This is a genomic window from Streptomyces sp. NPDC058231 (assembly GCF_042882275.1).
Lineage (GTDB): Bacteria > Actinomycetota > Actinomycetes > Streptomycetales > Streptomycetaceae > Streptomyces.
In genome coordinates this window covers 56240-111283 of sequence record NZ_JBHVWN010000016.1, presented here as the reverse complement: position 1 = coordinate 111283, position 55044 = coordinate 56240, and the positions used below count along the sequence as shown (strand labels likewise).

Annotated in this window: 58 protein-coding genes and 2 pseudogenes (1 of these 60 running past the window's edge); 19 read left to right on the top strand and 41 right to left on the bottom strand. The window is 69.3% G+C overall.

Annotated features, from left to right (window positions below; all coding sequences use genetic code 11):
- On the top strand, nt 1–79 hold the end of the coding sequence (locus tag ACFVXE_RS14615; RefSeq protein ID WP_389671484.1) for a hypothetical protein. It extends 164 nt beyond the left edge of the window; only the last 79 of its 243 coding nucleotides appear in the window; its start codon lies off the left edge, out of view; its stop codon occupies nt 77–79.
- 45 nt (nt 80–124) lie between these two features.
- On the opposite strand, the gene ACFVXE_RS14610 is transcribed toward ACFVXE_RS14615, so the two are convergent.
- Nucleotides 125–913 (bottom strand): hypothetical protein, encoded by a 789-nt coding sequence (locus ACFVXE_RS14610; RefSeq protein WP_389671483.1) that lies wholly within the window; start codon nt 911–913, stop codon nt 125–127.
- A gap of 236 nt (nt 914–1149) precedes the next feature.
- On the opposite strand from ACFVXE_RS14610, the pseudogene ACFVXE_RS14605 reads away from it, so the two are divergent.
- Both ACFVXE_RS14605 and ACFVXE_RS14600 read left to right on the top strand, forming a co-directional pair.
- Nucleotides 1150–1374 (top strand): annotated as a pseudogene (locus ACFVXE_RS14605) (aminoglycoside phosphotransferase family protein); the annotation flags it as partial.
- Nucleotides 1375–1408: 34 nt separating this feature from the next.
- The gene (locus ACFVXE_RS14600) at nt 1409–1654 is read left to right on the top strand and encodes a hypothetical protein (protein ID WP_389671505.1); all 246 of its coding nucleotides are present in this window, start codon (nt 1409–1411) and stop codon (nt 1652–1654) included.
- Nucleotides 1655–1691: 37 nt separating this feature from the next.
- On the opposite strand, the gene ACFVXE_RS14595 is transcribed toward ACFVXE_RS14600, so the two are convergent.
- The 3 genes from ACFVXE_RS14595 to mshA form a co-directional block, all read right to left on the bottom strand.
- A complete protein-coding gene (locus ACFVXE_RS14595) occupies nt 1692–3380 on the bottom strand; it encodes a glycosyl hydrolase family 28-related protein (protein ID WP_389671482.1) in 1689 nt (562 codons plus the stop codon).
- Nucleotides 3381–3500: 120 nt separating this feature from the next.
- Nucleotides 3501–4016, bottom strand: coding sequence for a YbjN domain-containing protein (locus tag ACFVXE_RS14590; RefSeq protein ID WP_389671481.1), 516 nt, complete (start codon nt 4014–4016; stop codon nt 3501–3503).
- 36 nt (nt 4017–4052) lie between these two features.
- Nucleotides 4053–5405 carry a D-inositol-3-phosphate glycosyltransferase gene (gene mshA, locus ACFVXE_RS14585; RefSeq protein WP_389671480.1) on the bottom strand — a complete coding sequence of 451 codons (1353 nt, stop codon included), beginning with the start codon at nt 5403–5405 and terminating at the stop codon, nt 4053–4055.
- A gap of 191 nt (nt 5406–5596) precedes the next feature.
- Here mshA and ACFVXE_RS14580 point away from each other — a divergent pair, with 191 nt between their 5' ends.
- From ACFVXE_RS14580 to ACFVXE_RS14570, 3 genes are all read left to right on the top strand, one after another.
- A complete protein-coding gene (locus ACFVXE_RS14580; protein ID WP_389671479.1) occupies nt 5597–6373 on the top strand; it encodes a class I SAM-dependent methyltransferase in 777 nt (258 codons plus the stop codon).
- Between the two features lie 280 nt (nt 6374–6653).
- Nucleotides 6654–7715 (top strand): C40 family peptidase, encoded by a 1062-nt coding sequence (locus ACFVXE_RS14575; RefSeq protein WP_389671478.1) that lies wholly within the window; start codon nt 6654–6656, stop codon nt 7713–7715.
- 303 nt (nt 7716–8018) lie between these two features.
- Nucleotides 8019–9353: a PP2C family protein-serine/threonine phosphatase gene (locus tag ACFVXE_RS14570; RefSeq protein ID WP_389671477.1), complete on the top strand. Its 1335-nt coding sequence runs from the start codon at nt 8019–8021 to the stop codon at nt 9351–9353.
- Here the strand turns inward: ACFVXE_RS14570 and ACFVXE_RS14565 are convergent.
- The 3 genes from ACFVXE_RS14565 to ACFVXE_RS14555 form a co-directional block, all read right to left on the bottom strand.
- Complete coding sequence (locus tag ACFVXE_RS14565; protein WP_037696004.1) at nt 9335–9670, bottom strand: DUF2516 family protein; 336 nt, start codon at nt 9668–9670, stop codon at nt 9335–9337. The genes ACFVXE_RS14570 and ACFVXE_RS14565 overlap by 19 nt on opposite strands.
- 113 nt (nt 9671–9783) lie before the next feature.
- Nucleotides 9784–10416, bottom strand: a complete 633-nt coding sequence (locus ACFVXE_RS14560; RefSeq protein WP_389671476.1) for a hypothetical protein — start codon at nt 10414–10416, stop codon at nt 9784–9786.
- Nucleotides 10417–10443: 27 nt separating this feature from the next.
- Nucleotides 10444–10884 (bottom strand): helix-turn-helix domain-containing protein, encoded by a 441-nt coding sequence (locus tag ACFVXE_RS14555; RefSeq protein WP_389671475.1) that lies wholly within the window; start codon nt 10882–10884, stop codon nt 10444–10446.
- 219 nt (nt 10885–11103) lie between these two features.
- Here ACFVXE_RS14555 and ACFVXE_RS14550 point away from each other — a divergent pair, with 219 nt between their 5' ends.
- The gene (locus ACFVXE_RS14550; RefSeq protein WP_389671474.1) at nt 11104–11577 is read left to right on the top strand and encodes an NUDIX domain-containing protein; all 474 of its coding nucleotides are present in this window, start codon (nt 11104–11106) and stop codon (nt 11575–11577) included.
- A gap of 101 nt (nt 11578–11678) precedes the next feature.
- Here ACFVXE_RS14550 and ACFVXE_RS14545 read toward each other — a convergent pair whose 3' ends face one another.
- Nucleotides 11679–12167 (bottom strand): HIT family protein, encoded by a 489-nt coding sequence (locus tag ACFVXE_RS14545; RefSeq protein WP_389671473.1) that lies wholly within the window; start codon nt 12165–12167, stop codon nt 11679–11681.
- Between the two features lie 142 nt (nt 12168–12309).
- Here ACFVXE_RS14545 and ACFVXE_RS14540 point away from each other — a divergent pair, with 142 nt between their 5' ends.
- Nucleotides 12310–13074, top strand: coding sequence for an IS5 family transposase (locus ACFVXE_RS14540; RefSeq protein WP_389671472.1), 765 nt, complete (start codon nt 12310–12312; stop codon nt 13072–13074).
- Nucleotides 13075–13306: 232 nt separating this feature from the next.
- On the opposite strand, the gene ACFVXE_RS14535 is transcribed toward ACFVXE_RS14540, so the two are convergent.
- From ACFVXE_RS14535 to ACFVXE_RS14475, 13 genes and pseudogenes are all read right to left on the bottom strand, one after another.
- Nucleotides 13307–15058, bottom strand: a complete 1752-nt coding sequence (locus ACFVXE_RS14535) for a restriction endonuclease (protein ID WP_389671471.1) — start codon at nt 15056–15058, stop codon at nt 13307–13309.
- Between the two features lie 304 nt (nt 15059–15362).
- Entirely contained in the window at nt 15363–15962 is a 600-nt protein-coding gene (locus ACFVXE_RS14530; protein WP_389671470.1) for a transposase, read from the bottom strand.
- A complete protein-coding gene (locus ACFVXE_RS14525; RefSeq protein WP_389671469.1) occupies nt 15887–16426 on the bottom strand; it encodes a winged helix-turn-helix domain-containing protein in 540 nt (179 codons plus the stop codon). Before ACFVXE_RS14525 ends, ACFVXE_RS14530 begins: the two co-directional genes overlap by 76 nt.
- Nucleotides 16427–16491: 65 nt before the next feature.
- On the bottom strand, nt 16492–18432 hold the full coding sequence (locus tag ACFVXE_RS14520) for an AAA family ATPase (RefSeq protein ID WP_389671468.1): 1941 nt from the start codon (nt 18430–18432) through the stop codon (nt 16492–16494).
- A 1-nt stretch (nt 18433) separates the two neighbouring features.
- A complete protein-coding gene (locus tag ACFVXE_RS14515) occupies nt 18434–19006 on the bottom strand; it encodes a hypothetical protein (protein WP_359592872.1) in 573 nt (190 codons plus the stop codon).
- A complete protein-coding gene (locus ACFVXE_RS14510; RefSeq protein ID WP_389671502.1) occupies nt 19003–20382 on the bottom strand; it encodes a dsDNA nuclease domain-containing protein in 1380 nt (459 codons plus the stop codon). Before ACFVXE_RS14510 ends, ACFVXE_RS14515 begins: the two co-directional genes overlap by 4 nt.
- Nucleotides 20383–20512: 130 nt before the next feature.
- Nucleotides 20513–21682 carry a TniQ family protein gene (locus tag ACFVXE_RS14505; RefSeq protein ID WP_389671467.1) on the bottom strand — a complete coding sequence of 390 codons (1170 nt, stop codon included), beginning with the start codon at nt 21680–21682 and terminating at the stop codon, nt 20513–20515.
- Nucleotides 21683–21684: 2 nt separating this feature from the next.
- On the bottom strand, nt 21685–22362 hold the full coding sequence (locus ACFVXE_RS14500) for a hypothetical protein (RefSeq protein WP_389671504.1): 678 nt from the start codon (nt 22360–22362) through the stop codon (nt 21685–21687).
- 129 nt (nt 22363–22491) lie between these two features.
- Nucleotides 22492–22914, bottom strand: a pseudogene (locus ACFVXE_RS14495) (TniQ family protein); the annotation flags it as partial.
- Entirely contained in the window at nt 22911–24071 is a 1161-nt protein-coding gene (locus tag ACFVXE_RS14490) for a TniB family NTP-binding protein (protein WP_389671466.1), read from the bottom strand. The pseudogene ACFVXE_RS14495 and the gene ACFVXE_RS14490, both read right to left, overlap by 4 nt.
- Nucleotides 24072–24213: 142 nt before the next feature.
- On the bottom strand, nt 24214–26514 hold the full coding sequence (locus ACFVXE_RS14485) for a transposase (protein WP_389671465.1): 2301 nt from the start codon (nt 26512–26514) through the stop codon (nt 24214–24216).
- On the bottom strand, nt 26511–27329 hold the full coding sequence (locus ACFVXE_RS14480; RefSeq protein WP_389671464.1) for a TnsA-like heteromeric transposase endonuclease subunit: 819 nt from the start codon (nt 27327–27329) through the stop codon (nt 26511–26513). The genes ACFVXE_RS14485 and ACFVXE_RS14480 overlap by 4 nt, the downstream gene beginning before the upstream one ends.
- A 305-nt stretch (nt 27330–27634) precedes the next feature.
- Entirely contained in the window at nt 27635–28486 is an 852-nt protein-coding gene (locus tag ACFVXE_RS14475) for a LysR family transcriptional regulator (RefSeq protein WP_389671463.1), read from the bottom strand.
- Nucleotides 28487–28580: 94 nt separating this feature from the next.
- Between ACFVXE_RS14475 and ACFVXE_RS14470 the strand changes: the two genes are divergently transcribed.
- Both ACFVXE_RS14470 and ACFVXE_RS14465 read left to right on the top strand, forming a co-directional pair.
- Nucleotides 28581–29312, top strand: coding sequence for an SDR family NAD(P)-dependent oxidoreductase (locus ACFVXE_RS14470; RefSeq protein ID WP_389671462.1), 732 nt, complete (start codon nt 28581–28583; stop codon nt 29310–29312).
- 185 nt (nt 29313–29497) lie between these two features.
- Nucleotides 29498–30238, top strand: a complete 741-nt coding sequence (locus tag ACFVXE_RS14465) for a VOC family protein (RefSeq protein WP_389671461.1) — start codon at nt 29498–29500, stop codon at nt 30236–30238.
- Nucleotides 30239–30332: 94 nt separating this feature from the next.
- Here ACFVXE_RS14465 and ACFVXE_RS14460 read toward each other — a convergent pair whose 3' ends face one another.
- Nucleotides 30333–31076 (bottom strand): AraC family transcriptional regulator, encoded by a 744-nt coding sequence (locus ACFVXE_RS14460; protein WP_389671460.1) that lies wholly within the window; start codon nt 31074–31076, stop codon nt 30333–30335.
- Nucleotides 31077–31130: 54 nt separating this feature from the next.
- On the opposite strand from ACFVXE_RS14460, the gene ACFVXE_RS14455 reads away from it, so the two are divergent.
- Nucleotides 31131–32411, top strand: a complete 1281-nt coding sequence (locus tag ACFVXE_RS14455; RefSeq protein WP_389671459.1) for an MFS transporter — start codon at nt 31131–31133, stop codon at nt 32409–32411.
- Between the two features lie 172 nt (nt 32412–32583).
- Here the strand turns inward: ACFVXE_RS14455 and ACFVXE_RS14450 are convergent, their stop codons facing one another.
- Nucleotides 32584–34029 carry a DHA2 family efflux MFS transporter permease subunit gene (locus tag ACFVXE_RS14450; RefSeq protein WP_389671458.1) on the bottom strand — a complete coding sequence of 482 codons (1446 nt, stop codon included), beginning with the start codon at nt 34027–34029 and terminating at the stop codon, nt 32584–32586.
- Nucleotides 34030–34123: 94 nt separating this feature from the next.
- On the opposite strand from ACFVXE_RS14450, the gene ACFVXE_RS14445 reads away from it, so the two are divergent.
- The 5 genes from ACFVXE_RS14445 to galE all read left to right on the top strand — a co-directional run bounded on the left by ACFVXE_RS14445 (nt 34124) and on the right by galE (nt 38202).
- A complete protein-coding gene (locus ACFVXE_RS14445) occupies nt 34124–34873 on the top strand; it encodes a TetR/AcrR family transcriptional regulator (protein WP_389671457.1) in 750 nt (249 codons plus the stop codon).
- Between the two features lie 153 nt (nt 34874–35026).
- Nucleotides 35027–35620, top strand: coding sequence for a DinB family protein (locus ACFVXE_RS14440; protein ID WP_389671456.1), 594 nt, complete (start codon nt 35027–35029; stop codon nt 35618–35620).
- A 224-nt stretch (nt 35621–35844) separates the two neighbouring features.
- Nucleotides 35845–36192, top strand: a complete 348-nt coding sequence (locus ACFVXE_RS14435; RefSeq protein WP_389671455.1) for a DoxX family protein — start codon at nt 35845–35847, stop codon at nt 36190–36192.
- A gap of 236 nt (nt 36193–36428) precedes the next feature.
- Entirely contained in the window at nt 36429–37034 is a 606-nt protein-coding gene (locus ACFVXE_RS14430) for a hypothetical protein (protein WP_389671454.1), read from the top strand.
- 166 nt (nt 37035–37200) lie between these two features.
- Nucleotides 37201–38202 (top strand): UDP-glucose 4-epimerase GalE, encoded by a 1002-nt coding sequence (gene galE / locus ACFVXE_RS14425; protein ID WP_389671453.1) that lies wholly within the window; start codon nt 37201–37203, stop codon nt 38200–38202.
- A gap of 162 nt (nt 38203–38364) precedes the next feature.
- Here galE and ACFVXE_RS14420 read toward each other — a convergent pair whose 3' ends face one another.
- Entirely contained in the window at nt 38365–39018 is a 654-nt protein-coding gene (locus ACFVXE_RS14420) for a TetR/AcrR family transcriptional regulator (protein ID WP_389671452.1), read from the bottom strand.
- A 98-nt stretch (nt 39019–39116) separates the two neighbouring features.
- Between ACFVXE_RS14420 and ACFVXE_RS14415 the strand changes: the two genes are divergently transcribed.
- Nucleotides 39117–40103 carry a zinc-binding dehydrogenase gene (locus ACFVXE_RS14415; protein ID WP_389671501.1) on the top strand — a complete coding sequence of 329 codons (987 nt, stop codon included), beginning with the start codon at nt 39117–39119 and terminating at the stop codon, nt 40101–40103.
- A gap of 72 nt (nt 40104–40175) precedes the next feature.
- On the opposite strand, the gene ACFVXE_RS14410 is transcribed toward ACFVXE_RS14415, so the two are convergent.
- From ACFVXE_RS14410 to ACFVXE_RS14400, 3 genes are all read right to left on the bottom strand, one after another.
- Complete coding sequence (locus tag ACFVXE_RS14410) at nt 40176–41426, bottom strand: GNAT family N-acetyltransferase (RefSeq protein WP_389671451.1); 1251 nt, start codon at nt 41424–41426, stop codon at nt 40176–40178.
- A 71-nt stretch (nt 41427–41497) separates the two neighbouring features.
- Nucleotides 41498–42472: an asparaginase gene (locus tag ACFVXE_RS14405; protein ID WP_389671450.1), complete on the bottom strand. Its 975-nt coding sequence runs from the start codon at nt 42470–42472 to the stop codon at nt 41498–41500.
- Between the two features lie 48 nt (nt 42473–42520).
- Entirely contained in the window at nt 42521–43126 is a 606-nt protein-coding gene (locus tag ACFVXE_RS14400) for an ABC transporter substrate-binding protein (protein ID WP_389671449.1), read from the bottom strand.
- Between the two features lie 117 nt (nt 43127–43243).
- Here ACFVXE_RS14400 and dtd point away from each other — a divergent pair, with 117 nt between their 5' ends.
- A complete protein-coding gene (dtd, locus tag ACFVXE_RS14395; protein ID WP_389671448.1) occupies nt 43244–43693 on the top strand; it encodes a D-aminoacyl-tRNA deacylase in 450 nt (149 codons plus the stop codon).
- Nucleotides 43694–43756: 63 nt separating this feature from the next.
- Here the strand turns inward: dtd and ACFVXE_RS14390 are convergent, their stop codons facing one another.
- The 6 genes from ACFVXE_RS14390 to ACFVXE_RS14365 form a co-directional block, all read right to left on the bottom strand.
- Complete coding sequence (locus ACFVXE_RS14390; RefSeq protein WP_389671447.1) at nt 43757–44722, bottom strand: YgfZ/GcvT domain-containing protein; 966 nt, start codon at nt 44720–44722, stop codon at nt 43757–43759.
- A 183-nt stretch (nt 44723–44905) separates the two neighbouring features.
- Nucleotides 44906–45391, bottom strand: a complete 486-nt coding sequence (locus ACFVXE_RS14385; protein WP_389671446.1) for a Fur family transcriptional regulator — start codon at nt 45389–45391, stop codon at nt 44906–44908.
- A 64-nt stretch (nt 45392–45455) separates the two neighbouring features.
- Nucleotides 45456–46028, bottom strand: coding sequence for an FABP family protein (locus tag ACFVXE_RS14380; RefSeq protein WP_389671445.1), 573 nt, complete (start codon nt 46026–46028; stop codon nt 45456–45458).
- A gap of 280 nt (nt 46029–46308) precedes the next feature.
- On the bottom strand, nt 46309–47283 hold the full coding sequence (locus ACFVXE_RS14375) for a hypothetical protein (protein WP_389671444.1): 975 nt from the start codon (nt 47281–47283) through the stop codon (nt 46309–46311).
- Nucleotides 47280–48134, bottom strand: a complete 855-nt coding sequence (locus ACFVXE_RS14370; protein WP_389671443.1) for a hypothetical protein — start codon at nt 48132–48134, stop codon at nt 47280–47282. Before ACFVXE_RS14370 ends, ACFVXE_RS14375 begins: the two co-directional genes overlap by 4 nt.
- Nucleotides 48131–48877, bottom strand: coding sequence for a hypothetical protein (locus ACFVXE_RS14365; protein ID WP_389671442.1), 747 nt, complete (start codon nt 48875–48877; stop codon nt 48131–48133). The genes ACFVXE_RS14370 and ACFVXE_RS14365 overlap by 4 nt, the downstream gene beginning before the upstream one ends.
- Nucleotides 48878–49148: 271 nt before the next feature.
- Between ACFVXE_RS14365 and ACFVXE_RS14360 the strand changes: the two genes are divergently transcribed.
- Nucleotides 49149–49511, top strand: a complete 363-nt coding sequence (locus ACFVXE_RS14360; RefSeq protein WP_389671441.1) for a DsrE family protein — start codon at nt 49149–49151, stop codon at nt 49509–49511.
- A 16-nt stretch (nt 49512–49527) separates the two neighbouring features.
- On the opposite strand, the gene ACFVXE_RS14355 is transcribed toward ACFVXE_RS14360, so the two are convergent.
- From ACFVXE_RS14355 to ACFVXE_RS14320, 8 genes are all read right to left on the bottom strand, one after another.
- Complete coding sequence (locus ACFVXE_RS14355) at nt 49528–49788, bottom strand: DUF3099 domain-containing protein (protein ID WP_389671440.1); 261 nt, start codon at nt 49786–49788, stop codon at nt 49528–49530.
- Nucleotides 49789–49934: 146 nt separating this feature from the next.
- A complete protein-coding gene (locus tag ACFVXE_RS14350; RefSeq protein WP_030590573.1) occupies nt 49935–50222 on the bottom strand; it encodes a DUF1416 domain-containing protein in 288 nt (95 codons plus the stop codon).
- Between the two features lie 51 nt (nt 50223–50273).
- Nucleotides 50274–51119, bottom strand: coding sequence for a sulfurtransferase (locus tag ACFVXE_RS14345; protein WP_389671439.1), 846 nt, complete (start codon nt 51117–51119; stop codon nt 50274–50276).
- Between the two features lie 144 nt (nt 51120–51263).
- Nucleotides 51264–51371, bottom strand: coding sequence for a putative leader peptide (locus ACFVXE_RS14340; RefSeq protein ID WP_350998240.1), 108 nt, complete (start codon nt 51369–51371; stop codon nt 51264–51266).
- A gap of 251 nt (nt 51372–51622) precedes the next feature.
- Nucleotides 51623–52312 (bottom strand): DUF2993 domain-containing protein, encoded by a 690-nt coding sequence (locus ACFVXE_RS14335; protein WP_389671438.1) that lies wholly within the window; start codon nt 52310–52312, stop codon nt 51623–51625.
- 151 nt (nt 52313–52463) lie between these two features.
- The gene (locus tag ACFVXE_RS14330; RefSeq protein ID WP_389671437.1) at nt 52464–53840 is read right to left on the bottom strand and encodes a hypothetical protein; all 1377 of its coding nucleotides are present in this window, start codon (nt 53838–53840) and stop codon (nt 52464–52466) included.
- Between the two features lie 10 nt (nt 53841–53850).
- Complete coding sequence (locus ACFVXE_RS14325) at nt 53851–54105, bottom strand: MoaD/ThiS family protein (RefSeq protein WP_389671436.1); 255 nt, start codon at nt 54103–54105, stop codon at nt 53851–53853.
- A gap of 41 nt (nt 54106–54146) precedes the next feature.
- The gene (locus tag ACFVXE_RS14320; protein WP_389671435.1) at nt 54147–55040 is read right to left on the bottom strand and encodes an alpha/beta hydrolase family protein; all 894 of its coding nucleotides are present in this window, start codon (nt 55038–55040) and stop codon (nt 54147–54149) included.
- Nucleotides 55041–55044 lie beyond the last annotated feature (4 nt).

Here is a 55044-nt window from a genome sequence, read left to right as displayed (position 1 = left end):
CGCCGGCGCCATCGTCCTCTATTACGTCTCCGGGTCCGTCCTCACCGTCACCGTGGTGAGGCTCGTTCCACTGCCCTGAGTTCCGCCGCCCCGAATCGCGTCACGCCGCCCCGGGTCCCGCCGCTCAGGCGAGCTTCGCGAGCTGGGCGTCGACCACGGCGGTCGGCAGCTCGAAGTCCTTGCCCATGCCGGATGCGGCCAGGTTGAGCGAGGCGAACGAGGCGACCGTTCCGCCCTGGCGTGCGACGACCAGCTTCAACGGGGACTTCTCGCCGTCCTGTTCCACCGTCACCGTCCAGGCAGCGGACTCCTCGCCGCCCGAGATCTTCTCCTCCTCGATGCCGACGACCTTCTGCTTGACCCCCGCAGCGGTGAAGCCGAATCCACCGGAGCACGCGGTGGCCGCGGTGCGCAGGCTCTCGACGGTCTCCTGGGCTCCCTTGCCCGGGTACGAGGAGAGCGAGGCCATCGTCGTCGTGATGTCGAAGGCGGCCATGAACGCCTCGCCGGCGTCCTCGCTCTCCTGCTTCTCCTTCTGGCCCTTCTTGGGCTCGCTGACCACCTTGCGCTGGTTGGCCGCCGCGGGCTTGCCGATCCGGGCGCCCATCAGCGCGTCGACGAAGGGGTCGCACTCCGCCTTGTCGGCGGTCACGTCGGACGCGGCGACGGTATCGGCCTTGCCCGCTGCGGTGATCTTGTGCCCCTTGACGTCACCCTGGACCAGCGCGGCCTTGTCCAGCTCGGCGGCGGTCAGCGCCTCGGTGGCCGGCTGGGACGCGGCGCGCTGCGTGCCCTTGCCGGCGGCGTCCTTGCCGCCGGAGTCCGAGTCCGCACCGCACGCGGTGGCGAACAGGGTCAGGGACACTGCGCACGTGGTGGCAACGGCGGTACGGCGGATGGCGAGGGAACGCATGGCCCAACTCTCTTGCTCAGGACGACGGACAGCACAGAACCCGCCGACGCGGCAGTGCTCTGCCGGACGGCGCGGGTACGAATCGTGGGGGATGTCCATACCCTATGAGTCCGCTGTGGTTTGACGTTCAATCATTTAGGGCACGGCACTTGATCGTGACTGCGTCGTGATCAACCTGTGAAGACGCCGGCCGAAGCGGGCAGTCCGGTCCACAACCCACGCAAAGGGGCGCACCTGTGCACATCGAAGGAGCCGTCCGGGCCGTTCTCGATGCCGTCGGCGTCGGAGCGGACGGCATCAGCGCCTGCGTCCCGCTCACCGGCGGCACGTACAACGACGTCACCCGCGTCACCCTCGACGACGGGCGGGACTGGGTGGTGAAGATACCGCCGCCGTCCACCGCCGAGGGGATGAGCCACGAGCGCGGCCTTCTGGTCAACGAGGTCACGTACTACACGGCGGCCGGAATTCCCGCGGTCCCCGCGGTCGTGCACAGTGAACTCGATCCGCTCGCGGAACCTCGCCGGATACGAGGAAGGGTCGGGGCGCCCGATGGTGTTCGACGCGTCCGTGCGGCTGCGGCTCGCTCTCTACCGCTGCTACCTCTACCTGATCATGCTGGTGGAGACGGTCCCGCGCCGCGTTCCCCAGGAGCAGCTGGATTGGGTGTGGACGGAGGTCGGCCCGCACCTCGTGTCGGCCCTGGATGGCGTGGAGGCGGCGCTGCGGTCACGCGGGTGAGGTGACCGCGACGCCCGCGCTCCCACGCGGGTGCGTGTCAGCGCACCAGTGCCCGCTGCGCGGCGTGGAGGTTCGGCGGCCATACCGCCTCCGGTGTGCCGTACGCCTCCAGGCGGGTGTGCAGATCCCCGGTGAAGTCGGGGACGTCGATCTGGCCGAACTCCGTCACCTCGCTGACGCCGACCGTCGCGCTGTACGGGGCGAGGCCGTCGATCCGCATCAGGCCGGCCCGCCCGTTGGTGACCCGGATGTTCCAGTGCGTGAACCGGGCGCCGAAGAGCGGTCCCGCACTCGCGTCGCCGCCGTGCTGGCCGTTGTTCTCGACGGTGATGTCGGTACGGACGTTGGCGAACGGCATCCCGCGGTGCGAGTCGAACGTCCCCATCTCCATCAGCCCGCGCGACCAGACGTTGCCGCTGGACAGCCCCTCGACGTTGATGCCGTGCAGCTGGGTCCCGGCCGGCGCCGGGACGGTCCGCCGGGCGATGGTGAAGTCCTCGATCAGGTTGTCGTGCGAGCCCTCGCGGCAGTAGTACGGGTGGTGCGAGCCGCGCCCCTCGACCCGGGTGCCGCGCAGGGTGCAGGCCGATGCCCCGATCAGCCCGAAGCCGTTGTCGACGTGGCGGACGGTGACGTCGTCCGCCCAGCAGTCGTACGCGCACTGGAACGCGACCCCGTTGTACCCCTTGTCGAGCAGGTGCGGCGACTGCGGGGTCTCGACCGCTTCGAGGGTGAGCCCTTCGACGCCGGATCCGGTCAGCGGGGTGGCGAGTGTCGTCAGGCGCGGGTCCCACTCCGGGCGGACGTCGAGCGGGAGGGGGCGCTCCAGGGTGACCCGGTGGCCGTGCACAGCGGTGATCCGGACCGGCCACTCGTAGGGGACGTACGAGGTCAACTTGGTCTTGTCGTCCCAGTAGTACGCCTCCGCGCCGGGGCCGCCGCCCGCCATGTGCTCCAGCAGGGTGTGGTCGGTGTCGTCCGCGAGGCGGAGCAGGACGAGGTGACCGCGCTCCAGTCGCTCCGTGTCCCGCACGGTGATCGTCCGGTCGCCGCGACGGGCGGGGGCGACGGTGGTCAGCGTCTGCCACTCGTCCCGCCTGTTCCCGGTCCAGCCCTCGAAGGGCCACGCCTTGGCCCTGATCGCGTCGGTGAGTGAGGCCCAACGGTCCGCCGGGCAGAGCCAGATGAGGCCGCCGGCCCAGGACCAGCTGGACTTGTCGCCGCCGTAGCGGCTGCCGTACACGCCGATGAGTTCGGTGAGGTTCTTGGTCGCGTACAGCTTCGTGCGTCCGCTGCCCGCGCCGCGTACCACCACATTGCTGTGGCCGATCCGGATGATGTCGTCGATCCGGTACGTGCCTTCGGGGATGAGCACCGTGCCACCGCCACGCTCTCCGGCAGCGGCGATGGCACGGTTGATCGCGGGGGCGGCGTCGGCGGAGCCGTCCGGTACGGCGCCGTAGTGCCGCACATCGGCGACGACGTGGTGGCGGCGGGGGAGCTCGGAGCCACCCCGGTAGCCGGCCCGGCCGATGAACGGGATCTGGGCATGGGTGAAGGGGGTGGCGGTGAACTCCCGCCAGATCGGGGTGGTCCGCGGCCTGCCGCCCGGACGCTCTGCCGCCCCGGCCGTGGCCGCGCCGAAGGTGCCGGTCGCCGCCGCCGCGGCCACGGCCACCGCGCTGCCGAGCAGTCCCCGTCTGCTGATGTTCCCCACAGTAGCCATCGAGCCGACCCGCCTTCCATGTATATGAACGACGTTCATATCTGCGTCGGCGGTGAGCATGCCACGGACCCCCGGCGCGGCGAAAGGGTCGTGCGTCGGGGAATCCTCGGGCAGGATCGGTCAGTTGACGGGGCGCTGGGTCAGGTGCGTGAACGCGTCCAGGTTCCGCGTGGACTCGCCGCGCGACACCCGCCAGGCGTACTCCTTGCGGATCGCGCTCGCGAAGCCCAGCTCCAGCAGCGTGTTGAAGGACCCGTCGGCCGCTTCGAGGACGGTGCCGAGCAGCCGGTCCAGTTCCTCGGGGGTGACCACGGAGAGCGGCAGCCGACCGACGAGATAGATGTCGCCGAGCCGGTCGATCGCGTAACTCACGCCGAAAAGACGGAGGTTGCGCTCCAGCAGCCAGCGGTGGACCGCCGCGTCGTTCTCGTCCGGATGGCGGACTACGAACGCGTTGATGGAGAGCGAGTGCTTGCCGACGATGAGGGAGCAGGTGGTCGACAGCTTCCGCGTGCCGGGCAGCTTCACCACGTAACTGCCGGGATCAGGGCTCTCCCATTCGAGCCCGGCGTCCTTCAGCGTCGCCTCGATGACCTGCTCTGCCTGCTTGACCTGCGGCGCATCAACGTCAGCCATGGTGCGAGCGTACGTCAGCCGTGGTGCGCGCGTCGGTCAGCCGGTGTGCGCGCGCACCCGGCGGCGGCGTTCCTGCACAGCGGCCGCGTACACATCGGCGGTCGCGGACGCGGCGGTGTCCCAGCCGAAGCCCTGCGCGTGCGCGGCGGCCGCCCCGCCCATCCGGGCGACGAGCTCCGGCGAGTCGGCGAACCGGGCCAGCTCCCGCGCGTAGGCCTCCGGGTCGTGCCCGGAGATCAGGAAGCCGCTCACCCCGTCCCGTACCGCCACCGGCAGACCGCCCACGGCCGCCGCGACGACCGGGGTGCCCGCCGCCTGCGCCTCGATGGCGACCAGCCCGAAGGACTCGCTGTACGAGGGCATGACCAGCACGGACGCCGCCCGGAACCAGTCGGCGAGCTGATCCTGTCCGACCGGCGGCTGGAACCGTACGACGTCGGCGATACCCAGCCGCGCCGCGAGCTTCTGCAGCCCTTCCGGTTTGGCGAGACCGCTGCCGCTGGGACCGCCGACGACCGGTACGACGATCCGGGAACGCAGCGAGGGGTCCCGGTCCAGCAGCGCGGCCACCGCGCGCAGCAGCACATCGGGGGCCTTCAGTGGCTGGATACGGCCCGCGAAGAGCGGGATGAGGGCGTCCTGCGGCAGTCCGAGACGGGCCCGGGCGGCGGCCCGCCCGTCGGCGGGGCGGAAGCGGTCCAGGTTGACGCCGGGGTGGACGACGGCGACGGCCGCCGGATCGGCCTCGTAGAAACGGACGAGCTCGTCCGCCTCCTCCGCGGTGTTCGCGATCAGCCGGTCGGCGGCGCTGACGATCTGCGTCTCGCCGATGACACGGGCGGCCGGCTCGGGGGTGTCGCCCTCGGCCAGCGCGGCGTTCTTCACCTTCGCCATGGTGTGCATGGCATGGACCAGGGGAACGCCCCAGCGCTGCGCGGCGAGCCAGCCGACATGGCCGGAGAGCCAGTAGTGGGAGTGGACCAGGTCGTAGTAGCCGGGCCGCTGGCCGGCCCAGGCCTGCATCACACCGTGGGTGAAGGCGCAGAGCTGGGCGGGCAGGTCCTCCTTGGCCAGACCCTCGTACGGCCCCGCGTCGACGTGCCGGACCAGGACGCCGGGCGCCAGCTCCACCGCCGGGGGCAGGGCGCCGGTGGTGGCCCGGGTGAAGATCTCGACCTCGATGTTGATCGCGGCGAGCCGCCTGGCCAGCTCCACGATGTACACGTTCATCCCGCCGGCGTCGCCCGTCCCCGGCTGATGGAGCGGGGAGGTGTGCACGGAGAGCATGGCGATACGGCGGGGCCTGCGGTGGCTGCCGTGGAAGGAGCCGGGGAACCTGAGGCGCGGTCCCATGCGACTGCTGCCGAGCCGAGAGACGTACTGGCTCACGTCGTCCGGTCCTCCTCGCTCGGGGCATGACACCGAAGGGCACGGGGCCCTCCGCAAGGCTGGAACAGCGGAACACGCCCTTTCATTTCCATTTTGCCAAATCATTGCGTTCGTCCGCGGCGCGTCACCGCACCCCGCCCGGCACGGCAGCCCGGTCGGACACGGCCCGCGGGATCGTTAGGCTCGCTGTCATGCGCCCCATCGGCACCGCGACCCGCGGGACCACCAACCCGAACCGGCTCCGCCGCATGGACCGCTGGATCGCCGCCACGCACGGCCCGGCCCTGTGCCGCTCCGACGCCCCCGTCGCGGTCGACCTCGGGTACGGCGCCGCCCCCTGGACCGCCGTGGAGCTGCTGCACCGGCTGCGTACCGCGGAGCCGCGCACGGCGGTCGTCGGCATCGAGATCGACCCGGAGCGGGTCGCGGCGGCGAAGCCGTACGAGCGCGAGGGACTGACCTTCGTCCACGGCGGCTTCGAGATCCCGCTGGCCGGGCGGCCCGCCCTCATCCGGGCGGCGAACGTGCTGCGCCAGTACGACGAGGGCGAGGTCGCCGCGGTCTGGCAGCGGCTGTGCTCCCGGCTCGCCCCCGGCGGACTGCTGGTGGAGGGCACCTGCGACGAGATCGGGCGCCGCCATGTGTGGGTGGCGCTCGGCCCGGAGGGCCCGCGCACGGTTACGTTCGCGACCCGTCTCGGCTCCCTCGACCGCCCCTCCGACCTCGCGGAACGCCTCCCCAAGGCGCTGATCCACCGCAACGTGCCGGGCGAACCCGTCCACGCGTTCCTGCGCGACTTCGACCGGGCGTGGGCCGCGGCGGCTCCGTACGCCTCGCTGGGCGCGCGGCAGCGCTGGATCACGGCGGTGCGCTCCCTGTCGGGCGACTGGCCGCTGGCGGACGGCGTGCGCCGGTGGCGGCAGGGCGAGGTCACGGTGGAGTGGGCGGCGCTCCGGCCCGAGCAGTAGTTCGCGTGCGGGCGGGGCGCGGTCGCTCGCCCCGGCGGGCGCGGTGGGTCGCGGATCCACGGGCGGCGGGACAGGAGTGGTTCGGGACGACCCGGGAACACGGGCGAGGCGCCGTTCGTCCCAGATGAGGGGGAAGGGGAGATCCCCGCACGACCGGCATGACCCGTGTGACCGTCAGGACGGCAGCTGTACACCTCTGTTGCTTTTCGGTACGGCATGGCACGATCTCGACGGCGCGAAAAGTTACTGACGGTAAATCAGATTCGTTCAGGGGGAGCTCGTGAACCGACGCCACTTTGCCGCTGCCGCGATCACTCTGGTCTGCGCGCTGACCGTACTGACCGCACCGGCCCAGGCATTCGCGGCGCCCCCACCGCCCTCCCCCACGACCACGGCCACGACTCAGAAGAAGAGCCTCGAAGAGGTACGCGAGGAGATCGACGCCCTGTACCTGAAGGCCGGGGCCGCCACCGACGCGTACAACCTCGCCGATGAGCAGGCCACGAAGCAGTCCGGTGAACTCGCCGAACTGGCACGGGCGATCGTCGAGGGACAGGCGAAGATCGCCGACCTCAAGAACAGGGCGGGCGCCCAGGCCCGCGAGCAGTACCGCACCGGCGGGCTGCCGCCGGGCGCGCAGCTGATGCTCAGCGACAACCCGCAGATGTTCATGGCCGGCATGAACCGGGTCTGGCAGAGCCAGCAGGCGGCCAAGGGAGTCCTCGGCGAACTGACCAGGGCCCAGGCGGACCTGGAGACGTACACCAAGGACGCGAGCGCCAACTGGAAGAAGCTCGAAGCCAACCGCGTCAAGCAGGCCAAGGCGAAGAAGAAGATCAACGCGCAGATCGACGCCGCGAAGAAGCTGGAATCACAGCTGGAGAAGAAGGAGCAGGAGCGGCTGCTCGAGCTGGAGCAGGAGGCCGCCTCCAAGGCACAGAGCGCCTGGCTCAGCTCCGGCGCCCTCAAGGAGATCAACCGCGCGGCGAGCGCGAGCGGGAAGAAGGCGGTGGCCTTCGCCACGCAGCAGATCGGGAAGCCGTACGTCTGGGGCGCCGAGGGCCCGGGATCGTACGACTGCTCGGGCCTGACCTCCCAGGCGTGGGCGGCGGCGGGACGGCCGATCCCGCGCACCTCGCAGGAGCAGTGGCGGCAGCTGCCGCACATCGCCATCCAGGACATGCGCCCCGGCGACCTGATCATCTACCACAGCGACGCCAGCCATGTCGGGATGTACATCGGCGACGGCGCGATCGTGCACGCCCCGCGTCCGGGCCGCGATGTCACGCTGGCGGGCGCGGGTTCGATGCAGATCCTCGGGGTGGTCCGCCCCGACCGGTAGGCGGGCGCGGCAGGCGTGCGGCGGGTACGTGACCCGGGCCGTGCACCCGCCCGTTCATGCCGTGAGCCACGCCACCCGCTCCCCCACCTCAGGGGTGATGTTCGTCATGGCCCGGCGCCCCGCCCGGACGGGCACATCTCGCCCGGATCCGTGGTGGGACGCGGCTTATGGCTCCGCGTGTGCCGCGGGTCGGATGCGGTTCGCCATTCCGTTCGCGTGTCAGGTACCGCTATGGTCCCGGTCTGGCGGGTCGTCGATCGTCGCTCCGCCGCGCCCTCGGGGGGAGGGAAGGAAACCGAACCCATGCCCGTACCCGTACCGCAGCAACGTGCCGTTCCCGCTGCGGAGACCACCCACGTCGCCCACCTCACCCTCCTGGTGATCGAGGACGACCCGGCGGGCACCTTCACCGTCCCGGAGCTCCCGGCCGCGGCCGGCACGCGGGTGCGCGTCCGCACCGCCCGCAATCTGACCGAGGCGGGCCGGCTCCTCACGGACGACGTCGACTGCATCCTGCTGGACCTGGCCCTGCCGGCCGGCAGCGAGACCCGCACCGGCGGTCAGGACGCGGAGCCCGACGGGCTCGCCACCCTCAAGCACGTCCTGCGCATCGCGCCGCGCCACGCCGTCCTCGCACTCACCGCGGAGGACGACGCCGAGCTGGCCGCCGAGGCGGTACGCGTGGGCGCCCAGGACTATCTCTTCCGCGGCGAGCTCGACGGACGGCTGCTCACCCGTGCCATCCGCTACGCCGTCGAACGCAAGCGCGCCGACATCGCACAGCACCAGCTCACCGAGTCGAAACTGCGCGCCCAGGAGAACGCCCGCCTGGAACGCGGCCTGCTCCCGACGCCGCTGCTGCAGGGCTCGAACCTCCGCTTCGCCGCCCGGTACCGCCCCGGCCGCAGCCGTGCGCTGCTCGGCGGGGACTTCTACGACACGGTCCGTACGCCCGACGGCACCGTCCACGCGATGATCGGCGACGTCTGCGGGCACGGCCCGGACGAGGCGGCGCTCGGTGTCGAACTGCGCATAGCGTGGCGGGCCCTGACGCTGGCCGGACTCTGCGGGGACGAGCTGCTCTCCACGCTCCAGCAGGTGCTGGAGCACGAGCGGGAGAGCGAGGAGATCTTCGCGACGCTCTGCACCGTCGACATCACGCCCGACGGCCGGCGCGCCGGACTCTGCCTGGCAGGCCACCCCGCCCCGCTGATCGCCCGCCACGGACGGCCGGCGAGGCTGCTCCCGTACGAGGAGGGCGGTCCGGCCCTGGGCCTGCTGCCGAGGGCTCGCTGGCCGCGCCTGCAGGTCGAACTGGGCGCCGCCTGGAGCCTGATGATGTACACGGACGGGCTCATCGAGGGGCGCGTCGGGCCGACCGGAACGCAGCGGCTCGGCCAGGACGGCATGGTCGAGATGATCAACCGTCAGCTGGCGCAGGGGCTCAGCGGCGAGGCGCTGCTCGATGCCGCGGTCACCGAGGTGCGGGAGCTGAACGGCGGCGAGCTGACGGACGACGTGGCAGTGCTGCTGCTCGACCGCGACCGGAGCGCCGGCCGGACCCGGAGCGCTTCGCTCCCCCGCCCGCGCACCGCCGCGGCGGCGGCACCCGCGAGCGCTCAGCGCCCGCCGTTGTAGGGCCCGTACGGCCCGTCACTGCTGGAGCCGCCGCGCCGGCCGCCGCCACCGGAGACCGCCTTGAGCGCGGGCCGTACGTCCACCATGAAGACGATCGACGCGACCGCGCCGGCGAGCTGCAGGAACAGCATCGGCACGAAGAGGTTCACCGCGACGGTGATGCCGAGAATGATCAGCCAGAAGGACTTCTTCTGCTTGTCCGCGGCGCGGTACGCGTCCTCGCGGGCCGTCGCGGCCAGGAACAGTGCGACCACGGCCAGGACAAGCATGATCATGTAGAGCAGCCAGATGAGCGTGCTGAATCCTGTGAGCAACATGGTGTGCACCGCCTATTGAGTGGATGAGCGCCTCGCGGCCAAGGTACCGGGACAACGAGCCGGCCACCCCGAAAGGTGCCCGCCCCGCGCCCCGGTACACACCGGCCGTGACGCTACTTGGCAGTCGGCGGAGTGGTCTTCTTCGCCGCCGGCTTGCGCACGGGCGCCTTCTTGGCGGGCGTGGGCTGCGTCCGGGTCTCCGCCTTGGCGGCGGTCTTCGGCTCGCTCTTCACCGCGGGCGAGGCCTTCGCGGCCGGCTCCGCCTTCGGCTTCGGCTTGGGCTCGGACTCCCGGCGCGGCTCGACGACGACGGCGATCTCGACGATCTCCTCGGCGGTCTCGCCGCGCCACGTCCGCACGCTCTGCTCGCCGCGCTCGGCGACCTTCTCGTACGTCTCACGGGCCCGCACCGCGTACTCGGCGGCCACGCCCAGGCTGCGCAGCGCAAGGTCCTGGGCGGACTCGCCGAGCTTCTTCAGATCGGTGTCCAGCGACCCGAGCACCTCGGTGACCTTGGCCTGCACGGTGGCCTGAGCCTCCTTGGCCTGCGCGGTCACCTTCTCCTGCACGGCCTTCGGGTCGGCGTTGCGCACGGCGTCGATCCGCTCGGGAGCCTCGGCGCGCAGCTGCTCGATCAGCGCCGGAACCTTGCGGGCCTGCTCGACGGCGAGGTCGGCCGTACCGGCGGCGAAGTAGAGGGGGGTCGGGTCGGTGAGGGTCTTACGCAGGTCATCTGTGATGGCCATGACTGTGGTCCTCCCGGATCATCGGAATCAGTTTGAGGGTGGTGAAGGCTTTGAAGCTGTATCGGCATCCGTGCCCTCCGCGCTGAGGCCGGATCCGTCCCCGGAGTCCTCCGGGGCGGTCTCGAACCCGTTCTCCTTGCGGAAGGAGTCGTAGATCTGCAGCAGCACGTTCTTCTGCCGCTCGTTTATGGAGGGGTCGGCCAGGATGACCGCCCGGGTCTCCAGCTCCTCCCGCTCCCGCTCGTCCAGAATCCCGGCCCGTACGTAGAGGGTCTCCGCGGAGATCCGCAGGGCCTTGGCGACCTGCTGCAGCACCTCGGCGCTCGGCTTCCGCAGCCCGCGCTCGATCTGGCTGAGGTACGGGTTGGACACCCCGGCGGCGTCGGCGAGCTGCCGCAGCGAGAGCTGCGCATTGCGACGCTGCTCGCGCAGGTACTCGCCGAGATTGCCGACGTTGAGTGATGCCATGAGTCGATACTGTGCCCAGCCGCTAACTTTTGCAAGCACATGCTTGCAAAAGTGTCGTGTGCCACGCGGTAGGCAGCTGAGCCTGAGCACGATAGGTGTCGTATTTGCAGGGCAACTGTCGTCATGCATGTCCGGCCTCCTGGTACGGGTACTTCTGGGCCGGCCTCCGCGAGTCGCCGAGAAACGACGCTGTCGGTGGGCTCTGCCAGGGTGCGCATCGTGGGTGAACTGGTGGTGCGTGTCGACGATCAGGATTGCGAGCTGGGGGTGGTCAACCGTCGGGAGGCCATCCGGGTGGGTCGGCCGTATCGGGTCGCCGTGACGGTGTGTCGTGATGAGCGTCGACAGATCCTCGTCCACCGACGGTCGGAACGGGTATCGCGCTTCCCCGGGCTCTATGAGGTCGAGCTCGGTCGCGCCGTGAATGTCGGCGAGCCCTACGAACTGGCCGCCGCGCGGGAGTTGGCTGAAGAGCTGGGCATTCGTGCGCTGCCGCGCCTGCTGTTCACGTTCATCAACCGCAACGGCTTGAGCCCTCACCAGCTCGGCGTGCACGAAGCTGTGGTGCCGGACGCCATGGTCCCCGATCCCGATGAGGTCGCCTGGTATGGCTGGCTGACGGAACCTGAGCTGCGGCGGGCCCTGCTGGAATGGCGGTTCACCCCCGACAGCCACGAAGCCTTCAGCCAGTGAGCCTTTGCCAACCTCACCTGGAGGATGCGTGATGGAGAGGGCTGCATGCTTCCCCGCATTGATTGTCCGACTACGTCGTGACGTCGGCGCGGTACCGATGATCAGCTGCGGTCTTCGGCGCCGCCTTCGTTGATCACTCGGAAGAGCTCGCGAGCGCGCTCGCAGAACTGCTCGACCTCCGTGATGTGCGGCTCGTCACCGTCGGCCAGCATCCGGGCCTGGAGTTGCTCGTTACGCAGCCCGCCGTAGCGGGCCCGCACCTCAGCGGTCACCGGCTGGACTGCGATGTGCAGGTGCTTGCGTGCGTCGCGGCCGTGCGACCACATGCAGACGTAGGTTTGCTCGGGCCGGCACAACGTCTCCACGACACGAGCGGTATCGCGCAGCAAGGGCCCGAGTTCCGCCGCTGCCGTGTCGTTGAGCTCCGCGATGGCCACGACGTGCTCCCGCGGACCGACGATCAAGGTGCCGAGATTCATCGGGCCGACGACGTGGTTCACCACCCAAGCAGCAGTCTCGTGTAGGACGCCCCCAGGCAACTCCCGGCGCCCGGTCAGAAGGTCACATCCAAGACACCCCTTCACATCCATGCGCACCAGCCTATACAGAGCCCGTATCGGCAATATCGGCGGCCAACTTGGTGGATGAATCCTTCGGTTGGCCTGCGCACACGATGAAGCTCCTGGTAAACGGGTTCACGACCAAGATCGCCGGTGCCGGCAGGAGCTTCGTATGCTCGTCTATCCGTCTGCCCTCGACCTGTCCACCCGGCACCTGCGGTTCCTGACAGACCAGTTGGCCGCGCATCGGGCGGCGTGCGGGACTCGGTGGCGGCGGCTGTCCGCCGGCCGCCAGGCGCTGCTGGTGCTGGCGCACCTGCGCCTGGGGCACACCTACGCGCAGCTCGCGGCCGGGTTCGAGGTGGGCGTGAGCACGGTGTACCGGTACATCGCGGAAGCCGTAAGTCTGCTCGCGGTGCGAGCGCCCGACCTCGCTACGGCGGTGACGGCCGCCTCGGCCAAGGCGTTCGTGATCCTGGACGGGACGCTGCTGCCGATCGACCGGATCGCAGCCGACCGGCCCTTCTACTCCGGCAAACACAAGAAGCACGGCATGAACGTGCAGGTCATCGCCGATCCACACGGGAAGCTGCTGTGGGCTTCGCCCGCCCTGCCCGGCGCCGTGCACGACATCAAGGCCGCCCGAACCCACGGCATCATCGACGCCCTCAACCAGGCGGGTTTGGCCTGCTGGGCTGACAAGGGTTACCAGGGCGCGGGCGGCACCGTGCGGGTGCCCTTCCGCGGTCGGTGGGACCTGCTCTCGGCAGGTCAACGCGCGGTCAACGCCGCGCACGCCCGCATCCGGGCCCTCGGCGAGCAGGCCATGGCGACCTTGAAGACCTGGCGCTTGCTACGGAGGCTCCGCTGCAGCACTACCCGAATCACCAGCCACGTCCAAGCCGTCCTCACCCTCCACCTGACCTGCTCAAACTGAGGTTGGCAAACGCTCAGTATCTCGAGTTCCGGACCACGCAGTCCTGGCCTTGCCCGCCTCGCGCGCGCTGGGATGAGGGTTCATACCGATGGCGGCTTGGGTTCCACAAGGCGCCTCGGGTGCACGTTCAACTGGCCCACGCACCAGCCGCACCCGCGGCTACGAAACGATCTGGAGTGTCACAAACCGCGACTACAGGAATTCCATAACCTATCGCACTCGCGGCATATCACTATAGCAATCCAACGTGCCGCAACGGCCCCAAAAGCGCAGGGTCGTCAAAGGTATGCCCATATTCGAGGCACTTGAGGGTGACCGTACCTTGAGAGGCTTTATCGATGTGAAAGGTCGACCAGCTACGGCATCGTCGACAGAGACACCCAACCAGAAAAGGCCGCAGCAAATGCAGCCTGTTTTCTTGATCCTTGAGGTACAGGCTCCCCTTCTCGATGTCGCTGCGGTCCAAGACCATCGTGCTTGTGGGCACCACTGGATGATCACCCATCAAGTTTCGATAGTCGATCACCGAGCGCCCTAGAAGCGCGTCCCAGTGCAGGTCGGTAATTTGAATCAAAGACCAGTCGGCCAAGAATCTTGCACCCTCAATCAACCTGGAAAGGTCATCGAAGGCTGCGTCACGCGCCTGCGGCAGGTCGACGCGGTCCACTCGCCGCTCGTGGTCTTCATCATTACGGCGGAGGTACAGACGCTTGCGTGCGTCAGCGACTTGCTCGTCTGCGAACATAGCGCCAAGGGCGTTCAGGGGATGTTCTGTTGGAAGACTACGCCTCTTTCGCTTACTGGAAATTTCGTCCAGTGTTGCCACCCATTCACCGAACCCTGGCCCTCGGCCTCGTTCCAGTTGGCCACGAATGGCGTGAATGGAGCCCAGCTCTATTCCTTCTTCCCTGGCGAGCGCCCCTACCAACAGGGCACTGTAGGCCAGAAGGATCTCAGCGGTGCCGAGAATTGCCTGATACGCAGGGCCAGCGTCTCGCACACTCATCGCGGCCTCAGTCTCACGCCAGCGCAGGGCGACCGGGTAAGGGAAGCGCGTACGGACCGTGTGACCCAAATCGTCAAGAAGGCTAGCGGCTGCGACCCTAAGCCGCAGAGTCTGACCAGATCGCACGATCCGGTCGCGGCCTTGAGCTGCGCTCTGGTCGAGGAAGACGGATTGAAGGAGGTCATCCGCCTCATTGTGCCACTCTTCCAGGTGCCGCTTCGAGATTTCCAGGTTGTCCAGAGCGGAGGCCAGTGCCTCATCCGGTTGCGGCAGCGTCAAGTCTGCGAGGTCTCGCCACAGAATGTGCACACCCGCTTGCGCCAGCATCGGCCCTGCCATTGGAGACCGAAGGAACAGCAGAATAAAGCGAAGCTGATGTGTTTCCAAAGGCACCTTCCGGCGCAGCGCGATAACATGTTCGCTTGCCGCAGCCGGCAGGTCCTCATCCCCGACTTCACTGACCACAAAACGATGGCGGTCTGTAGGTCGAGAGATGGATCGCAGAATCAAATCCCCAGCCTGCAACAAGCAGTCCGATGGCACCTGCGCCCAGATATCTTCGGGGTCAGGGGGTGCGATCGAGCCATCCGTGAGCACATCGGTCCCTCGAAGTACGCGGGCAGCACCCGGCTGGCCAGTTGAGCTGGTTTTCTCACCCAGTGTGTGGCGATTAACGCTTGGCACTTTGGTGAAAAGATCACCCACTTTCGCCACGCTCCCGTACCCGACCAGATCCTCACGGAGGGCCAGCACTGCCGGATCGTGCAGTTCAAAGTGCAGTCGCTCTTGTGCAGGGATGAGATCCCGTACGACGTAGCCGTTCTTACTCCTTCCGCCCCGCATGCGGAGCAATTTCTCGAAATCTCTCTCGACTGACTTGGGGTCAACACGATGAGGCATGCGGAACATGCGCACGACGGGGTCCTTGGGCTGCCGCGCGTGTAGGAAAACCGCCGCGACTTCCAGACTGGTATGCACCTTCGGCAAGACACCAGCCGCGTAGAGAACAGTCGACAGATGCCACCGCTCCCTCACAGCCGCCCTGAATTCAGCCTCCGCATGAGAGGTAAGAGCAGATGACGGCAAGAGCACGGCCAGGTGAGCGTCCCGCTCCGGGGGAACCAATTCTTCAAGTAGTACTTCGTAGCTCCAACGAGTGCGGCGCTTCTTATCTGTCGGCAGTCTCTCCCATTCAGGAACCAGTAGAACTGGGCCAACCGCAAGCAATTCGTCAGCTTTCGACGCTACTGAACTTGAATGCGTGATGTCGGCCTGATCGTGGTCAGCTGTCCATGGTCAGGCCGGTGCCTATGAGGCAGCCGTCGATGAGGTGCGGTCGGTATTGGGTCTTCTTGAGGCTGCGTTTCACGGTGGTGGCGAGTTGGTCGAGGTTCGCGGCGGCGAGGTTGCCGATGGTCCGTTTCACCAGTGACCAGATGCCTTCCTGCGGGTTGAGGTCGGGTGCGTAGGAAGGGAAGTGGAAGACGGTCAGCCAGTCCTCGTTCGCGGCGATGAAGTCCTTCATCTGCGGCATCAGGTGGGTGCGCAGGTTGTCCCAGACCAGGACGATGGGGCCTTTGAGCTGGTTGTGGGCCCGCATGATGAGGTCGCGGTAGTCCTGCCAGGTGAAGCCCTTGGGTTCGCCTTTGCGGCCCCGGTGGACGCGGAAGCTGTAGATCAGCCGCGACCGCTCTCCGGGACGGAAGCAGGTCATTCCCGCCATCGAGACCCGTCCGGAGCCCCGGCCCCGGACGCGGACGACGGGTGTCTGGCCGATGCGGCCCCAGGACCTTGCGCGTGGCGGCTTCAGCGACTGACTGGCCTCGTCCTCGAAGACGATCCAGGCTCCGCGGGCCGCCGCCGTGCTTTTACCTGTGGCCACACCTCCTTCTTCCACAACTCCACTGCCCCGTCGTCACGTTCGATCGCCCGCCGGGCCGGCTGCTGCCAGGACCAACCATGGCGTTTGAGTAGCCGCCACGTTCCCTCCACCGTGTAGCTGATGTGGAACAACCGTCCGATCAGTGTCTTCACCCGGGCCAACGTCCACCGCTGGTCCGCCCAGCCATGAGCGAGCGGGCCACGCTCCAATTCCCGCTCCAGCCTGGCCATCTGCACACTCGACAGTTTCGGACGCCCAGGCGAGCCCTTCGACCGGACACCCTCCTGGCCCCGCTCCCGCCACTGCCGACGCCAGCGCTCCACAGACCGCTCACTCACCCGAAGCGCAGCCGCGATCTCTCTGTTCTTCGCACTGCCCTCGAAGAGGCCGACCGCCTCCAGCCGAACCCGCTCCCTCGCAGCCCTCTTGGCATCGGTCAAGCCGCCGCCCTGCGCGTATCTCACAAACCACAACTACCGACCCGACTCAGGCGCTGGCAGGCGAACGGCCCGACATCACCCAATCAAGTTCAGTAGCTATCCGATTGGCTTTCGATGCGAGTGACCCGATCAGGGCCGGGATGGCCCACGCCGGGAACCATTGGGTTCTCGTAGTCGAACTCCACCTTGCCGAAGGAGTCGCTGGTGATGGGCGGGGGGTCATTGTCGGCGATGATCAGTTGCAAGCGTTCGCCATACGCGTCAGCCAGCGTCCTGAAGCGACTGTAGATCTCGGCCGCGCGTTGCCGGTCGGAGGCGTTGTTGCCAAATGCCTTGCGCGGTGAATCGATCACGAGGAGCGATGGAACGAGGACGTCGGAGTGGTCGAGTCCGAAGGCAAGGAGCGTGAGGCTGTAGGCGAGGTTGACGGAGGTGGCGATGCCCCCGCCGGAAGCCTGCAGGGTCTCGAATGGCCGTCCGTTGACCACCGGCAGGTAGGTGTCGCGGTCGATGACGGCCGTGTCGACCCAGGGCAGGTTCCAGCTGGTGAGCAGTCGGCTGAACTCAGCGCTGAGATCACCGAGCAGAGTCTGGTTGGCCTTGAGCTGCTCGGACTTCTCCTTGATGTCTTTGTTCACCTGCCGGCGGTCGGCCTTAAGTGAGCGGATGTCCGCGTCGATGGTGCGCACCCGTGCCCAGGATTCGCGCAGTTGGGTGATGGCATCAATGCTGGCCTTGAGCGAGGCGACGCGGGAGCTGGCCTCGGCGATGGCGTCGAAGCGCGGGGCGACCGCATCACGGGTCTGGGCGTCGAGCTCTCGGCGCAGGCTGGTGACGGCGAAGCTGAGTTGTTGCGACCGCTCCTGGACGGTTTGCAGGTGCGCCTCGTCCGACTGCTGGATGCGCTGTGCCTCCTCAAGCTGCTGCTGCAGGGCCGTGCGTGTCTCTTCGATGGCAGCCGGGTCGATGTCGGCCTCGACGGGGTCGGGTTGGAGACAGACGAGGCAGTGACCGTCCTCGACGGCCCGGTCCGCCAGCGACTGCATGCACCGCGGGCAGACGACGAACTCGAAAGGGGAGAGCTGGTCGATGGCTGTGACCGACCGTGCGAGACGGGAGAGGTCGAGCTGTACCTGAGCAACGACGGCATGCCTCGCCTCCACGAGGTCGGCGGCCGCGGACACTTCTTCTTCAGTCTGCCGCGCGGCGCGGATGCGGTTCTGCAGCTCGTCACGCACCGCGGTGTCGGCGGCGGTCTGTTCCTGAAGTTCGCTGCGGAGGCTGGCCAGGGCGGACGATGCGCGCTCCAGGGAGTCGCGCAACTGAGTCAGTTCGGCCCGCAGTTCGTCGTCACTGCGGGGGTCGGAGGCTGCCAGGAAGGAGCTGACGTTGTCGTGCTCGGCGGTTCTGGCCTTCAGTGTGTCCAAGAGCTGGTTCCTGGTGCGTTTCAGCTCCATGAGCGCACTGTCGGTGAGCCCGAACATCAGGCGGAAGAGCTCTCTGCGCTTGGTCTCAAACCAGCTGTCCAGGTGACCGACGACCTGGCGGTCGATCTCGCGTGCCTGGAGGTAGGCGTAGGCGTACAGATCGTTGAAGGTGAGGTTCTGCGGCCGCGCTGCTCCTTCTCGGCGTGCGGCGATCTGTTCGCGCGGGAACCCGAGCGCGTCCAGGAGATGATCGGAGAGCGTGGTGACGCCTTCCGAGGCCCGCAGAGGAAGGGTGCGTTCCAGAGCGAGGGAGTGTGGATCGAGGAGATCCACAGTGTCGGCGGTGTCTCCCTCAATGGTCCGCCTGAGGACAACACGTTCGTCGCCAGCCACGACCTCGGCCTGGACCGACAGGACGTGGTCGCGGACCGCCGGGGTGAGCATGGCGCTGCCGCCGAGGGCGTGCTTGAAGAGCATCAGCAGACTGGACTTGCCAGTGCCGATGGGGCCGGTGATCACGGTGGCCGGACGGTCGAAGCGGTAGGTCTGTTCCGCCTCGGCGGTGGTGACGGTCAAGGCCACGATGCGCAGGTGGACGGCCATGTCAGATCTCCGTCCGCCAGGGCCGGTCGACGGCGTCGGGCAGACGGTCGTAGATGAGGTTTTTCAAGGCCGATCCTGACTTGTTGAAATGCCGCTTTAACAGCTTGATGCGGCTGGCGACAACGTCCCACTCCGGGGTTGCAGCAAGAGAGGCCGCTGCGGCGGCGCCCTGCGGCGTGGCGCGGAATTCGGCTCTGGCGCTGTTGCTGTAGACGATCAGGCCGCGGGCGGCGAGTGAACCGAGGACGCTGTAGTAGCGCTGGTCCCAGGGCCCGTACTTGTAGCGGGTCATACGGCTTTCGACCGCCAGGCGCTCGGGTGGTGTGGGGGCAGTTCCTGTCGGCCACGACGCCTCCCCAGCAGGTAGGAGGCGCTCCAGCATCGCTGGATAGCGCAGCAGGAAGTCGAGTTTCGCGAGCTTTGTCAGACCGTCGAGTCCCCCTTTGGGGGTGGTGAACTGCGAGATGAGCAGGAGAATGCGCGCCTCGTGGTAGTGGACCTCACGCTGCTCTGCCTGCCGCCGCTGCGTCCTCATGCGCGCTACGGCCGTCTCGAAGTCGGCGCTACGGGTCATGAGGCTTCCTCATCCGTGTTGAAACTCTCGGAGAAGAAGAAGAGGCACTCGTCGCACAGCTGGTAGGCCAAGCCCCGCAAATGCAGGTTGCTGAGCAAGAACGGCGGCGGCGACGGCAGAGCGTCGACCTTCAGTCTCTCGACCAGCAGATCGTTCATCTTGTTGCCGAACTCGCTGCCCTCGGCGACCTGGGCGCGCGCATGGCGTCGGCACTCGAAGGCCATCTCCAGCACGTCCATGGACAGGTTCAAAAGGTCGGTTTCATCCCCGGCCAGGCCGGAGCGGCGCTCGGACCAGGTCGTGTACCACGCAGAGCGGAGCCGTTCGGCGAACGCCGCCTCGTCCGAGGGCACCAGGCCCCGGCGCAGCTTGCGGCCAAGCTTTGCTCCTCCCGGTGCCAGCACGGGCAGCTGACCGCGGGGGAACGTGGGCAGCTGAACCGTCGTGTACGCGATCGACTGGCGGACGATCTCGCGGGTGATACTGCGCCGGCCGATGCGCTGCTGCATCCGCGTGCTGTGACGGACGCGGCTCGGGTCGGCGATGTAGACAGCAAGCTGGCTGCGGTCGCTCTCATCACGGTTGGCACGCTCGATCCGATCGACGACGGCCCGGTACGTGCTCTCAAGGTCGACATGCGCGAGCTGTAGTTGCTCGACGGCCGGCACTAGAAGCCGTTGGATGTTGACGTCGGTGATGTGCGCTCGCTGGGGTGGATCGCAGGAGATCTCCAGGACTGCGAGGAAGCGAAGGACCCTCTCAACGAACCCCGTTGGAACCTGGATGTCAGCGAGCTTGCTCACCTGGGGTGTGTACGGGACGTTGGGATAGGGCTGTTTCCAACGGACTTTGAGCATCTGGCGGGCGATTGTCTCCGCCATAGAGGACAGCCCATCCGTGAGTTCCGGCTCCGGGCCGCACATCCGAGCCAGCGTGCCGGCATTACCCTTGATCGGACTCAGCGCCGCGTTCGTCGCCAGTCTGAGTCGGACATTGGCGGCACACTCGCATGCGCACCAGCGGTCAAAGAGATGGGTCAGGCCGCCGCTCTTGCACAACTCCGTAAGCGACCAGGTGCCCTGATTTTCTTCGCGATGCTTGACCGATACCAGTTCCACCGAACCATCGGCCCACGCCACGACGAAGTCCTCGTGCCACTCGCAGACGACGAAGTCAATTGCGTCCTCCGTGAGCATGGCGAGACACTCTCGGGCGGCTACCTCCACCTGGTACCGGTAACGGCCCAGCGTGTCCGAGCCGCTGTCTTCTTCCGGAGCCAGTTCGAAGATGGCGTGCGGTGAACCGTCCGGACCCTCCGACTTAGCGGACGCTCTAGCGCCTCCAGCCCCAACACCCGTTCCCGCCGTGTCGACCATCGACGCCCCCGATCCGGCCCCGAATCTGGGCACGTCCCCCGCCGCTTCCATCCCGGCACCGGGAGTGAAGATCCCTACCATTATCACACTCCAGCATCGCCACGTAACAGTCCGTCGCGATCTGGCACCTTCAACAGTCGCCGACCGCAGCCCGCATGGGCGCTGAGATCCAGGCAGCGCGGCACAAGTAGGCGCTGAGCGCACGGTCGGCGTCGCGAAGTCTGTGAACGAGCGGGGTCATCGACTCTCGCGCCTCGCAGGGATCCGACGCTCGGAGCAACCGCGTCGCGATCTGCAGAACCGCGCCCGTTGCCAAGGAATCGGTCGGCGGCGCGGTGTAGGGCTTGGAGGTCTTCTTCTTCCCGGCGGTGTTAAGCAAGGGCTGAGCCTCCGCAGTGCGGGAAGCATGCTCGTCATCGAGCACGGCGGCCAGGAACGATGTGCCGGCGCGCGGGCGTGCTTCGGGCCAGGTTCGGAAGATCATGGCGACCGTCGCGCGCAGATCGGCGAAGTAGTGGGCGACGGGAACGGGTGCCCCCGCGCTCGTCGTGCTCTCAGGGCCTCCCGCAGCGAGCAAGCCCGCAAGGTGTCGTTGAACTTGGACGAGCAGGGCCATAGTGGCCGAGCCGAGTTCCCCGACGGGGGCGCTTTCCCGGCTCAGGTCGGCTCCGCAGGCATGTGCGGGATGCTCGGCCGGTTCCGAACGCGCCTCAGCCGATCGGCATTGCCACGGGTTCAGAGCATCGTCCGACAGGCGGGCGATGGCGCTGCCTGCGTGGGCGGACTGTGCAAGTGCGCCGCAACAGGGGCACTGGTGGGCGAGGAGTCGTTGGTGTCGGACACATAGGAAGGTCACCGGAAGGCGCCACAGCCGTTGCCAAGGACCGCCGTGCCTGTCCTGGATTGGGGTGCCGTTCCCGGTGAGACAGGGAGGACAGTAGCGCGTGGAGCGGGTCAGCACCCACGGGTTGTCGTAGATCATCCGGACTGGGGTGCTGCGTGGCGTGAACGCGGGGTTCAGTGGCCCATACCGCTGCCCGAGCGGCACGAGGAGCATGCAGGCGACTTCGGCGGGCATCAACAGGGTGGCGCGGGCAAAGGCCGCGAGGTGGGCCTCGTCCAAGTGGTAATTGAAGCTCAAGGGCAGGCGGGTAGGCAGACCAGGACTGCCGCCGGGTGCCAGACCGGTGCGGAGCAGGATCTCTGCGGGGGTGGTGCCCAGTCGATGAGCCAGGCGAAGCACGAATCCGGTGAGCGTCTCGTCGTGAAGCGGATCGAGGCTGCGGGGTAGGGAGCGCATGGTCAGCCGTTTCGTGGGCCGCGGACGTGGATCTCGAGGTTCGGAGTGTCCGATGCCTCCTTTGCGACTCCAAGCACGTGCTGCAGGCCAAGGGATGTGCCGGGGAGGCGTGCGAGGCGTCGGAAGGTGTCGCGGTTCAATGCAAGGGCGGTGTCGTAGAACGGGCGTAGCACTCGCTGTGTCCAGTTCTTGTCGCGGGCTTCGAGTACGGACACAGCGATGCCCAGTACCGTGCCCATGGTCTGGGCTGAGTCCATAGGTGAGAGCAGCGAGTTGATCCCGTATGGGCTCTTCGATCCGCCCCGCCGCGTGCGGCGTCGGCTGTCGCGCATCCGCTGCACCGCTTCCCGTTCGATCGCCTGCGCCAGGGCGGGTGTCGCTGCGAAACGGCTTGCTTCCGGCCAGGAGGCGAGGATCAACGTGGCCACCACCCGCAAATCGATAAAGTATTGGGGGACCGGCACGAGTCGGCCGCAACTCATAACGTTTTGAGGCCCGTTGGTGGCCAGCAGTTCGTCGAGGCGGCCTTGGAGGGCCAGCAGTGCCTTGAGGGAGTCGGCGTCCTCCGGGATACAAGCTGGGCCAACGCGTGAGAGGTCGGCCCCGCAGACCGACAGGCGGATACCGCCCGAGCCCGGAAAGGATGGCGATCGGCACTGGGCCGGGTGGAGTTCTTCCATCCCCGGGCGAGCGATCATGCCAGCGCGGGCGAACTGACCAGGGGTGTGGCAAGCAGGACAGACCCGATGGAGAAGTTGGCTGTGCCGAACGCAAGCGAAGACCACCGGCAGGCGCCACGACCGTCTCCAGGCACCGCCATTCAGAGCCTCTTGCGGACTTCCGTCGCCCGCGAGGCAGGATGGGCAGTACTGGGAGGTCCGTACGAGGATCCATCGATTGGGACGGTCCAGCTGCCGGGGACTCGTCCACGGCCGGTACCTCCTGCTCACCAGACCGTATCGATGCCCTATGGGGGCGAGCAGTAATTTGTCGGCCTCCGCCACGGTCAGATGTGCCGCGCGTGCCGCCCGGGCAAGGCGTGGCTTGTCCATGTCCACCAGCAGCCAGGGGGAGACGGTGCCGGGGGTCTCACCCAGCCCATCCATCAACCCCAAACGGGCTGCGACTTGCTCCGGGGTCGTGCCGTTGTGACGGGCGAGGCGGAGAGTGAAGCCAACAAGGGTTTCGTCTTCGAGTGGGTCGAGGCTGCGGGGCAAGGGACGCAGGGTCATGCCTCGGCCGCCGGAGGTGTGCCGCGGTCGTCGAGAACCGTGTTGCGCCCTTTCCGGGCCTTCGGGATCTTCCGGGCTGCTTTCGCCTTCGGCTGTGGGGCCGTGTCCACGTCGGGGATCTCTCCGGCTTCGGCGTCGCGTATGTCGTCCTTGCCGGGGACGTTGCCCAGGTTGATGGCGATCTCGTCGAGGAGGTCGATGGTCAGATTTTCCAAGCCGCTCTCCATTGCCTTGGTCAGCCCGTCCTCGATCAGGCGCCGCAGGAGACCGACGATGCCGTGGGTTCGGCGGTAGAGGTACTCGGGCATCAGCCCCTGGGACAGCGTGCCGGGGCCGGCGTTGAAGAGCCGAATCTGATTCTCGACACCGACGAGGTGGTCGATGAAAGCCGCGATGCCCGCGTCACTGCTGTAGTCGAAGGGGTCGAGTGTGACCAGGTCGAAGCGGCGCTCAGTCTGGGTGGAGGCGTCGGGGTTGTAGCTCTTGCCCTTCTTCAGTGGTGCGTAGACCCACTGGTTGGTGCGGGGGTCGTGCCAGCCCTCCCTGAGCAGGCCGGATCGGGGAATGTTCACGCCGATGAGGACAAGCGTGACGTCCAAGTCCATAAGCCCGCGGATCAGGTCGAGGGTGTCCTGGTCGTCTTCCCGGTGCATCTTCAGGCGGGTGATGTCGTCGATGATCAGGACGGTGGTGGCGTGCGCCTTGATCGATTCACGGGCGTTGCGGATCATGCCGCGCAGGTTCTTGCCGTAGGGGGCGCCGTAGTAGTCGAGAATTGCCTCGCACAGGCCGATCGGAGTGGCCTTCACCGGGGTCTGGCAGTAGGCGACCGGCGCGATCAGGTCCCGGGTGCCGGGCATTGGATCGAAGTAGCACTCGGGGTACTGCTCGAACAGGTCACGCCAGGTGTCCTCGAACTCGGTGGCGGTCCGGCAGGCGGTCTCCGTCTTGCCCTGGTAGCCACCGCCGTTGATCATCAGCCCGTCCAGGGTGCTCGGACCGATGCGCATCGCGTTGTTCTGGATCCGTGAACGCATCAGCGTGGTGACCACCTCGCTCATCGGGGTGTCCAGCATCTGCATGTTGACGTGCGTGGCCGCGCGGTGCAGGTCATGCAAGGACTTCTTGCGCGGGCTCATCAGCCCGTACTCGGCCAAGGAAATCTTCCTGACCGGCACAAACAGATCCCGTGTCCGGCGGAACTCCTGCCAACCCTCATACCGGGTCCGGTCCGGCCTCGGGCCGAAGCGCAGGAACGGCACGGGAGCGTTTGGCTGCTCCGGGGGCAGGGTGCTCATCTCACGTCTCCTCCGTCGGCTGCGGGCCCGGTTCGTCGGATCCGTCATCGTCGTCGGCGATGACGAAGAGGTTGCGACCGCGGCGGCTCGATCCCAGCGGGGCAGGTACCGACGGCTGCTGCGCTGGCTTGGCCGTCTCACGCCGTCGGCGCCGGTGCGCGTCCAGGCTCTCGGTGGCTTCCCGGGCCCGCTCCCGCCACGGCGGCTCCGCACCCGGTGCGCCGAGGGCAGCCAGGCGCGGTGGTTTGTTCGGCTTCGGCGGCTGTTGTGGTCGGTCCGCGGCTGCCGCCTGGGCCTGGGTGATCTCCCGCGCATGCTGCGTCCGCTGAGATTTAGTCAGCTGGGACGGCCACTTCGCGACCGGATCGACGGCCCCCAGCATCTCCAGGAGCTTGGGGACGAGCTCGCTGTCAGAGCGCGGCTTGAGGCCCGCTTCCCTCACGCGGGTGAGGAGTTCTTCGACCCGGGCGTCACCGAAGGCTGGCATCTCGCCCTCCGGCGGCAGGCCCGTCCAGCGCAGTTCGTGCCATTCATGGGTATCGGGATCTTGGAAATACACCACCCGCCGGTCGCGGGGTTCACGGTGGATGACCCAGTGCTGCTTGTAGCGGCCCCCGCGCGCGGAGTTCATGTCGGGCTGGTGCAGTAACGCGGCGTCGTACCAGAGCCCCTTGACCTTCACGCCCCGCCGGTGGATCCGCTTCACATGATGCTCGGGCAGGAAGCGGTAGTACGTCTCCGGGGCAGGAATGTCCAGATCGAAACCCTCCTGGGCGAAGGAAGCGGCGAACAGGGTGTTGGGGCTGTGGTCACCGCCAGGATCCCAGCTGGGTGCAAACTCGCCGAGCCTGCGGTTCTGCCAGACCTTCACAACCCAGGTCGCAATGAAGTGTTCCATCTCGGCCAGGGTCAGCACAGCGTCGCCCTCCGGGTCCGCACCGCGATCGGAGACGTCGACCCCCGTGTAACCGGCCAGCTTCTCGAACACCAGCGAGCGGATGCTGCCGAAGACGCGCTCCACCGCGCTCTTGTCCTGCGGGCGCAGCACGCGCGCCGGAAGAATCCGGCAGCCCATCGCCTCTTGGACATCCACCAGATGGTGATTGCGGTAGACGGAACCGTGGTCCGAGGTGACGGTCTCGGGGGTGAAGAACGGCAGCCCGGCCACCTCGTACCCGGCGAACTCGGAGACCATGGCGGCCGGCAACCCCGGATAGGGCCACTCCATGTCCTCGCCCCACTCCTCCCGCATGGGCAACGGCAGCATGACGTCGCGCAGCACCATCGCGACGTCCACCGAGGAGTCCGACACCAGAGTGAGCCGGAACGCGCAGATGGAGTGGGTGTAGACGTCCAGCGCCAAAGTGAGGTGGACGGTGACCGGGTCACCAAAAACGTTCTCGCGGACCATCACCGGCAGGATCGTCGTGTCCAGCGCGACGACCTGGCCGGGGCGGGTCACGAGAACATGCCCGTTCTTGGTGGGCAGTTCGGCAGAGCGTTCGTACTTCTGGCGCGCGCCGCCCGGTCCGAACCACTCCTTCCACACCCGCAGCAGCGTGTGGTAGCTGGGAACCTCGACCTTCTCGCTCTCGCGCCCGTCCTCGTCTTCGTTCTCGAATGTCTCCCGCACATAGCGACGGATCATGATCTCTCGGGTGCGTGCGCTGACCCGAGACCGGTGGTGCTGCGTCTCCGCCCTGACCGCGAAGATCGCCTCGCGGACCTCCTCGCTGACGCTCGGGTGTCCCCCGCTCGCCCGCATCCAGCGGTGATCGGCGCAACCTACGATCCCGTACCTCCTGCGCCTGCGCTCCCAGCGCTCCAGCGTGCGCACCCCGACATGCGCGACGCCCAGAAGCAGCTTGGCTTCTTCGGGCCTCAGCGCCGACAACTCAGCGGCCTTCGCCGCCCGCCGCTCAGTCAGCGTCGTACGGTCCGGGTCGTACTCAGGGTGCGGCTCCCCTGGCTCGGGACGGAACGGATCACCACTGCGGAAACCGCAGTTGACCTCCATCAGATGCGCGAAGCGCTGTTCCATCAAGGGCCGCTTCTCCGGCTTCACATCACTCCACGAGCCCGGCTGTCGCCCACGGTTGGCGCCCTCCGCCGCTGTACGCGACGACGGCCGACAACGCGGGTGGTTGACCAGGAAGCGGAAGCTCGCCCGCTGGCGCTCGCCGTCCGCGCGCACCAGGTGGACCTGCCCCAGATGCGGCTCCTGCCGTTCGACCAGCCACTCCACTTCGTCGAGCACCACGCCCGCTCCAGGCGAGAGATCCAGTGCCGCCGCCCCCATCATGAGGGGCCTCCCGCCAGCACCACCCGCGAACTGTCCGTCAACGGTTGAGCAAGGTCGATCCCAAGTTTGCGATGCCACAACAAGTGCAGCAGCTGGGCCCGTGCCGCCGGCCAGTACGTCTGCGCCGCCGCTAACTCTCCGAATGTGGCTTCCTCTTCGGCATGAGCAAGTAGTTCGGGCTGAATGCCGAGCACGTCGCGTGTCGGACGGCGCTTCCCGTACAACGCGCCCAGCGTGGACCGCACATGCGGACGCCATGCGGCCGCGACCGCGTAGTGCCACCCGCAGGCCAACGCCACTTCCTCTGCGGCCGCGAACGACTCCAGGTCCTCGGGCTCGATCAGGTCTCGGGGCCGCACGTCGATCAGCCAGGCCCCCACCCGCGTGACTGCGAAGAAGTCCGGGGTGTGGTTGCGCCACTTCTTCATAGTGCGGAACCGGATACGCAACGGCTGCGACAGCAATTCCACCAGATCACCGGCAAAGTCCAGAGCTACCAGCAGCTGATCCTCTTCGAGGCTCTCGAACCCATGCAGGCGCCCCGTCGACACCAGGGACTCTAGACCGGGCCGGTGCCGCTGCTCCCGCCGCCAGGTGAACCCCCGCATCGGCCCACGGCTCGCCACCGGCACCTGCCCCAGGTGCCGGACCGGCCCGGCAATCTCGTCCCCGGCGTACTTCCACGTCGCGGTCCACCGATCCATCCAGCCATCGCACAGGTCCAGGCCGTCCCGCCCCGCGTCCAGCGAGACAGGAACGAGCAGATCTGTCCACGTGCAGCTGTGGGACCACAAGGGGCCCCGGATATCGCTCACAGTCCCAGGTAAGCCGTATGCACCCCGCCGGAGGGGCGATCTTCGAAGTTGGCGACAACTTGCCTGCAAAGAGGACGGAACACGTCAACAACGATGCGAATTCGGCGACAGATATCGTGCTCAGTGCTTCGAAAGGACCAGGTCGAGGTGGGACGCTAACGACAACTATCGTGCTCAGGCTCAGCAGCTGTGACTGCTCGCGATGGTCGGCACTTCGCAGAGCTGGTTGGCACGGAGCGACCGCGAGCGTGAATGCCGTTGTGAGCCGGGCCGCGACAGGTGGAACCTGGCCAGGCATGTTGGAACTACTGGAGACGTATCGCAGTCCGGACGAGGTCGGCGACGGCTCTGGACCGGCTGTGCGGTGGCCAGGCGATCACGGTGGTGACTGGGGGCGCGTCCAGCACGGGCACGGCGGCCAGGTCACCGTGCAGTTGGGCTCGGCACGACTGCGGTGAGACCGCGCAGGCACGGCCGAGCGCGACCAGCTGCAGCAACTGCGCGTGGTCGCGGACCTGCGGGCCGGGGCCAGGCAGGTAGGTGCCGTCGGGCTCCGGCCAGCGTGGCAGAGGCAGACCTGGCAACCCGGTGATGTCGGCCATGTGCACATGGGCCCGGACGGTGAGCGGATGCCCGGCCGGCAGGACCACGACCTGGCCCTCCGTGCTGAGTTCTTCGGTGTGGAACCCGGCCGTCGAGTCGAACGGCCGGTGCAGCAGCGCCACGTCGGCCCGGCCTTCGCGCAGCAGTCGTGCCTGCTCGGCCGGGCCGCACAGAATGACCTCGACGGGAACCGCGCCGGGTTCGGCGGCATACGCGTCGAGCAGCTTCGCCAGCAGTTCGCTGGACGCGCTGGCTTTCGTGACCAGGACCAGGCCGGGACGGCTGGTCGAGGGCAGGGCGGCGCGGCGGGTCCGCCGCTCGGCGGCGTCGACCGCGTCGAGGGCCGCCCGGCCCTCGACCAGCAGCACCCAGCCGGCCTCGGTCAGCGTGACCGTGCGACTGGTCCGATCCAGCAGCACTGTCCCGAGTCGACGTTCGAGCTGCTGGATCGCCCGGGACAAAGGCGGCTGCGCGATCCCGAGCCGCTGTGCGGCGCGCCCGAAGTGCAGCTCTTCGGCGACGGCGACGAAGTACCGCAGTTCCCGGGTCTCCATACCGCCACGGTATCCCGGATCAATACCTGGACGGTATCGTTGCCCACCCGATCGGTGTTGGACCCCGTCGGGGCCGGCGAGCAGCATGGTCCCCATGAGCGAACGAACGGTTGCGCTGGTCACCGGCGCCAACAAAGGAATCGGCTACGCGATCGCGGCGAGCCTCGGCGCACTCGGCTGGAGCATCGGCGTCGGCGCCCGCGACGAACAGCGCCGCAACGCCGCGGTGGACAGACTGCGCGCGGCCGGCGTCGAGGCATTCGGCGTACCCCTGGACGTGACCGACGACGCGAGCGCGACCGCCGCCGCACGGCTGATCGAGGAACAGGCCGGACGCCTCGACGTGCTCGTCAACAACGCCGCCATCACCGGCGGCATGCCCCAGGAACCCACCCGGGTCGATCCCGCCACCATCCGGACGGTCGTGGAGACCAACGTGATCGGCGTCATTCGCGTCACCAATGCGATGCTGCCGCTGCTGCACCGCTCCGCCTCACCACGGATCGTGAACATGTCCAGCAGCGTCGGCTCCCTCGCCCGGCAGTCAGGACCCGCTGCCGAGCAGACGGCAGGTCCGGTGTCCGCGGCGTACGCGCCGTCGAAGGCGTTCCTGAACGCCGTCACCCTCCAGTACGCCCGGGAGTTGAGTGGCACGAACATCCTGATCAACGTCGGCTGCCCCGGCTACGTCGCGACCGACCTCAACGGCTTCCGCGGCGTGCGCACCCCCGAACAGGGCGCGGCGATCGCCGTCGAACTCGCGACCCTGCCCGACGACGGCCCGACTGGACAGTTCTTCAACGACGCCGGCGTAGTTCCCTGGTGATGCGCAGGACCGCCATCGCCCGCCGCGGTTACCGCTTCGCCCGCGCGACTCGAACAGGTCCACCAACTGCGGCAACCGCCCCGGCCGACGCCCCGGCGCCCAGGGCACCGCTCCGCACCTCAACCGGTTCCACCATGAACGGTATCTGCGGATGTCGTTGCGGAGCAGGTGCATAGGATCGCGGCATGACGCTGCGGCCTGTCCTGGTGAACATGAAGGCTCTTGACGACTCGGCGGTCGGCCGGTTCTGGGCGGAGGCGCTCGACTGGAGTGTCACCGGCGAGGGATCGGGCGCGACCGCCGCCAAACCCGTCGGCTTCGATTGGCTGGACCCGGTCGGCGTATGCATCGACGTCGTCGCCGTCCCGGAACCCAGGACGACGACAAAGAACCGTGTGCACCTCGATCTCGCCACCACCTCCGCGGCCCATCAGGCGGAGTGGGTCGCGCGCCTCCAGGCCCTCGGTGCGACACCCGCCCACGTGGGCCAGGGCGACGTGCCGTGGACGGTCCTCGCCGACCCGGAGGGCAACGAGTTCTGCGTGCTGGAGCCTCGGGAGATGTACCGGGACACCGGGCCGATCGCCCGGGTGGTGGTCGACTGCGCGGATCCGCGGGCCATGGCCCGGTTCTGGGACGAGGCGATGGACTGGACCCTCCACGAGGTGACGGACGGCCGTGCGGTGTGGCGCTCGGCCCAGGGTGTCGGCCCGTATCTCGAGTTCCTCCGCTCGCCCGACGTGAAGACGGTGCCGGACCGCGTCCACCTCGACCTGGTGCCGGACCCAGGTGACGACAAAGCAGCGGAGGTCGCCCGGCTGCGGGCCCTCGGCGCCACCGACCTCGACGTCGGCCAGGGCGACGTCCCGTGGACGTGTCTTGTCGACCCGGAGGGCCACGAGTTCTGCGTCCTCGCCCGGTCCTGACGCGGAGCCTTGACCACACCCCGATACGTGAAACCCGTGCACTCATACGCCCCCACCCCCGTGGGGCAGCCCGCCCCGCCGAACCGCGAGCCGGTCAATCTGCCGCGTGGGAGCCCGGTGTATGGCCGAAGGTGCGCCGGAAGACATCGATGAACGCGCTGGCTGACGACCAGCCGCACCGGTGCGCCACCGCGGTCACCGGTTCCTTCTCGGCCAGCAGGACCAGGGCGTGCTGGAGCCGCAGCTGGGTGCGCCACTGGGGGAAGGTCATGCCGAGGTCGCTGCGGAACAGCCGGGACAGCGTCCGGTCACTCGCGCCGACGTGGCGGCCCAGCTCGGCGAGGGTGCGGTTGTCGGCCGGATCGGCCTGCAGGATCCCGCACAGCGCGCTCAGCACAGGTGCGGCCGGAGCGGGCAGGTGCAGCGGTTGCTGGGGGGAGGCCCGCAGCTGGTCGAGCAGCACAGCGCGCAACCGTGTCCGTTCGGGGCTGTCGGCGTCGGGGGTGCGGGTGTAGGCGATGATCAGTTCACGCAACAGCGGGCCCACGGCGAGCACGGTGGGGACGTCCAGGCCGAGTGGGTTGTCGGTCGCGGGCAGCCCCACCAGATGGAGTTCGAGTTCCCCGTGGGCCTGGTGGGCGTGGACGGTGCCGGCCGGCACCCAGATGGCGCGGTTGCCCGGGGCGACCCAGGAGCCGGAGCCGGTCGTGACGGTCAGCACACCCCGGCCGGCGTAGACGATCTGGTGGTCGTCGTGCCGGTGGGCGTCGATCTCGCCGCCGGTCGCCAGGAGCTGGGTGCGTGTCGGCGCGACCGGCGTATGGCGGATATTCGTCATTGCTCGGCAGTTTATCGGAAGCACGACATACCGGCGGGCCCGGACCATGACGGGGTGCGAAGGATCATCTCGATTTCCCTCCTGTCCGTCGGGCACGCCTGCGTCGACGTCTACCAGGGCGCGGTGGCGTCCCTGGTCCCGTTCTTCGTCGCCGAGCGCGCCTACAGCTACGCCGCCGTCTCCGGCATGGTGCTGGCCGCCTCGCTGCTGTCGTCGGTGGTGCAGCCGGTGTTCGGTGTGCTGACCGACCGCTGGGCGATGCCCTGGCTGCTGCCGGTCAGCACGGCGCTGGGCGGTGTCGGCATCGCACTGAGCGGGGTGAGCGGCTCGTACGGTCTCCTCCTGCTGTTCGTGGCGATCTCCGGGGTCGGTGTGGCCGCCTACCACCCCGAGTCCGCGCGGATCGCCCGCATCGCCGGCCGGGGCAGCCACAGCGCCATGGGCTGGTTCTCCACGGGCGGCAACATCGGTTTCGCCCTGGCGCCGCTCATGGTCGGCGCGGTGGTGGGGGTCGGTGGGCTGCGTCTGACACCGCTGCTGGTGCTGCCGGCGCTCGCGGGCAGCATGCTGTGCCTGCCGGTGCTGCGCGCGCTGGGGCAGCGGCAGGCCGCCGGGAACAGCGTGGCGACACCCGGAGAAGACGACTGGGGCTCGTTCATGAAGCTGTCGCTGGCCGTGGCGTGCCGCTCGATCGTCTTCGTGGGGCTGAGCGCGTTCATCTCGCTGTACGCCACGCAGCGCATGGGCGGCAACGCCACAGCCGGCACCGTGGCTCTGTTCGTACTTTTCCTCGGCGGCGCGGTCGGCTCCGTGCTGGGTGCCACGCTGGCGGGCCGCTGGGGCCGGGTCACGGTCGCCCACCGGGCATATCTCGCCTCGATCGGATCGGTCGCGGGCGTGGTGTTCGTACCCGGCCCGACCATGTACCTGTTCGTGGCACTGACCTCAGTGGGCCTGTACGTCCCCTTCTCGCTCCAGGTCACGCTCGGCCAGGACTACCTGCCCTCGCGAGTCGGCACCGCCAGCGGAATCACGCTTGGTCTCGCCGTCAGTGTCGGTGGCCTGATCAGCCCCGCCATCGGCAGCCTCGCCGACGCAACGTCTCTGCGGACTGCTCTGGCACCGTTGATTCTGATGCCTTCGGCGTGCTGGCTGCTGTTCCGCGCGCTACCCGAACCCCCCACACCGCACCACGGAACTCCTCCGGATTCGCAGACGGACGACACGGATGCCCCACCGTCCCCCGCCCAGCAGCCCGACGTGCTGCGGAACACCGGCACCAGTCCGCCGTCGGGGCCCGGCGTGCGTGCGACTTCCGAGCCAGGTGACACCTGATCCCGGTGGTCGACACCACCCCCAGAAACACTTCGTCCTCACGCCCGCCCAGGCCGCCCCGCAGATTGCGGAGGCCGTCAAGAGTTGAGGTCCACCCGCTACGCGGGTCCGGTTCCCGAGCACCCACCTGGAACTCTTCGGCATCCCCACCCCGGAGGGAGCGCGGGGCGTCTCAGCCGTGCGCCTGCTGGGCGTGCTTGGGCAGAAGGCCGACCAGTAGCAGCGTCAGCAGGTTCAGGCCGGCGGCGATCCCGAAGACCAGTTCTGCGGCAGTGAGGTAGGAGTGGACGGACGGTTGCCCGACCCGGGCGAAGAACACCGTGCCGATGGCGGCGACGCCGATGGCGCCGGCGAACTGCTGGACGGCGTTGAGCAGGCCCGCGCCGGTGCCGACCTCTTCGGCGGTGGCATCGCCGATGATGAAATCGACCAGCGGGACGAAGACCAGCCCGGAGCCGAAGCCGGTGAGGAGCAGCGCCGGCGCGAGTTTCCAGACGGTGAGGTCGGCGCCCCAGTGGGCGACGGACCACCACAGGCCGAGCAGGCCGACGACGGCGACGGACAGTCCCAGGTGCAGGCCGGCGCGTCCCAGCTTCTCGGCGAGCACGGCGCCTGCGAGCAGGACGGCGACGGCGGTGCCGAGGGCCCAGGGGACCAGCGTGAGGCCGGTGCGCAGCGGCGTCCAGTGCATGCCCTGTTGCAACAGCAGGTTGATGACGAGGACGAACGCGCTGAGTGAGGCGTAGAACCCGGCCACGATCACCAGGCCGACGACGAAGCTGCGCTTGCGGAACAGCGACGGTGCGATGACCGGGTGCTCGCTGCGCCGTTGGGAGACGACGAACAGGGCGAGCAGGACGACCGCGGCGGCCATCATGGCGTAGGTCCAGGCGGGCCAGCCGAGTTCGCGCCCCTGGATGAGCGGGACGATGAGCAGGGCCGAAGCCCCGGTGAGCAGGCCGACGCCGGTGAGGTCGAGGCGGGCAGCCGGGTCCTCCCCGCCGCTGCGCGGCAGCACACGCCGGGCGAGCACCGCGGCGATGATGCCGAACGGGACGTTGATCAGGAAGATGGAGCGCCACCGGCTGCCGAACAGGTCCAGGTGGAGCAGCCAGCCGGCCAGGATGGGCCCGGCCACCATGGTCAGGCCCATCAGCGGGCCGACCGGGGTCAGCGCCTTGCGCAGGTGCTGGGGCGGGAACACGACCTTCACCAGGGCCAGACCCTGCGGGATCATGACCGACCCGCACAGTCCCTGCAGCGTGCGGGCGATGATCAGGAATACCGCGTCGGGGGCGAGACCGCAGGCCAGCGAGGCCAGCGTGAAGCCGGTCATCCCGAGCAGGAACAGTCGTCGGCGTCCGAGCAGGTCACCGAGCCGCCCCGAGGTGACCAGGCCGAGCGCGAAGGCCGCGGTGTAGGCGCTGAGCACCCACTGCACCGTCACCTGGCCGCCGCCGAGATCGGCGTGGATGGACGGGCCGGCGAGGTTGGCGACGCTGGAGTCGATCAGATCCATGATGTCGGCCGTGACCACGACGACCAGGACGAGCCAGGCGGTGCGCAGCGGCGGCGTACTGACGGTGGGTGTGGAGGACGGTTGCTGGGTAATGGACACGAACACCGTTCTACATCGGAACGGTGTTCTGGGCAATGCGAACACCGTTCCAAGTGGTGCAGAACACTGTTCGCCGATTCGCTAGACTGCCCCTATGTCACCGACTCCGCAGCAACGGCGCGCCGCGCGGCACCAGCTCGGCACCGACTCGAGCGCACCCGAAGCCCGGCGCGGACCGTCCGGCGGGCGCAAGAAGCCGATCACGGTCGATGCCATCATCAGCACCGCGTTCGGCATCGTGGAAGCCGAGGGATACGAAGCCCTGACGATGCGGCGCGTTGCCACCGCGCTGGAGACGGGACCGTCGTCCCTCTACGCCCACGTGGTCAACAAGGAAGACCTGGACGAGCTGCTCATCGGACGGCTCTGCGCCGGGATCGACCTGCCCGAGCCGGACCCCGCCGTCTGGCGGCAGCAGATCATCAGCGTCTGCACCCAGCTGCGCGACCAGTACCTGCGCTACCCGGGTATCTCCCAGGCGGCCTTCGCCGCCGCTCCGTCCAATCTGGACACGCTGCGCGTCGGCGAGGGAATGCTCGCCATCCTGCTCGCCGGCGGCATCGACCCGCAGGCTGCCGCCTGGGCCATCGACTCGCTGTCGCTCTACGTCAACGGCTACAGCCTTGAGGTCTCCGTGGCGAACGGACGGCTCGGCCGCACCGACGACGAGGGCTGGGTCGTCAGCCGCGACGAACTGCTGCGCCGGTTCGCCGCACTGCCCGCCACCTTCCCGCAGACCAAGCGCTACGCCGCCGAGCTCACCGCCGGAACCCTCCACGACCGCTTCGACTTCACCATCGGCCTGATGGTCGACGGGCTCCCGGGTTCACAGCGCAACGCGTGACCAGGCCGGCCGCGCCCGCCACACCTGCCGGACCCACCGCGCCCGCAGCCGGACCGTCCGCGATCCCGTCTGCTCACCCTCACCGGGAACGGGCATTCCGCCGGCGACGGAAATCGTGATGCCGAAGGACCGCGCGAGCGGCAGACTGCCCGCATGACCGCACCGGATGCCAAGGCCGACCTCCACTTCTACCTGCAGTCCGCCCGCGATGCCCTGCTGTGGAAGCTCGAAGGGCTCCCGGAGTACGACGTCCGCCGCCCGCTGACGCCGACCGGCACGAACCTCCTGGGCCTGGTGAAACACGCGGCCGGCGTGGAGCTGGGCTACCTCGGTGACACCTTCGGGCGGCCGTCCGGCGAGGCGCTGCCCTGGCTCGAGGACGGCGCCGAGCCCAATGCGGACATGTGGGCCACCGCCGACGAGTCACGGACGCACGTCGTGGAGTTCTACCGCCGGGCGTGGGCGCACGCGGACGCGACGATCGACGCGCTGGCGCTGGACACGATCGGCAAGGTGCCGTGGTGGCCCGGCGACAGGGACGAGGTGACGTTGCATCATGCCGTGGTGCGTGTGATCGCCGATACGCACCGGCACGCCGGGCACGCCGACATCGTCCGGGAACTCGTCGACGGTGCCGTCGGGATGAACAAGGGCAACGACGGCCTGGCGCAGGGCGACCCGGCCTGGTGGGAGGGCTACCGGAGCCGGCTGGAGCGTACGGCCCGGGAGGCCGACCGGGCGGGATGACCGCCGCGGGCCGCCCTCGGACGGCATCAACCGGCCGTCGGAACAAGGACCTCGACCGTCGGGCCGCCCAACCGCCCCGCACCGCACCGCCCTGCGTCGAACCGGCCGGGAATTCGTCCGCCGTTCCGGTCACATCGGCGCATCGCGACGGGTCATCGAAGTGACGGGCCCACCACGCCCGGCCGGAGCAAGTTCCGGCACCCGCCTGATGAGGAGCACCTCGGATGCCCATCGCCCACGTCGTCGTCACCCTCCTTGCCGCAGCCATGTCGGGCTACTCGGCCGCCGCAATCCTCTTCCGTGCCGGATGGGTCCTGGAGGCCCTGACCGACTACCGGGTCCCCCGCTCGTGGTGGCTCCGGCTCGCCGCGGCCAAGGCCGCCGGGGCCGTGGGACTGGTGGCCGGTCTGTTCGTGCCGGTCATCGGCGTCATGGCCGGGGCCGGCCTGGTGCTGTACTTCGCCGGGGCCGTCATCACCGTCGTCCTGGCCCGCCGCTACTCGCACATCCCGTTCCCGCTGGTGTACGCGGCGCCGGTGGTCGGCGCCCTGGCACTGGGGTTCGCAGCCTGAGCGGCCTCCCGGCCCGGCGGGACCGGAGAACGGATCCCGCCGGCCCGGGTCGTCGGCGCCTCGGACGCACCGCCCACCTGGTCGTCCCGCCGTCCGCCGGCCCGCCGTCCGCCGGTCCGGGCCGGCGGGTCGTCACGTCGGACTCCTCGTGTGGTCGAAGCACGCACTGACTGCCCGGCGCGAGCCCCACCCTGAGTAGTGTGTGCGGAAATGTCCCCATTCTGGAGATGGATCCCATGGATGACGACGACACCCGCTCCGCGGACGCGAGCACGGGAAGGGCTCCCTCACCCGGCGGCCGCGCCGTCAGCCAGGTGGTGCTGAAGACCGCCGTGATCGCCGGCGGTGGAGCGCTGGCCGTCTGGGAGCCCGCTTTCACGCTCGGCGCCTACAACGTCATCTTCTACTACCAGATGCTCACCCTCTGGGCGGTGTCGACCGCCGTGATGCTGACCGCCCTGCTGATGCGCGAACGCGGACCACGGCACGGCTGGGCGTACTGGACCTGCCTGGCCCTGCCCACCGTCTGGCTCGTCATCGCCGCCGTCGTGCCGCGCAGTCACAGCTGGACGGGCCAGGCGCTCTTCCTGGCGGGCGGCGTCTTCAGCGTCGTCGGCACCCCGCTGCTGGCCTGGGTCCTCCTGCAGCTCCTGCTCTTCGGTGAGTCGGAACTCTCCGCGCGTCAGCGCAGGACGGTCATCTTCGTCCTGGTGGCCATCGGCGGACTCGCGTACATGCTGGGCAAGTTGAACCACGTCTTCCTCACCTGCGGAGATTTCGACATCAGCGGCAACAGCGTCCCTTCCGGGTGCCGGCCGGGGCACGCCTCCCCGATCGGCTGACGCGGATACGCACACCGCCGCGAGGCGCCCCTCCCCCCGGCATCGAATCGCATGCGCGTCGGATGCGTGACAGTGGACGGACCGGGCGCCGACTGCACTCGTCTAGGCTCCCCGACAGCAGACCTGGTTCCGCCAGGCGACGCACAGGTCGACGGAGGGGTACGGCATGAAGGTTCTGATCGCCGGAGGCGCGGGGTACATCGGCTCCACCGTCGCCTCGGCCTGCTCGGACGCGGGGATCACGCCGGTGATCATCGACAACCTGGTCACGGGCAGGCGGGAGTTCACCTCGGGGCGGGCGTTCTACGAGGGCGACATCGCCGACGGCCCGCTGATCGACCGTGTCTTCGCCGAGCACCCGGACATCGACGCCGTCGTGCACTGCGCCGCGCTGATCGTGGTCCCCGACTCGGTGGCCGACCCGCTGGGCTACTACCGGGCCAACGTCACCAAGAGCCTGGAGTTCGTCTCCCACCTGCTGCGCAACGACTGCGAACGCCTGGTCTTCAGCTCCTCCGCCTCGATCTACGCCGCGAACGCGGACCTGACGGTCGACGAGAACTCACCACTGGACCCGCAGAGCCCGTACGCCCGGACCAAAGCGGTCTGCGAGGGGATGTTCGCCGACATCGCCGCGGGCCGGCCGATCCGGGTCCTGTCCCTGCGCTACTTCAACCCGATCGGCGCCGATCCCAAGATGCGTACGGGACTTCAGCTCCGGCGGCCGAGCCACGCCCTGGGCAAGATGATCGAGGCGCAGGAGACGGGCGTCCCGTTCCAGGTCACGGGCAACGGCTATCCGACGCGGGACGGTTCGGGCATCCGGGACTACGTGCACGTCTGGGATCTGGCGGCCGCGCACGTGGCGGCGCTGGGGGCGTTCGACGCACTGCTGCCGGATACGGGCGGGGACCGGTCCACCGTCATCAACCTGGGCACCGGCAGGGGCACCACGGTGCGCGAGCTCCTCGACGCGTTCAACAGCGTGATCGACACGCCCGTGCCGTCGGTCGACGCCGGCGCCCGGCCGGGCGATGCCGCAGGGGCGTACACCCGCAGCGACCGCGCCCACCGGATGCTGGGCTGGCAGCCGCAGTACTCGGTGACGGAGGGCATCCGGCACTCGTTGCAGTGGGCCGCCGTCCGCGACGAGGTACTGACGCCGTAACGGGTGGCGGACACCGCCACGAAGCGACCGGTACACGGCACCACCCGGGACCGGGTGCGGGAGAGCGCCGAGGCGGTGCCGCGCCCCGAGCACGGCGGCCACGCCTGACCGGCCGGGTCGTCGTGGCCGTGCCGGGGCCGGGCCCGGTGCGGGGGCGCCCGCCTACCGGTCCCCCTCGATCCCCGTCCTCAGCTGCACGAAGGCGAGGCCGGCGGCCCGCACGGCATCCTCGTACACCTCGTCCGCGCTCTCGCCCGCGTCGATGCGCCGCCAGTTCTCCAACGCCAGGATCCGCTGTACGGCAACGATCTGCCCCGCCGCAAGCCGGTCCGGTACGCCGTCGCCCAGCGCGCGGGCGAGCGCCGCCTCCGAGCGGCCCTGGTATCCGTACATGCGGGCCACCAGTGACGGTGTCCCGTACAGCATCCGGTGGAACGCCAGCACCTGCGGGTGATCGCAGAGCCCGGTCACCGGATCGCGGCGCTCCAGGCCGTCCAGGAAGTGGCGGCGCAGGGCGTCCAGCGGCGATTCGTCCTGGCCGCGGGCCGCGACCACCCGGGCCGCCTCGTCCTCGTGGTCGGCGAACCGGTGCAGCGCGAGGTCCTCCTTGGCCGGGAAGTACCGGAAGAGTGTCGGCTTGGAGATGTCGGCTGCGGCCGCCACCTCCGCCACCGAGACCCTGTCGAAGCCCCGCTCCAGGAACATGGCGATCGCCGCGTCGGAGACCGCCTGATACGTCAGCTGCTTCTTCCGCTCCCGCAGGCTGATCGGCCGGGCCGCCGTCCCGGGTCCGGTCTTCTCTCCGCTCATGACCATGAAGCCTACGCCCTTGACCTCAACCGGACTTGACGTTCGAGAGTGGTCGCACGGGTGCCGGACCGGCCGGCCACCCGGATACGGAGGGTGTGATCCGCATGCGTGTGGCGCTGGTCAAGGAGTCGGGCGGTCCGGAGGTACTCGTTCCGGCCGAACTGCCCGACCCGGTGGCGGGGCCCGGTGAGGTGGTGATCGACGTGAGTGACGTTGACACGATCTTCGTGGAGACACAGATCCGGTCGGGTGCGTTCAGCGACCACTTCCCGGTCGTGCCGCCGTACGTGCCGGGCGGCGGGATCGCCGGAACGGTCCGGGCGGTCGGTGAGGGTGTCGACGTGGGCTGGGCCGGCCGCCGGGTCGTCGCCTCCATCGGCTTCGCGGGCGGTTACGCCGAGCAGGCCGTGACGTCGCCGGGCCACCTGGTGGCGGTGCCCGACGGGCTCGGGCTCCGCGAGGCCGCCGCGCTGATCCACGACGGGGTGACCGCGGCCGCCCTGCTGGAGGCCGTCGCCCCCGGGCCCGGCGAACGCGTGCTGATCCTCGGTGCCTCAGGCGGCATGGGCACCCTGCTCGTCCAGCTCGCCCACGCGGCGGGCGCGCACGTGGTCGCCGTGGCGCGCGGCGAACGGAAGACGGCGCTGGTACGGGTGCTGGGCGCGGACGACGTGGTCGACGGAGCGGACCCGGAGTGGCCGGTCCACGCCCGTACGGCCCTGGAGAAGGCGGGCGGCCCGGCCGACGTGGTCCTGGACGGGGTCGGCGGCTCGATGGGCGCGGCCGCCTTCGCGCTGGTCGCCGACGGGGGACGGTTCTCCGCCCACGGGGCGCCGAGCGGCGGCTTCGCCCCGATCGACCCGGGGGAGGCCGCACGGCGCTCCGTCACGCTGCGCACCATCGCGGACGTACAGCTGACGGACGCGGAACACGTGCGCCTGGCCGGGCAGGCGCTCGCCGAGGCGGCGGCCGGGCGGCTGCGCCCGGTGATCGGCAAGGTCTTCCCGCTGGAGCAGGCGGCACAGGCTCATACGGCGATCGAGGGACGCGGCCTGGTCGGCAAGGTGCTGCTCAGCACGCGGCATGCCTGACGGAGGGGGCGCGGCGCCCCGCACACTCCGCTCCCCTGCCCCGGCCGGTGACCCGCGGCCCGTGACCCACGGTCAGAAGACGTCCGGGCACCAGGCCCGCCGGGCCGCCCGGAACACTCCGTCCGCCACCGCCGCTGCACCCGGCGTGAGCTCATCGATCCTTCCCAGTGCCGCGAGCCGGAGCGCCGATTCGTCGCCGAGACAGAGCGTCCCCAGCTCCCGCACGTCCAGGGCGAGATCGGCGCTCCGTGTCGTGGGTGCGCAGGACGCGCCCGCCGGGGAGGCGTCGAGGCGGAAGCGGCCGCCGCTCAGGCCCGCCGGGTCGTGGACCTCCAGGGTGAGGGCTGCCGGGACGGCGTAGGTGCGGGCCTCCAGGGTTCGTACGACGTCCAGGACGCGCACCCACATCCAGTCCGCCTGTGTGACGATGCGGGCCGCCCGCGGGTCCGGGAGGAGGAGAGGAAGCAGGTCGTCGGGGGCGCGGTAGCCGGAGCGGACCGTGGTGACCCAGTCGATCGAGCAGACGAAGTGCCACAGCGACCGTTCCGCCGCCGGTGTGAGGGCGATCAGGTCGAGCACGTTCACCCGGTTCAGCGGCTGCTTCGCGTCGCCCCATTTGCCGTCGACGCGGTAGGCGAGCAGGCCGTCGACCTCTCCGTCCGAACTGCGGTAGACCGCGTAGAACGGCTCCGTCCATTTGTCCGGCAGCGGCAGGTCCTGGCCGGTCCGCAGCTGCCACCAGCGGTCCCCGCGGCTGACCGCACCGTGCTGCCGGGCCCGCAGCCGGTCGTGCAGGGCGGGGCCGAGCTTGCGTACGTCCGCCCCGTCCACCAGGTCGATCCGGCCGTCGTCCGCCTCGGACGGCCCCGACCAGCGCGGGTCAAGGCCGGCCCGCGGGACGTCGATCTCCCATTCGGTGATCCAGGTGGCCGGGCCGAACCCGTACCGCCCGTAGATCGGGTACTCGGCGGCGATCAGGGTGGCGGTCACGTCGCCGCGCTCCTTCGCCACCGCCAGGTCCGCCGCCATCATCGCGCTGAGCAGCCCGCGGCGCCGGTGCGTGGGCGACACCGAGACGTTGGTGATCGCGTCGGACGGCACCGTGGCACCGCCGACGACCGTGAGCTCGTGCGCGAACGACCGGAACGTCGCCACGCACCGCCCGTCGTCGAACACCCCCCGCGTGCGCTCCAGGTCGTAATGCGGGAGGCGGTTCGCCACCTCCTGTTCCGACACGGCCGGTGCCTGCAGGAAGCCGGTGTTACGGGCGCGCAGCCAGTCGGGGACATCGGACGCGGTGACGGCTCGGACCTCAGGATTCATGCCCCAACGCTAGGCACGGGAACGGGGAATGTCGCCAGGATTTACAGGCCCGCGCGGGACCCCCGGACCGGTCAGAACGCCGCCCGGACCGCGCCCACTTCCGCGGCGCCGCCCAGCAGCGGTGCCTTGCCGATCCGGTCCACCACCGGGGCGTCGACGCCGAGCAGCCCCAGCGCCCTGGCCAGCACCGGGCCGAGTGCGCGCCCGCCACCGTCGTCGATCTTGAACGCCAGTGCCCGGCCGTCCGGCAGCGCCAGCGCCTGGACGGCCTCGGCGCCCATCTTGGAGAGTGCGCCCGGCACCTCACGCATCAGCCAGGTGTCGGGACGCCGGGTGCCCGCCACGTACTCGGGGTGGGCGCGCATCGCGTCCGCCACCCGGCGCTCCGCGGTGCCTTCCGGCGCCAGTACGAACGAGCGGAACGCCCGGGCCAGACCGATCAGGCTGATCGCCATCAGCGGGGCCCCGCAGCCATCGGTGCCGACTGCCGCGACCGGCTCGCCCGCCGCCTCCTCGATCACCTGGTGGATCAGCTGCTGGAGCGGATGGGCGGGGTCCAGGTAGGTCGCCGGGTCCCAGCCGTTGTGCAGACAGACCGCGAGCATCGCCGCGTGCTTGCCGGAGCAGTTCATGGTGACCCGGTCGCGGACCCGGCCGGCGGCGAGGTACGACTCCGCCTCCTTCGGGTCCAGCGGCAGGTCGGGCGGGGTCTGCAGGTCGTCGGGCGTCAGCCCGTGCTCGGCGAGCATCTTGCGTACGAGTTCGAGGTGGAACTCCTCGCCCGAGTGGCTCGCGGCGGCCAGCGCCAGCCGCTCCCCGGACAGCTCCAGGCCGGCCCGGAGCATGGCGGCGGCCTGCATCGGCTTGTTGGAGGAGCGCGGGAAGACCGGCGCGGCCGGGTCGCCCAGTGTCTGCTGCACACTGCCGTCGGCGGCCAGCACGACCAGCGAACCCCGGTGGTGACCCTCGACGAAGCCGGACCGTACGACCTCGGCCAGTACGGGCAGCGTGGGGGACGCCGGGGATATGGAGGGTGTGGAACTCATCGTGGCGGCCTTCCGGGGTGGTGCGGGACCCGCCCCGGAAGGATCGCTTCAGGCGAGCAGGTCGTCTACTTGTGCTTCCCCGTCACGGTACCTGCGGGCGATCTCCGCGCTGCAATCGTCAGCGGTGCGCTGCAGCCGGTGACGGCGGCGGGAGACCTGCTGTTCGTAGCGGACCAGCCGTCCCATCGCGGTGTGCAGCTCTTCGTCCGTCCGGGCGTCGAGGTCGGAGAGCTCGACCTCGGCGAGCGTCTCGGCGGCCAGCCTGCGGAACTCGTCGCTGCGCGGAGTGGTCAGCGTGACGTGCCGGGCGGACGAGCGGTGGCGGGACGGGGAGTCGGCGAGGATCTCGGAGAGCCGGTCCACGACGGGTGTCTCGGGGTCCCTGCGGCGGGCCAGCTCGGCCCGCAGGATGTCGATCCGTCCCTGGACCAGACGGCGTACGTAACTGAGGTCCGCCTCATCGCGCTGCGAGTCACGGCGCAGCGTGCGCAGTTCCGGCAGCCGCAGGGTGCCCAGCTCCGGCCACGGCTGCCCGGACGGGCCGTCGTCGAGGCCGGTGCCGGTCCGCTGCACGGGTGGGCGCATGGCGCCGGTACCGGTGGCACGTGTGACCGGTGGGGCACCGGGGGATTGCCCGGTTCCGTATGTGCTCATGCTTCGTCCATCCCCTCGACCGGTGCGTCGGCACACCGCCTCCCGTGCATGGTGCCACTCCGCACGGTGACTACGCAGTTGCTCTGTACCCGTTCAGCCCAAGATAGGTTGGTCTGTATGCGTGCAGTGATACAGAGGGTGGACGGCGCGAGCGTCACGGTGGCCGACGGCGCGTGCGACGGGGGCGGACCCGAGGTGGTCGGCGAAATTGTCGGCGAGGGACTGTGTGTGCTGGTCGGGGTCACCCACGGGGACACAGCGGAGAAGGCGGCGCAACTCGCCCGCAAGCTCTGGTCGGTCCGCATCCTGGAGGGCGAGAAGTCCTGCTCCGACGTGAATGCGCCACTTCTGGTGATTTCGCAGTTCACCCTCTACGGGGACGCCCGGAAGGGCCGCAGGCCCACCTGGAACGCCGCTGCCCCCGGCGACATCGCGGAACCGCTGGTCGACGAGGTGGTGGCGCAGTTGCGGGCGCTCGGGGCGCACGTGGAGACGGGCCGGTTCGGAGCGGACATGCGGGTCTCGCTCACGAATCACGGCCCGTTCACCGTCCTGGTCGAGGTCTGAACCGTTCCGGTTCGGACCTGCGCCGGTTCGAACAGCGCCGGTAGACGGTCGCGCGTAGGAGATCTACGGCTCGACGACCGTCTCCTGGGCCGCCGCCGTACCCCCCGCGAGCAGTTCCGCGTCCACCGCCACGTTCCTCTTGACCAGCGCCAGAGCGATCGGGCCCAGCTCGTGGTGGCGGGCGGACGTCGTGATGAAGCCGAGCTGCCGCCCCTCCGTCCCGTCGGCGGCGAGCCGCACCGGGGTGCCGTGCCCGGGCAGCAGCACCTCGCTGCCGTCCAGGTGCAGGAAGACCAGCCGGCGCGGCGGCTTCCCCAGGTTCTGCACCCGGGCGACGGTCTCCTGGCCGCGGTAGCAGCCCTTCTGGAGATGGACGGCGCTGCCGATCCAGCCCAACTCGTGCGGGATGGTGCGGTGGTCGGTCTCGAAGCCGAGGCGGGGGCGGTGCGCCTCCACGCGCAGCGCCTCGTACGCCAGGATTCCGACCGCGGGGCCCTGTTCGGCGGCGTACTTCTCCAGGTCGGCGCGGGGCAGGAACAGATCCCGGCCGTGCGGCATCTCCCGTACGGCGATCCCTTCGGGAACCTCCGCGATGGAGCCGGCCGGCAGGTGCACGACGGCGAAGTCCTCGGTGCGGTCGGCGACTTCCACCCGGTAGAAGAACTTCATCGACTCCAGATAGGCGACCAGTTCGCCCCGGGTGCCCGGCTCGACGTGCATCCACACCGTCTCGCCGTCGTCGACGAGATAGAGGGCGTGCTCGATGTGTCCGTTGGCGGAGAGGATCAGTGCCTCGGTGGCCTGGCCCGGGGCGAGTTCGCTGACGTGCTGGGTGAGCAGCAGGTGCAGCCAGGCCAGCCGGTCGCTTCCGGTGACGGTGACGACGCCGCGGTGCGAGAGGTCGACGAGGCCGGAGCCGTCGGCGAGGGCGCGCTGCTCGCGGAACAGGTCGCCGTAGTGCGCGGCGACGCCTTCGTCGCGGCCCTCGGCGGGGACGGCGCCGGGCAGGGACAGCAGGGGGCTCTTCATGCGACCAGCGTACGACTCGGTTTGGAGGCCGCGCGGACAGGTGGGGTGGAGGAAGGAGCGGGGCGAGGGGCAAGCCTGGCAAGGCGGAGGAGGAAGGCGACGCGGAGCGTCGTCGACCGACGACAACGCCGCCAGGCGCCGCCCATCGGCACGCGACGCCGCCCCACCTGTCCGCGCGGCCTCTTACTGTCCGGGCACGGGTGACCGGGCCCCGTCGGACGCCTGCCCGTCGCCCTCATGACCCGCCGCCGCCTTCGCCGCGCAGCCGGCGCAGCGGCCGAAGATCGCGAAGTGCTTCATATCGGTCTCGAAGCCCAGGCTGTCCCGCAGCTTCGCGGTGAATTCGGCGACGACGTCGACATCGGCCTCGATGACGTCCTCGCAGTCCCGGCAGACCAGATGGATGTGGTGGTGGCGGTCGGCGAGGTGGTACGTCGGCGCCCCGTGCCCCAGATGGGCATGGCTGACCAGCTGCAGCTCCTCCAGGAGCTCCAGGGTCCGGTAGACGGTGGAGATGTTCACACCGGACGCCGTCCTGCGCACCTCGGCGAGGATGTCGTCCGGCGTCGCGTGTTCCAGCGTGTCGACCGCTTCCAGGACAAGCTGCCGCTGCGGCGTCAGCCGGTAACCGCGCTGCCGGAGATCGGTCTTCCAGTCGGTGCTCACCACAGGCCCAGTGTAGGACCGGATGAGCACCTGGCCGCAGGTCCTGCGACCACCGGAACGTCAGCGGCTACTTGAAGAACGCGATTCCGTCGTCCGGCAGGTCGCCGAGGCTCTTCGCCATCGCCTCGACCTCTTCCGGGGTGACGACCTTCTTCAGGTGCGCCGACATGTACGGGCGCAGCTCGACGTCGGGGGTGGCCTTCTCGCCGACCCACATCAGGTCGCTGTTCACGTACCCGTAGAGGCGCTTGCCGCCGTTGTACGGGCCGGAGGCCGCGGTCCGGGCCACCGCGTCGGTGACCAGGTCGATCTGCGGCTTCTGGTGGGCGAGCTCGCCGTACCAGATCTCGATGACGCCCTGGTCGCGGACCATGACGACCTCGACCTTGCGGTGCTTGTCGATGCGCCAGTAGCCGGACTCGGTCTCCAGCGGCTTGACCTTGTTGCCTTCGGCGTCGAGCACCCAGGAGTGCGAGACGTACTCCAGGAAGTCCCGGCCGTCGTGGCTGAAGGAGACTTCCTGGCCGAAGTTGCACTTCTCGGCGCCGGGGAAGTCGGACACGCCCGCGCCGGTCCAGTTGCCGAGCAGGAAGGCAAGCGGGACCAGGTCCGGGTGAAGGTCGGACGGAATCTCGATCATGAGCGGCTCAGACGATCTGTGAGGGGGTGGTGAGCGGTGCGGGCGCGGGTCAGCGCTGGCCCTGGTACAGCTTCTTCACGGTCACACCGGCGAAGGCGAGGACGCCGACGCAGACCAGGACCAGCAGGGTGGAGAAGAATGCCTCAAGCACGGGAGCTCCTCGGACGAGCGATAACGAGCGGTATGGCGGCAGTACAGGGCCGGGCCCCAGCCTAATGGGTTGGGGCCCGGCCCGACGGTTCGGGGTTTGCCGGGGGAAGGGGATCCCCCGGTGTGCGGGTCAGCCCAGCAGCTGGTCCTGCAGGATCAGCGTCTGGCGGAACGGGATCTGCTCGGCGATCTTCTTGCCCTGCTGCGAGTGGATGACCAGCGCGAGCGTGTCACCGGCCTGGACGTAGGCCTCATGGATCCGGCCCTTCCCGGTCTTCGTCTCGCCGAATGCGTAGACGTAGGTCTCGGGCGCATAGCCGGAGGCCTTCCAGCTCTCGTCCATCTGGAGTTCCTTCGGCCAGTCGAGCGGTATGCCCGGCGTGCTGCTCAGGTAGGTGTCGTCCCGGAGCCCCTGGGCGTACGCCGTCGAGTTGAACTGCAGCAGATAGACCTTGGACCTCGTGCCGTCCGGCATCGTCCAGCCGCGCGCCGCGATGTGGCGCAGGGCCGAGTCGTCGAGCAGCTGGGTGAGTTCGCCGCGCTTGTCCTTGCGGAACTCGCTGACGAACTGCGCCGTGCTCACCCAGCCGCCCGTCAGCTTCTTGTCCGCGGTCGCTCCGGCCGGGGCGGGGATCAGCAGCTTCCGCAGGTCGGCGTGGTGCACCTCGGCGACATTGCCGTCGCTGAACGGGCGCGGCGAACCTGCCGGCAGCGCGGGCAGGCTCAGTTCCGGGTAGTCCCAGCGACCGTCGCCCTCGGTGGCCAGGCCCGGCACGTCGGTGCGCTCCATGGCGGTGATGCCGAGCGCCGTACCGGTGCCGAGACCGCCGAGTACCAGCACCGCGGCGGTCCAGCGGGCGACGGCCCGCAGCACGCGGCGGGGCGGCCGGGGAGCCGGTACGGGCTCGCCGGGCCACGCCGCCGCTGCGGGCGCGGGAGGCACAGCGGGCGGCGCGGGTGCCTCAGATATCGGAGGCACTGCGGGCGGCACGGGTGCTGCGGCCGCCGGAAGCTCCGGGGCAGGGGCGGGTGCCGGGGCAGCCGCCTGCTCCGTGGCGGAGGGCTCGTCCGTCGCGGCGGCCGGAGCCGCCGTCTGCTCGCTCATATGTACTTCCCCGGGGACTCGATGTGGTCGAGCTGCTTCTTCACCAGAGCAGCGACGTGGTCCGGGCTGAACGGCTTGCTGCCGACCGCCTCGACGGTGATGAGCAGTTCCCCGTCGTAGGCGACACAGGACATGCCGTCGAGCTTCTCCTTGTGGACGGACTCCCGGAAGCACTTGGCCTTGCTGTGGCCGCTGATCTTCGGGCCCTTGCGGAACCCGCTGAAGGCACCCATCAGCTCGGACCGGAAGCCGAACATGTCATGGACGGCCTTCTTGTCCTTCATCCGCACGATCAAGGTCCCGACCGTCAGAGTGTTGTCCTCGGAGGTGTACGAGCGCTGCGCGATGCCCTGGATGTGGAGCTTGTCGATGCGCTTCTCCAGTTCGCGGCGCTGTCTGCCCGCGATCCCCCGGCCGTTCTCCTTCATCAGGGCGGTGGCCTTCACGCCGCTGATCTCCGTGTCGTTGCCGTACTCGTCGATGTCCGGACCGAGCCGGTACGAGTCGGGAGCCGGCAGCAGCAGCTTGCTGAGTTCGGTGTCGGCCTTGCCCCGGCCGACATTCCCGGCCGGGTCCTTGGAAGGTCTGTCCGAGCCGGCGTCCCAGACTCTGGTGGTGACGGTGCGGTCGGCGCCGTCCACGGCGGTCTTGACGTAGCCGGCTGCGCCGCCGACGGCACCGAGGACCAGCACGAACGGGAGCGTCGCGAGGACCACCCGCCGGGCCCGGCGCTTCGGCGCGGTCCCGACAGGTTCGGCGGGCACGACAGGCACGGCGGGTTCGACAGGCACGGCGGGTTCGACAGGCACGGCGGGCCGGGCGATGTCGGGTGTCAGGTGGTCGTCGTTCACAGCCGCTCCAGCTGTCGCTCGGCCAGTGTCCGGATGTCCTTCTTGCTGATCGGCGAGGTGTCGTAGATATGAATGTCGAGCATGATGTCGCCGCGCTGCGCGATGGCTCGCGCATGGTGGAGCGGCAGGTAGCCGGGCTTGTTCTCGACCTTGTACAGGAAGTAGCGGCCGTTGCCGCTGCCCTTGATCGGATCTCCCTCGTTACCCGCGCCGTCCTTGTCGTACGGCATGTAGTCCAACTGGCCGCTCGCGTGGTCGGACGCTCCGAGCTGTGCGCTGGACCGGAACTGCACGAGGCGGACGCTCACCTGGCGGTGCCGGCCCTGCTCCCAGTCGGCGCCCGCGATCCGACGGATGTCGGCCTCGACGAGCTGCTCGAACATGTAGCCCTCGCTGTCGAACCATCTCGCGTACTCGTCGAGAGTCACCCACCCCTCGCTCTGGAGCGGGAAGGGCGGCTTGCGTGCGCCCGAGGGCCGTTTGACGAGCAGCTCGCGCAGATCGCCGTCCGTCTTCAGCTGCCGGTCCTGCGACACGGGCAGCGGGTCCGGGACCTTGTCGGCGGGCAGCGCCTTCGCCGGGTAGACCAGGTTCGGCTGCGAAAGGGCGGGCAGCGGGGTCGGGACCCGGTCGGCCTGCACGCCGTATCCGACGGCGGTGCCGCCGGCGATACCGAGCACCGCGGCGGCGGCGATCAACAGGGCCGTGCGGCCACGGGGCCGCGGTTTGACCGGCGCCGGCACGGCTGCGGACGCAGGGACGGGCGCGGGTGCGGGCGTGGGAAAAGGAGCGTGCACGGGAACGGGCGCGGGAGCCGCTGCGAGCGGCTCCGTCACCGGGACCGGCATCTCCACGACCTGCACGGGCGGCTCGGCCGGCCCGTCAGGAATGGTGTCTTTCGGTTCCAAAAGGGGTCCCCCCACGAGACCTGAGGCGCAGATTCCGTTACCTGCGCACCCAACTGACTCACCGCTGCGGGGTGAGGTTGTGCGGCCGCCGATTACAGTTCGGCATATGCCGAAGAAGCTCGTGATCAAGGTGACCGCAGGTGCCGATGCCGCCGAGCGCTGCTCGCAGGCGTTCACGGTGGCGGCGGTCGCCGTCGCCAGCGGTGTGGACGTCTCGCTCTGGCTGACCGGCGAATCCGCCTGGTTCGCCCTGCCGGGCCGCGCCGCCGAATTCGAACTGCCGCACTCCGCACCGCTGCCGGACCTGATCGAGTCGATTCAGGCGGGCGGTCTGATCACCCTCTGCACGCAGTGCGCGGCACGCCGCGACATCACGGAGAACGACGTGCTGGACGGGGTGCGGATCGCCGGCGCCCAGGTCTTCGTCAGCGAGATCATGGCGGACGGCGTCCAGGCCCTCGTCTACTGATGGCACCACAGCGGCGCTACTGGCGCCGTTTCTTGCCGTCGAGCTCGTCCCACCACTCGTCCGACTTCGGGTCACCGGACGGATCGTCCCACCAGCGGTCGTCCGGCCCCCGCCGGTTGGCGACCATGGCCGCGACCGGCGGGATGACCATGGCCACCACGCACATTCCTATGGCGACGGGCATCGACCAGAGCCGTACGAAGGCCCAGGCGGACACGAAGAGGACGATGCATCCGCCCATCATGAGGAAATAGCCGCGACGGCGCCGGGCGTACATGAATCAAGCGTAGGCCCGATCGGGCCCGTGCGACCGGGCCGTGCGGCCCCGCGTGAACCGCCGCGGACGGCGCGGAGGGCCGCACCCCGCTTCAGAAGGCGTCCAACCCCCTGGGGTACGGCCCTCCGGCCGGTATGTGCCGCGGATCAGACGGCGATGGCCACCTCGGAGAGGCCACCGGTCTGCGCGACGACCGTGCGGTCGGCGCTGCCGCCCGGGACGAGGGCGCGTACCGTCCAGGTGCCCTCGGCCGCGTAGAAGCGGAACTGCCCGGTCGCCGAGGTCGGGACCTCCGCGGTGAACTCGCCGGTCGAGTCCAGCAGGCGCACGTAGCCGGTGACGGGCTCACCGTCGCGGGTCACGCTGCCCTGGATGGTGGTCTCACCCGGCTTGATGGTCGAAGCGTCGGGGCCGCCGGCCTGTGCTCCACACATGGTGTTCTGTCCTTCTGGTCGGGGGTCATGCTGGTCGAGGTCGTACCGGGGTTACTTGTTGGCGCCGAGCTCGATCGGCACACCCACCAGGGAGCCGTACTCGGTCCACGAACCGTCGTAGTTCTTGACGTTCTCGACACCGAGCAGCTGGTGCAGTACGAACCAGGTGAGCGCGGAACGCTCACCGATGCGGCAGTACGCGATGGTGTCCTTCGCCAGGTCGACCTGCTCGGCCTCGTACAGCGCCTTCAGCTCGTCGTCCGACTTGAACGTGCCGTCGTCGTTGGCGTTCTTCGACCACGGGATGTTGCGGGCGCTCGGCACGTGGCCGGGGCGCTGCGACTGCTCCTGCGGAAGGTGCGCCGGGGCGAGCAGCTTGCCGCTGAACTCGTCGGGCGAACGCACGTCGACCAGGTTCTGGTTGCCGATCGCGGCCACGACGTCGTCGCGGTAGGCGCGGATCGACTCGTCCTGGGCCTTGGCCTTGTACTCGGTGGCCGGGCGGGACGGGATCTGGTCGCCGTCGACCAGGTCGCGGGAGTCGAGCTCCCACTTCTTGCGGCCGCCGTCGAGCAGGCGGACGTCCTGGTGGCCGTAGAGCTTGAAGTACCAGAACGCGTAGGACGCGAACCAGTTGTTGTTGCCGCCGTAGAGCACGACCGTGGTGTCGTTGCCGATGCCCTTCTCGGACAGGAGCTTCTCGAAGCCGGCCTGATCGATGAAGTCACGGCGGACCGGGTCCTGGAGGTCCTTGGTCCAGTCGATCCGGATCGCGTTCTTGATGTGGTTCTTCTCGTACGCCGAGGTGTCCTCGTCGACCTCGACAAGAGCGACCTGCGGGTCGTCGATGTGGGCCTCGACCCAGTCGGCGTCTACCAGGACGTCACTGCGGCTCATTCTGTTCTCCTCCGGGGCAGTCTGCGGCGAGATGGTGCGGGAGTGACGGTGTACGAAAGACACGGTTCCAGCGCGTACACACATGCACGGGACGGGCCCTGACAGCGGTCGAAGGGCCGGGGAACGCGGGATGCGGGAGCCCGCTCAGACAGTGCGACAGAGCATGGCGGCGACGCGGCACAGGTCTACTGCCCGCCGCTTCGTAAGATCCGCCTGGCCCCACTGACGGAGACCGCTGATAGAGCACTGCATGGGACCGATCGTAGGGACGTCCGGGCGGCCATGTCACCGCCGTGTCGCATCATGAGACACGATCGTCCACATGATGGGACAGATGGGCGAGCACTCCGCCGCGCGGGCCGAGCCGCGGAGCATCGCACCCCTCGGTCATCTACGGGTCGGACGAGTCCGTCTCAATATGTGACCGGGTGACTTCCGGGCTCCTACCCCGCCGCGCGCCGGATCATCTGTCCGGTCACCCGTCCGGCCGTACGTCCGGCTGCCTACCCGGCGAGCCGGATGTCCGAACCCGTCACCGAGATCACCAGACCGTCCTTCGTCGGCTCGATCCGCTGCAGCTTCAGGCCGCTCGGCAGCGCCCCGACCTCCCGCTCGAAGTCGGTCCTCCCGCGCACCAGACCTTCGAGTCCGGGGATGCCCTCACCCGGCACCTTGTCCGCGCGCACCCGCACGGTGTGGCCGTCGACCAGGGTGACCGTGGAGATCACACTGCGCTTGAGGGTGCGGCCGAGGACCTCGACCGAGCCGGTCACCTTCACCTTGCCGCTGCCGCCGTACGCGACCACGACACCGTCGTCGGCCGCGCGCGTCAGATCCTCGTAGGAGATGGTCGCCGTGCCCGTGGCCCGGGTCGCGGTGGCACTGGAGAAACCGTCGGCCAGCTCGACGTCGCGGAGTTCGGCGTCCATTTCGCTGATCCGGATCCGGTGGCCGCCGGCGGCGGCCTCGATGCCGGTGAGCTTGATGTCGACCTGGTCGAGCGCGGATCCTGCGACCTGGGTCAGGAACGGGAAACCCTTGATGGAGACGTCCGTCGAGCCGATCGTGGCACCGGTGACCTCGACCCTGCTCTCCACCTCGGACTCGGCGAAGTACGCCGCCGCCCGGTCGACGGCGATGAAGACGACGCCCAGAACCACCACCATGACCAGCAGTATTCGCAGTGCACGCATGCCCGTTCCTCCCCCACCCTGCATCCGGCCGGACCCCTGGCGCCCGTGAGCCTACTGCGGCGTCACGGCACGCCCGGGGTGATCGACGAGCCGGGGGCCCTCCCCGGTTCCCGGGAAGGGCCGAGGGCGCGCGGCATCACGTGCGGCCGGGTCAGGAGAGCGCGCGGCCGATCAGATACACGGCGGGAGCGGCGGCGGTCAGCGGAAGCGCCACCCCGGCGGTCATGTGCACGAAGCGCGACGGGTAGTCGTAACTGGCCACCCGCAGGCCGATCAGCGCGCAGACACCGGCCGCGAGCCCGAGGAGCGCACCCTTCGCACCGAGGTCGGTGAGCGCCCCGGCCGCCACACCGGCGCCGGTGGCGGCGAGCATCGCCACCACGACCGAAGCGGGTCCGGGCAGCGGCAGCGCCCGGGCGAGCACGGCGACCGCGACGGCCGCGCATCCCACTGTCACCGCGTCCGGCGCCGCCGCGAGATGCCCGGCGGCGAGGATCGCGAGGGCCGCCGAGGCGACGGTGGCCATCAGCCCGTACATCCGCTCGTCGGCACTCGCGTGGCTGCGCAGCTGCAGGACGACGGTCAGCAGCACCCAGATGCCGAGGGTGCCGAGGATGGCGGCCGGGGCGTTGTCCCGGCCCGCGGCGAGCAGAGCGACATCGGCCACGAACCCACCGGCGAAGGCGAGCGCGATGCCCTGCCGGGCCGGCCACATGCCGTTGAGCCGGAACCAGCCCGCGGCCGTCACGGCCTGGAGCAGCACCAGCGGCACGAACAGGGCGTACTGCCCGATCGCGGCACCGAGCGCGAGCAGCAGCCCGAGCGCCGCGGTGATCGCGGCCGGCTGCATGCCCGGCGCGATGATCGGCGAACGGCCCTCGGCGCGGGCGCGCTGGGCGTCCGTGACGCGGCTGTTCCCCAGAGTGGTGGGCGCGCTGTAACCGGAGGAGTCGTGCGCGGACGCGGTCTCCGGTGCGGCGGCGGCCGGAGCGGCCGCCGGGGCCTCGGGGGGCAGCGGGTACGAGCCGGTGGCGCCCGGGGTGATCCGGCCCGCGTCCGGGACGGGCTGCTGGGGCTGGGGCGCCTGCGCCGCCGGGTACTGCCCGTACTGCTGGGCGTACGGCTGCTCGTACTGCGGCTGCCCGTACCGATCCGGCTGCTGCTGCTCGTACGGCTGGGCGTGCGGCTGCTCGTACGGCTGGGCGTGCGGCTGGGCGTAGGGCTGCTCGTACTGCTGCTGCCCGTACTGCTGGGGCTGCCCGTACTGGTCCGGCTGCTGCTGCTCGTACGGCTGCGTCCGGGGCTGCTGCTGCGGCTGTCGCCGCGTGGGCTGGACGGCGGGCTGGTACTGGGTGTCCCAGGTCTGGCCCTCCCAGGTCTGCGTGAGACCGGGGTCCTGCTGTGCCCGGTTCGGGTCGTACGGGACCTGCTGCCCGTACGGCTGCGGCTCCAGGCCGTATCCGTCTCCGTACCCCTGGCCCGTGCCGGACTCCGGTCCGTACGGATGCTGCTGATCGTTGCTGCTCATGTTCTGCGGTTCACCCTCCTGCGAACGGCGGGAGCACCTCGACCGTGCCGCCCTCGGCAAGGCGTACGGTCTCATGGCTGCGGGACCCCACGGGGTCACCGTCGATCAGGTACGAGCACCTTTGCAGCACTCGGGTGAGCTCACCCGGGTGCCGCTCGCGCACCGCGTCGAGTGCCTCGGCGAGCGTGGCAGCCGCGTACGGCTCCTCCGCGGTTCCGGCGGCTGCCTTGGCGGCGGCCCAGTAGCGGATGGTTCCCGCTGGCATGGCGACGCTCCCTTCGTCTCGCGTCAGCTGTCCATGATGAATCACTCCGTCACCGCCCAGTCCGCGATCCGGGTGAGCAAGCTCGCGTCCGCCGCGTTCTCGGCGTGGCCCATGCCACGCAGCAGCCACAGTTCGGCGCTGCCCCGCGCCGCGTCGGCCAGCATGCGCGGGTGGTCGAGCGGGAAGTACGGGTCCTGGTCGCCGTGGACGATCAGCAGCGGCGCCGGGGCGATCAGCGGGACCGCCTCGACCGGGGAGAGCGGCACCGGGTCCCAGTCGTTGCGGTCGATCCGGGTGCGGAAGCCGTACCTGCCGACCAGCCGCCCGGCGGGCCGGGTCACCATCCAGTGCAGGCGCCGCATCGGGGCCGTGCCCCGGTAGTACCAACGGGCAGGCGCACTGACGGCGACCACCGCGTCCGCGTGCGCTTCGATGCGCCCCCTTTGCGCGGGTACCGTACGCGCGTGCGGTTCCGTCGCCGGGGCCGTGCCGGGAGACGTATACAGCGCCCCGTGCCGGAGCACCACGGAACCGCCCATCGAGAACCCAACCGTCACCACGCGCCGGTGCCCGAGAGAGCGCGCCCACGCGACCGCGGCGGCCAGATCGAGCACCTCGCGGTCACCGACCGTCGACCGTCCGCCGGATCCTCCGTGCCCCCGGAAGGAGAACGTGATCACGGCCGCACGCTGGGCGAACACCCTTGCCGCGCGACGCACCGCGGGCCGGTCCACCGATCCGGTGAAGCCGTGCGCGACCACGATCGCGGTGGTCCCGTCCACGGAGCCGGCACCGGGTGCGGAACCGGTCGTACACGGTTCGTACACCGCCTCGATCGTCAGCCCGTCATCCGTCCGCAACGTCGTGCGCCGGGTGCCCGGCGTGATCAAGTGAACAGAAGAACTCCGAAACGAACTCTCGGACACAGAACTCATGTGG

Bases quoted from the DNA above. Each gene is read 5' to 3' on its own strand.
- ACFVXE_RS14445 (WP_389671457.1), top strand. From the start codon at position 34,124: ATGTCACCGACTCCGCAGCAACGGCGCGCCGCGCGGCACCAGCTCGGC.
- ACFVXE_RS14335 (WP_389671438.1), bottom strand. From the start codon at position 52,312: ATGCGTGCACTGCGAATACTGCTGGTCATGGTGGTGGTTCTGGGCGTC.
- ACFVXE_RS14360 (WP_389671441.1), top strand. From the start codon at position 49,149: ATGCCGAAGAAGCTCGTGATCAAGGTGACCGCAGGTGCCGATGCCGCC.
- ACFVXE_RS14405 (WP_389671450.1), bottom strand. From the start codon at position 42,472: ATGAGTTCCACACCCTCCATATCCCCGGCGTCCCCCACGCTGCCCGTA.
- ACFVXE_RS14500 (WP_389671504.1), bottom strand. From the start codon at position 22,362: ATGGAAGAACTCCACCCGGCCCAGTGCCGATCGCCATCCTTTCCGGGC.
- ACFVXE_RS14320 (WP_389671435.1), bottom strand. From the start codon at position 55,040: ATGAGTTCTGTGTCCGAGAGTTCGTTTCGGAGTTCTTCTGTTCACTTG.
- ACFVXE_RS14555 (WP_389671475.1), bottom strand. From the start codon at position 10,884: ATGGCATCACTCAACGTCGGCAATCTCGGCGAGTACCTGCGCGAGCAG.
- ACFVXE_RS14570 (WP_389671477.1), top strand. From the start codon at position 8,019: ATGCCCGTACCCGTACCGCAGCAACGTGCCGTTCCCGCTGCGGAGACC.
- ACFVXE_RS14565 (WP_037696004.1), bottom strand. From the start codon at position 9,670: ATGTTGCTCACAGGATTCAGCACGCTCATCTGGCTGCTCTACATGATC.
- ACFVXE_RS14560 (WP_389671476.1), bottom strand. From the start codon at position 10,416: ATGGCCATCACAGATGACCTGCGTAAGACCCTCACCGACCCGACCCCC.
- ACFVXE_RS14545 (WP_389671473.1), bottom strand. From the start codon at position 12,167: ATGGATGTGAAGGGGTGTCTTGGATGTGACCTTCTGACCGGGCGCCGG.
- ACFVXE_RS14390 (WP_389671447.1), bottom strand. From the start codon at position 44,722: ATGAAGAGCCCCCTGCTGTCCCTGCCCGGCGCCGTCCCCGCCGAGGGC.
- ACFVXE_RS14520 (WP_389671468.1), bottom strand. From the start codon at position 18,432: ATGGCCGTCCACCTGCGCATCGTGGCCTTGACCGTCACCACCGCCGAG.
- dtd (WP_389671448.1), top strand. From the start codon at position 43,244: ATGCGTGCAGTGATACAGAGGGTGGACGGCGCGAGCGTCACGGTGGCC.
- ACFVXE_RS14515 (WP_359592872.1), bottom strand. From the start codon at position 19,006: ATGACCCGTAGCGCCGACTTCGAGACGGCCGTAGCGCGCATGAGGACG.
- ACFVXE_RS14460 (WP_389671460.1), bottom strand. From the start codon at position 31,076: ATGACGAATATCCGCCATACGCCGGTCGCGCCGACACGCACCCAGCTC.
- ACFVXE_RS14470 (WP_389671462.1), top strand. From the start codon at position 28,581: ATGAGCGAACGAACGGTTGCGCTGGTCACCGGCGCCAACAAAGGAATC.
- ACFVXE_RS14355 (WP_389671440.1), bottom strand. From the start codon at position 49,788: ATGTACGCCCGGCGCCGTCGCGGCTATTTCCTCATGATGGGCGGATGC.
- ACFVXE_RS14410 (WP_389671451.1), bottom strand. From the start codon at position 41,426: ATGAATCCTGAGGTCCGAGCCGTCACCGCGTCCGATGTCCCCGACTGG.
- ACFVXE_RS14485 (WP_389671465.1), bottom strand. From the start codon at position 26,514: ATGATGGGGGCGGCGGCACTGGATCTCTCGCCTGGAGCGGGCGTGGTG.
- ACFVXE_RS14580 (WP_389671479.1), top strand. From the start codon at position 5,597: ATGCGCCCCATCGGCACCGCGACCCGCGGGACCACCAACCCGAACCGG.
- ACFVXE_RS14430 (WP_389671454.1), top strand. From the start codon at position 36,429: ATGGATGACGACGACACCCGCTCCGCGGACGCGAGCACGGGAAGGGCT.
- ACFVXE_RS14435 (WP_389671455.1), top strand. From the start codon at position 35,845: ATGCCCATCGCCCACGTCGTCGTCACCCTCCTTGCCGCAGCCATGTCG.
- ACFVXE_RS14540 (WP_389671472.1), top strand. From the start codon at position 12,310: ATGCTCGTCTATCCGTCTGCCCTCGACCTGTCCACCCGGCACCTGCGG.
- ACFVXE_RS14345 (WP_389671439.1), bottom strand. From the start codon at position 51,119: ATGAGCCGCAGTGACGTCCTGGTAGACGCCGACTGGGTCGAGGCCCAC.
- ACFVXE_RS14595 (WP_389671482.1), bottom strand. From the start codon at position 3,380: ATGGCTACTGTGGGGAACATCAGCAGACGGGGACTGCTCGGCAGCGCG.
- ACFVXE_RS14590 (WP_389671481.1), bottom strand. From the start codon at position 4,016: ATGGCTGACGTTGATGCGCCGCAGGTCAAGCAGGCAGAGCAGGTCATC.
- ACFVXE_RS14330 (WP_389671437.1), bottom strand. From the start codon at position 53,840: ATGAGCAGCAACGATCAGCAGCATCCGTACGGACCGGAGTCCGGCACG.
- ACFVXE_RS14440 (WP_389671456.1), top strand. From the start codon at position 35,027: ATGACCGCACCGGATGCCAAGGCCGACCTCCACTTCTACCTGCAGTCC.
- ACFVXE_RS14325 (WP_389671436.1), bottom strand. From the start codon at position 54,105: ATGCCAGCGGGAACCATCCGCTACTGGGCCGCCGCCAAGGCAGCCGCC.
- ACFVXE_RS14475 (WP_389671463.1), bottom strand. From the start codon at position 28,486: ATGGAGACCCGGGAACTGCGGTACTTCGTCGCCGTCGCCGAAGAGCTG.
- ACFVXE_RS14505 (WP_389671467.1), bottom strand. From the start codon at position 21,682: ATGCGCTCCCTACCCCGCAGCCTCGATCCGCTTCACGACGAGACGCTC.
- ACFVXE_RS14610 (WP_389671483.1), bottom strand. From the start codon at position 913: ATGCGTTCCCTCGCCATCCGCCGTACCGCCGTTGCCACCACGTGCGCA.
- galE (WP_389671453.1), top strand. From the start codon at position 37,201: ATGAAGGTTCTGATCGCCGGAGGCGCGGGGTACATCGGCTCCACCGTC.
- ACFVXE_RS14415 (WP_389671501.1), top strand. From the start codon at position 39,117: ATGCGTGTGGCGCTGGTCAAGGAGTCGGGCGGTCCGGAGGTACTCGTT.
- ACFVXE_RS14375 (WP_389671444.1), bottom strand. From the start codon at position 47,283: ATGAGCGAGCAGACGGCGGCTCCGGCCGCCGCGACGGACGAGCCCTCC.
- ACFVXE_RS14465 (WP_389671461.1), top strand. From the start codon at position 29,498: ATGACGCTGCGGCCTGTCCTGGTGAACATGAAGGCTCTTGACGACTCG.
- ACFVXE_RS14400 (WP_389671449.1), bottom strand. From the start codon at position 43,126: ATGAGCACATACGGAACCGGGCAATCCCCCGGTGCCCCACCGGTCACA.
- ACFVXE_RS14380 (WP_389671445.1), bottom strand. From the start codon at position 46,028: ATGATCGAGATTCCGTCCGACCTTCACCCGGACCTGGTCCCGCTTGCC.
- ACFVXE_RS14340 (WP_350998240.1), bottom strand. From the start codon at position 51,371: ATGCAGTGCTCTATCAGCGGTCTCCGTCAGTGGGGCCAGGCGGATCTT.
- ACFVXE_RS14510 (WP_389671502.1), bottom strand. From the start codon at position 20,382: ATGGTCGACACGGCGGGAACGGGTGTTGGGGCTGGAGGCGCTAGAGCG.
- ACFVXE_RS14420 (WP_389671452.1), bottom strand. From the start codon at position 39,018: ATGGTCATGAGCGGAGAGAAGACCGGACCCGGGACGGCGGCCCGGCCG.
- ACFVXE_RS14350 (WP_030590573.1), bottom strand. From the start codon at position 50,222: ATGTGTGGAGCACAGGCCGGCGGCCCCGACGCTTCGACCATCAAGCCG.